Origin of the sequence: Brevundimonas sp. (genome assembly GCF_041648055.1) — a bacterium.
GTDB lineage: Bacteria > Pseudomonadota > Alphaproteobacteria > Caulobacterales > Caulobacteraceae > Brevundimonas.
Genome location: NZ_JBAZPS010000010.1, coordinates 1 through 50,612, shown reverse-complemented (window position 1 = coordinate 50,612; position 50,612 = coordinate 1). Strand labels below are relative to the sequence as shown.

Below are 50,612 nucleotides of genomic sequence, written 5' to 3'. Positions count from 1 at the left end.
CCCTGGCCTCGGGCCAGAGATGAGCGAACGGCGAGGCTGCGGGGTCTGGCCCCCGCCCCTCTCCTACGCCCGCCGCAGAGGCGTAGTGATAATACCGGTTCGACATCTCGAAATCCTCGATGATCGTCTCGCGCGGCACCCCGAGGATGGTCAGGACCAGGGCGGCCGCGATCCCGGTTCTGTCCTTGCCGGCGGTGCAGTGAAACACAACCGCCCCTCCGCCTGCTGCAGCGTCGCCCGCGGATCATCGGTCCGGCGTAGTCGCATGACGCCCGCCACTCCTGCTCCGACAACTACATCACCAGCGCCTTGATCCGCTCGGTATCGTGAGCGGGCGACATCGACGTCAACGATCCGGTGTGTCCTCCCGCGCACGGAGCTGCCAGAAGCGCCCAAGGCGGTAGAGGCAGCTCTCCCACAGGCTGAGTAACAGGATCCGGCCGGAGACTTCACCTGCCTGATGGCCGGTATCGCACGTGCCAGATCGGAATGCATGGCCGACCCATGCTGACGTCGGCGCCGAACTCTACCCACCAGCCCGACATCGACTTGCCGCTCGCCGCTGACCCCCGCTGCGGGAGCCGCAGTCAACAAATCCACGGGTCCGAAGGCCTGCAAGCCATCCAACTCGGTGCAGCGCTTTTCAACGAAATCCGCAGAAAGTGCCCCCCTACTGCCCCCATTAGCCAAAATCACTCCGAACACGGAGCAATCCGTCGCAATAATATCCGTATAACCGGCTGATTTTGCTAAAGTTCGGTGGTAGGCGGCGACGGGTTCGAACCGCCGACCCTCTCGGTGTAAACAACTGGCTTTGAGCCCGAAAGCTAGGCGTGGCGGGCTTTTGGGCCTTCCATGTTTCCGTTTTCGTTCCCGGTAATTTTGGCGGTTTCCGGAAAATAGCTGGGAAACTAAAGCGCCTCAGCGGCAGCTTCGACCGCGTCGTCATTCGCCGACGTCGGTGTTGGAGCTTTGTCGGATTTCCGACGCGTCACTGCCATCGGAAGGCTGATGCGCTGGTTCGGGTTCGCGCTCTGAACGATGGTGCGCTCGATGATCACCGAGGCGACGCCGATCCAACCGCATTCCAGGTTCTGGCACTGCAGGTGAGTCTCGCGATAAGTCGCGGAGATCCCCCGAGAGGATCTAGTCTTGGCGGCTTCGCCGCAATGAGGGCAAGGCACGCGGCCGCCGTAACGCTTCATTCCAAGCATTCGATAGATCCCGTCGCAGCCCCCACTCCTGCTATAACAGAAATGGTTCCAGCGCTGCTGTTAAAAAACTTCAGGTTATGCATTTTGTAACCGGACATCATGGCGTGGCTGGCGTGGCAGAGCCGCCCAGCTCCATCTGCAAGCTGGTTCGCAATCCGCCCGCTCCGTCGAGGCGGTGATTGGTCTCGACGATCAGCCATTCGGTGCCGTCGATCTGAGGTTTGAAACCTTGAACCGTGACCTTCCGCTCTGGAAAGAGAGCCGGATCCCCTGCGGCGAGATTGATCGAGAACTTCGCCACCTTGCGCTTCTGTTTGGATTGGTGGGTCTCGGCCGCCCGCCGAGCGGCGCGCTCGGATGCATAGGTCTTTCCAAGCTTCTTTGGGTTGTTCGAGGATCCAACCGTGATCTCGCGCCGGCGCGCGCTGCCCCGGTCATGCCAGGCGACGGTCACGCCGGAATAGTTCTCGCGCTCAGCCGATTCCCAGCGACAGCCGTCGCCGGCGCGCCGGGTGATGGTCACCGGAGGGATCGGTTGCCCTCCTGCGGTCTCCCCTGCCCCTACAGGGGCGAAGAGCAGCTTTTCGGCCTTCACTGTGGCCAGGGCATCGTATTCACGTCCCAAGCGCGCCAGCAGGGCGCTGTCGCTCTCCCGCCCCTGTGTCAGATGATTGACGACGATCGAGGCCATACTGGACGCCACAACCGGGGTCAGCGCGTTCCGGCCGGCGATCTCGCCCAGGACGGCGCCAAGGGTGGTGTCGGACCAGGTCTGAGAGCGGCGCGACCGGAAGGCTCGAGTCAGGTCGGCAGACTTGGCCCGGATGGTCAGAATGTCGGGCGTTCCACTCCAGCACCGCTCGTCGACCTTGAAGCTTCCCTTATCGACCAATTGCGGGGTCGCGCCTTCCCGGAGATCCAGCCACCCCAGCTTCAGGGTGATGAGCGCGCCTGCCGGCGGGATGGCAAGATTGAAGTCATGGTCCTTCAGCACCAGTTCCAGCTCGTCGGCGTCAGCGCCTCGCTTCTCGGTCAAGGTCAGGCTTTCGAGCCGAGGATTGACGGTCGCACTGATGCTCTGACCATCGACGACCAGGTCGTAGACCGCCTTGCGATGAACATATCGGGCGGCTGCGCCATCGGCCGTAGTCATGCTGCACCTGATGAGGCGACTGTTGCCGGTTCACCCTGGTCATCATCGACCCGCTTCAGGGTGATGACAAAGTCCACGGTGAGCGCTTGCCCGTCGACCAGGAAGTTGCGCTTCGTCTCATCCAGATCGGTGATAACGAAGGCGCCGTAGACGTAGCCCTCGCCATCGAGGAGCGGATAGGCCGCCCCGGCGTCCGCCATCAGGGCGATGTCGTCCAGGGCCTCCGCATGGCCGATCTGACCTGGCGCCAACAGCCCGCCCAGAGTGATGATGTCATCGCCCTGCCCTGCAAACTGGCTGACTGCGCGCGCGCCGACGCGATCGCCCGAGGGGTGACGCCAGTTGCGACGGCGCTGCAGCTGGTTGAACAGCGCCGTGTCTATGGAGAAGTCGAACATCCCGAGTGCAAGCAACATGGTCAGTCGCCCCACGAATCGGCGTCGGCCTCATAGCTCGCCGTATTGCCGCGCTGGAGGCTGATCATTCTGTCCGCGACCTTGTTGACCAGGTCCTCGGAGGTTTCGCCCGGGAGCTGGTGGATATGGATCTCGATCTTGGCGATGCTCATGCCGCCGCCCGCCGGCGGCGGCGGACGTCGCCCGAAGCCTGGTGGCGGCGCGAAGCTTGGAGGCGGAGCATCGTCGATGGTGATTGTCGGCTGGGCGGCGCCGTCGGCTGCGGCGCCGGTGGCGGCAAGCGCCCCGGCCGCTGCAACCGCTCCGGCCGCAGCACGCATGCGACTGACGACCTTTCCAGTCCCTCCGAGAATGCCGACGCCCATGCCGGCCATGACGTCCTGACCGATCGCCGCGAACACCCGCGACGGCGAGTGGGTGTCCAGGCGCGTGCGCGCACCCGTCTCGGCCCGTCCGGCGGCGTCGGCCGCCGCAGCCTGAACCTGAGCGCGCTGGCCTCGTATGCCCTGGGTGAACCCACGCATGGCGTCAGCGCCGGCGTTCATCAGCCGGCCGGGCAGTTCCTGAAGGAATGTCCACACGCCGGCGAACGCCGCCCTGAAATCATTGAGCGGTTGGAAGTTGGCGATGATGGACTTGATCGCGCCGATCCCGATCGAGACCGCCGTGCTGATCTGGTTCCAGACCCCGCCGACATAGCCGGTGATGCCGCCCCAATTCCGCATGATCAGGCCGAGCGGTGTGAAGTTCAGCAGGTAGAGCTTGATGTTATCGACGCCCAGCCCGACCGCCTGGAAGACCAGGCCCCAGAGCGCTCCCATAAAGTTGGAGATCGGTTGCCAGTTCCGGATGATGAACCCCAGCGGGGTGAAGTTCATGATGTATCCGGTGATCAGCCCGATCGCGGCCTGGACAGCGCCTGACACGCCGCTCCACAGTTTGGAGAGCCAAGGCCCGATCGTGCCCCAGTTCCGATAGATCAGGTATGCGCCGGCGGCGAGCGCGGCGACGGCCGCGACCACGAGCAGGACCGGCCACAGCAAGGCGTTGACCCCGACCGCCGCGCCGCCGGCCGCAGCGCCGGTGCCGGTGAGCCCGGCGATGACGGGGGCGAACAACAGTCCGGCTTGGGTGAACGTGAGCTGAAGCAGGGCGAACGGTCCCAGCACGGCCGCGACTGCGACGGCGAGCCCTCCGAATACGAGTAGCCCCGCCGAGATGACGGCGACGAGCGCCGCCACCACCTTGACGGCGTTCGGGTGGGCCTTGCTGAAATCGCGGACCTGACGGGCGGTCGAGCGAATGGCGGAAGACCCCGCCTTGATCACCGGCAGGAAGTTGGCGCCTATCTCGATAGCCAGGCCCTGCAGCGCGATCTTGCTCTGGCCAATCGCGGTCTTGGCGCCGCTCTGACGGTTTTCGAACTCCTTCTGCATCGAGCCGGCGTAGAGGCTCGAATCCGCAACCGCGTCCAGGTTCTCCTTCAGGACGCCCAGCTGGGTCAGCATAGGTGCGATGCCGGAAACCGATTCGGAGCCGAACAGTTGGGTCAGGATCGAGGCCTGCCGATCGGGCGACAGCTTCGAAATCCGCGTCATGACATCCATGATCGTGCCGCCGGCGTCGGCCTGCATCGCCTTGGAAACCGCAACCGCTTCCAGCCCGAGCTCCTTGTAGGCGACGCGCTGCGCCTTCGTGGCGGCCTCGCCCTTGGTCAAGGCCAGCATGGTGTTCTTGATACTGGTCGCCGCGATCTCTTCCTCAACCCCCATGCCCACGATGGTGGATCCCAGGGCCGCGATCTCTGCGGCAGCCAGGCCGGCGACCTCACCCAGGGGGCCGACGCGTGTCACGACGTCGGAAATCTTGAGCGCCGTGGCGTTGCCGTTGTCGCCCAGGTAGTTGATCTGGTCAGCTAGGGCGCGGACCGCAGGCTGGGTCATGGCGAAGGCGGTGCGCCAGGTCGCCATTTTCGACCCGGCGTCCTCGGCCGTGGTGTCGAAGGCGACGCCCATCTTGCCGGCGTCCTCGGCGAAACCCAGCAGCTCACGACGCGGGATCTTCGCCTGCCCGGCGGCGGCGATGATCGCCGCCATGCCTTCAGGAACCTGATTCAGGTTCTCGGCCAGTTCCAGGACATCGCGATTCATCTGCTGGAACTGCTGCGGCGTGTCGAAATCGACGACCTTCTTGACGTCCAGCATGGCGTCTTCGAAGTTCACTGCCTCCGTGCCGGACGCCACCAGAGGGGCGGCCGCCACGACTCCGGCGCCCACAGCGGACATGCCTGCGCCCTGCATCGAGCCGGCCAGCGCCTGGTTGCGATCATATCGATTGCGCGCCGTCTGAAGCCGGCGCTGACGCTCTCCGACCTCGGTCAAGCGACGCGCCTGGTCCCGAAGGGCGTCGTTCGCCTCGCGCGTCTGGCGGGTTAGCTTGGCTTCGGACCCGGCGAGGTTACGGGCGTCCAGGCCGGCGTCCTTCAGCTTGACCCGCATCTCCCCAAGGGTGCGGATCTGGGACTGTTCCTGGACCTGGAGCTCTCTGACCTTGGTTCGGGCGACTTCAAGCGCCCGCCCCATCTGCTTGGTCGGGTTTTCGGCGTCGCGATGCGCCTTTCCCAAGCGGGCGGCTTCGGTTCGCGCCGCTTCCATGGCGGTGCGCGTGGCCGCCAGCCGGGTCTCGGTCGCCCGATAGGACTGGACGTTTTTTGCGGCGCGCTGAAGCTCGACGATCCGATCGCGCGCGGCCTTGACGCCCTGGGCCGCCGTCGTGCTCTCGGACGAGATGCCCTTCAGGAACCCGACGGCATTGCCGCCGGCCCTGAAGAGCAGATCGAGCCGGAGCTTCTTGTCCATCGTAGGCTAGTCTTTCTTCGACGGAGCGTGGACGCGGTTCCACCAGGCAACAGCGCGCTCGCGCTCTTCGAACAGTTCATTGAGGGAAAGGCGGGAGAGCTCTTCGCGAGACCAGTGGAAGACGCCTGCGATGTCGCTGATCGCGTCTTCTATGCTTCCAGACCACCCGCGACCTTCTGCCGCTTCGTCAGCAAAAAACCGACGATCTCCCCCGCGATCTGGGCGGTGTCTTCGGGGGCCATGGTCAGAAACTCGGCCGTCGGAATGACGGGGTCGGAGATCCGGGGCACGACGATGGAGGCCGCGTTGATGTCCATCGTATAAAGGTCGTTGAACTTGGTGCCGCGCAGATGGCCGGTATCCGGCTTGCGCAGCTTGATTTCGAAGATGTCCTGCCCGCCCCGCTTGATGGGGTTGTCCAGGTCTACCCACGCGACACGGTTTCCGGCCGCGTCGAAGAGAGGGCGACCCTTCTCATCGACGAGCGGCTTGTCGGCTGTGGTGGTTTCGACGACGTCGTTCATGGTTCAGGCTCCCCGGAGCAGATGAGGCGGCAGCGACAGCATGCGCGCCATGAAGGGCTGGCGATCCTCGGCCGGCTGACGCGATGACGCGTCAGGTCGCCGGCGCTCGACGGCGGCCGGGATCAGGATTGGAGGTTGGACGCGCCGATCAGCCACGGTCAGCGCGTGATGGCGCGCAGCTGGGCCCAGCGATCGACGCCGTAGACCAGGAGCAGTTTGTTCAGGATGTCGATCTCGAACTCGACCTGCCCGTTGCGGACCTGTTTGTAATAGACGCAGTCCGTCTTGTAGCTGACGCCGTTCTTGGAGCCGATCTCCTGCTCGCCGGTGTCGATCTCGTTGGTGCGGCCGCTGACGGTGATCTGGACGTCGTCGTAGGTGGAGATGGCGTCGTTCTTATAGGCGCCGGCGAACCGCAACTGCTGACCGTCCAGGCGGGGGTCGCCGAAGCCCGCGTTCAGCTCGGGCACTTCGCCGCCGTAGTTGTGCATGAACTCGAGCGCGGCCATGCTGCCGGTCAGGATCTTGGCGGCCGCACCCATGCCCGCGCCGAGATATTCCTCGGTGTTCATGACCAGTTTGGGCAGGGTGATGGTGCGCGCCTGGCCAGCCAGGGAGCGCCCGCCGGCGAAGACGTTGAAGTCGTGAAGGTTACGCGGGAGGTTCATCGAACGGATTTCCTAGGCGGCGCGCGGCCGGTTGGTTTTTCGGGACGGGCGAACGCGTTCAGGCCACAGTGGCGAAGTCGGCGTAGAACTCGTCGGTGATTTCGCTGGTGACGCCGAGCTCCTCGAGCGGCGACGCGTCGGTGAAGCGGTAGCCGATCTTCAGCTTGCCGGCCCCGAGGCTCTCCGGCGTGTTACCCGGCGAGATGAAGGCGACGGCGCCCACCAGGCGGCCGGCCGAGACCTCGCGGCGGAACAGCTTGTTGATGTTCTCGACGATGTCGGTCGGGATCGAGCCGATGAGGGGCTGATCGATATAGGGGAACAGGCCCTCGACGATGGTGTCCCGCAGGACCTGGTTGGTTCGCACGGCGCTTTCGAACGCGTAGCGTTCATCGACGCTGCAGGTGCGATTGCCCCAGAAGCGGAAGCCGTCGCGCCAGATCAGGCCGGTGACGTCGGCGCCGTTGATCAGACCCATTTCGGTCTGGGCGCTTCCCAGATCCCATTCGCGCGGCTCGACGATCCCGACCACGCCGGGCAGGATCACGTTGGAAATCGTCTTGTGATAGCCGACCGTGCGGTCCAGTTGCGCGCGAAGGCCCACCGCGACCGCGGGCGCGAAGGTCTCCACGGTCAAGGCCGAGGCAGCGTCCGTGGCCTGGAAGGTTCGGTCGATCAGCATCAGCTCCCGCTGGGTGAAGCTGTCCCGATAGATCTTCACTTCGGCCGGCGTCTCGCCTTCTGCCGTTGCATAGGCGATGGCCGAAAGGCGCGCGGCGGCCGTCGCAAGCGCCGTGGCGACGACCTTGGTGTCCAGGCCCGGCGCCGCGATGATGCGCGGGCGCAGTTGGACCGACTGTTCGGCGATGCGGAGCTTGGCGATGCCGGCGACAACCTTCAGGTCGAGATCGGCGGCGATCTCGGCCGGCGTGTCGCCCTCGCCTTCTGCGACACGCACGATGACGCCGGCCGATGGCCCGAAGGCGCCGATCGCCTGCAGGGTCCGAGAGAGCGTCCCCGCGACGCCGGCGTCCGCGATCAGGGCCTCGGCGTCGACGACGGCGACAGGCGTCTCCAGCGGAAAGACGTCGGCGTCAGCGTCGGAGGCGGTGCAGACAACACCCCACACCGAGGTGGCGGCGACGGCGAGGAGGACGCTGCGCGCCGGAGCTTCTTGATGGGTGATGCCGTGAGGACGGGGCGTAAGAGCCATGGGCGGGCTTCCTTGAAAGGTCAGGCGGGACGAAGGGAGACGGAGAGCGTCGTCGGCGTTCGGCGCGGACGATCGGTGCGCAGGATGTCCAGGAGCAGCCTGGGCGAATGGGCAGCGTCGATCTGCAGCTGGACCCGGCGCAGTCGGACACGAGGTTCGTTGTTCAGCAGGGCCATCGCCGTGGCGGCGAAGATGCGGATCCGCGTTCTGGCGTTAAGCGGCTGGTCGATGAGATCGGGCAGTTCGGATCCGTAGCCGCGACGTCCGACGCGCAGGTTCAGCGGCGTCGTGAGGATGTCCCCGATCGACTGGATCAGGTGCTCGTCGCTGTTCGGATCCAAGCCTCGACCCGTTTGCCGGTTCAGGCCGGTCATGGACGCGGCTTTCCAGAAACGCCCTGCCCGGTGGCGACGCCGCCGTGGGGGTGATTCTTCAGGCTGATGTCACCCGCCTTGACGTCGCCCTCGGCGGTGATGGATCCAGTCGCCTTCAGGTCGCCCTGGATCTCTACGTCGCAGTTGAGGACCGCCCCGGACGGGGCCGTTATGACGGCGGATCCCGGTAGATCGAAATCGAGGCGGTGGCTTTCGGGGTCATATTTGATGATCGCGCCGTCCTTGAACTGGATGGCTACGGTCGCCCCCAGGAACAGGGGTGCGAAGATCGAGGACGGGAGGCCGCCCAGGATGACGGCTTGCTCCATGTCGCCTTCGCAGGCGAGCACCTGAACCTGTTCACCCACAGTCGGAGGCAGCCAGATCCGCGTGTCGCCGGCGGACATCATCCAGTCGATCGGCGGCGTGAGCTCATCACCGAAACGGACGACCGCCTTGCCGGCCGCCAGATCGACACTCTCGATCACGCCGACGCGCGCGAGATTGCCGATCGTCAGATCGGTTTCGGCGCTGGAAGTGGACGGGGCGCGGGTCATGCCGGCGGACGATGGCGCAGCGGCAAACTGCTTTCGCGGCGCGCCTGTTGTCAGACGCGCCCGCACAACAGCAGGGGGACTTAGGCTGCGGTCGCGAGAAGCTCCGGCGCCAGGACGGGCCATTCGATTTGGTCCGGGAAGCCCGCCTGGTCGGGCACGTCGCGCAGAAGCTGAATGTGCTGAAGCACGAGGATGAAATCCTCTGCGGTCAGTGTGGTGGTAACGCCCAGGGTGATTTCGTCACGGTGACGTTCGACCAACCAGCGAAGGCGATCGATCTCGCCGTCACGCCGACGGCGAGCCATCACCGCCAAGGTCTCGACCGGGGGCGCCGGCGCATCGACGGCGACGGGCACGCCGTCCGGCCCCGCCTGGATGACCTGGCCCCGGCCGGCAGCTTCCAGAAGGGCGGCGTGATCCTCGGCCGAGACCTCGGACACGTCGCCCGGCAGCGGCGCATCCCAGAAACCGTCATCATAGAAGGCGCCCGTCGAGGGGCTGAAAAGGAGGGTCATCGGGCTTTCTCGATCTGAAGGTCAGACATAGGGGTCGATCTCGCCGCCGCCGCCGCCGCCGCCGCCGCCGCCGCCGCCGCCTCCGCCCGAGGAGTAGGCAGGGTCCGGGTTGCCGCTGACGCGTCCCAAGGCGATCCACTCATAGCCGTCCAGATTGCCGGCCGAGCCGTTCGCACGATTGGCGAAGAAGACGATCCGGTCCTGGTACCGACCGACGACCTGCATGTAGTAATCGGAGTTGACGCTGCTTCCGGGGTTGCGCGGCGTCGCCAGGGCGACCAGGCACCCCCCGCCGAAGGCGACCGGCAGGACGGCGTGGGTCGAGCCCTCGGCGATGTTGGACGTCACGACGCCCCACTGGATCATCAGGCCGGTGCCGGGAATCATGGCGTAGCCGCTCGCGCCCAGGGACGCCGCAGCATCGGCCATGTGAAGGAAGGAGTGAGACACCAGGCCGTCGACGGTGGCGACGAACCGCGCGCCGTTCCAACCCATCACCATGGTGTGGGCGTTGCCGTCCGGGTTGACGATGGTGATCTTGGACCCAGGATCGAAGTTGGCGTCGCTCCAAAGCTTGGCCCAATAGGGCTGGTGATCGCGCGTGATCGCCATGCCGACCCACAGATCGGGCTTGGTGTTCGCCTCGGTCACCCGGCCGAAGAAGAGGCCGCCCCAACCGTTGCCGTTATCCCGGCGCCCGGCCTTCATGAAATAGCCCCACCCGCCCGGCGCGTAGGCGCTGTCTGGATGGATCATGGCCGACCAACCCGTCGCGACGTCGCCATAGTCTTGGAACGTATTCATCTTCACGACGGGGCCGCCGCCGGTACGTCCTAGGTTGGTCTGATAAATCGAGACCTTGTCGCTCGGGTCGAAGTTGGCCGTGGTCCACACCATGCCGCCGTTCAGGACAAGCGGCGCATTGGGCAGGACGTAGTTGACGCCGTCGTAGTGGAGGTAGTGAGACAGGTCGCCGAGATAGACCGCACCCGTTCCGTTGCCTCTGAAAGCCCGCACGTCTTGGAATGTGGCGCTCTCGCCGAGCGAAGCCTTGGTGGCGGGGTTGAAGTTTCCAGAGTGCCAGGTCGGATTCCCCCCGCTTGATACCGTCGCCGCGTTGAACGGCCGATTGGTTGCCAGCACCCCCTGCGTCAACAGCAAATAATCGTCACCATCGCCGAAGTAGATAACTCCAGTCTGACCGCCTCGGGTGGCGCGAACGTCGCCAAAAACGACATTGGCGAGCAGGCTTGCCTTCCCTGCCAATGCGGAAGCCAGGCCGGTGATCTTTTCCATCGCCAGGGCCGGAATGCGACCGACGTCGAACACGCCGCTAGTGGTGTCGGAGGCGTCGTGTTTGTGCCCCAGGGGGGACTTGCCCGCGAGCGCTTGAACCAAGCCATCGACGTCAGCCATGACATGGCCATGGATCAGCGCCGCCTTGTTCGCCAGCGCCGTGGCCAGGCCGGTGACTTTCTCCATCCCTAAAGCAGGGATCCGGCCGACATCGAACACGCCGGCGTTCGTGTCCGAGGCATCGTGCTTGTGGCCGACGGGCGACTTGCTGGCGAGCGCTTCAGGCAGACCGTCGATCGACGTCATCGCATGACGGTGCACTGCAGCAGCGAAGTTCGTCGCCCAGGACTGCAGCGTCTTCAGTAAGCCGAAGGGGGTGACCGCCGCATCGGCCCGATTGCCGGCGGCCGACTCTTCCCAGGTCGCCAGTTCGACAACACCCAACCGCTCCGTCGTCGCCGGCGGATTGATGAAGCCGGTCCCGCCGAACTGGATGACGGCGGTGTCCAGTGTTTTGAAGGTGATGTCTGCCGACAGCAGCACCATGGCGCCGGCGCTTTTCTCCACGACGACATCGGGCGAGCTGAAAACTGCGAACAGGACGCCGGTGGAGAGGTACAGGGCAAAGGCCCGCACCGAATAGACCTCGGGCGTTTCGTCATTGATGGTGACGTGAATCACGTCGTCCGCGACGACGTCGCCGCCGAATGTGGTGACCCGCTTGATCTCGCCCGGCAGGGTCGTCAGCCCCTTGAGCGAGCCGGCTGTGTGGGCGTTGGATATCCCGACGTGCGAGATCGTGATGGCCGACGTGCCCGTGTTCGGCCCGTTCGGCAGGGCGGCGCGGCCGGCGTCGGTAATGGTGATCTGTAGTCCGGCCATGTCAGGCGGCCTCCTCGAGCTGCAGGCGGCGGTAATGGGCAGGGCGTGCGCCGGCGACGACGCCAAGCGCGGCCTCGGCCTTCAGGCCTTGAGTGAAGGTGAAGTGAGAGCGGGCCGGCTTGGTGCGGGCGATCTCGTCGATCACCTCGTCCACGAACCTGGCGGTGGCGGGCTCGCCGTCTTCGCCGGTCAAGGACAGGACGACCTCGAACGTATGGGGCCGACCGGGCGGGTTCATCTGCCAGGGTTCGCGGATGGCGATCTGACCGCCAAAGGCTTTCACGACCTGGCGAACGGAGGCGGCGGTGCCCTTGATGCGCTGGATAGCGATGGCCTGGGCGACGACCGCCCGCTTGACGGGCTCGGACCAGCCGGAGTTCCAGCTGTCGATCGACAAGGCATAGGCCAGCCAAGGCAGCAGATGCACGGGGCAGCGCTCCGGGCTCCAGAGGTCGCGAAGAGGGACGGGCATGCCATCGAGGCGCGCCGTCACAGCCTCCAAAGCCCGTTCGACGGGAGTGGCGTTCGGGGGCAGCAGGCTACGGGCAGCCGAGCCGCTCATTCGCCCAGGCCCACGTGAATGACATCGATGTCGGTACAGCGCGCGGCCTGCAGACGGTTGCAAACGACGTTCGCCGCCGGCGAAGTCAGTTCGACGTCCTGGACGCCTTCGGCCGCCAGAGCGGCGATGATTGCGGACCGGGTGATGTCGCGACCCAGACGGAACGACCCGGCGAGGTAGGCGTCCAGACGTCCTCTCGCCTCGGCCATCACCACATCGGCGTCAGGGCCGGCAAAGGTCGTGATCCTTGCTGTCACTTCGAAGGTCAGGATCTGAGCCGGCCTGACCATGACATGGTCGGTCAGGGGACGGACGGTTTCAGCGCCAACGACCGCCTCGACCGCGTCCATCAGGGATGACGAGGGCGTGCCGTCCCCCAGCCGCGAGAGGACAGTGACGACGACGTCGCCGGGATCGGGGCTGGTGCAGCTGGCGTCCAGGACGTCGCCGGACGCGCCCAGGGCGTGCGAGATATAGGCGCCCTCGGGGCCTGCGACCGAATAGGCCTCGGGCGCCAGCAACGCCCGTCGCCGAAGCGCCTCGTCCGTTTCCATCACGGCCGGCGTCTGGGCGACAGGATCCGCCGGGGTGATCAGAAGACGCTCAACCCCGAGGAGGGCGACAAGGTTGTCCAAGTCCGCGCCGTAGGCTCCTGCGATGGTGACGGCCCGCGCCGCATCGTTGATCCGCTGGCGCAGGATCAGCTCCCGATACGCCATGACCTCGATCAGCTTCACCATCGGCTCGCTCTCGAGCTTCAGGACAGCCTCAAGGGCCTCGACCGCGTCGGGAGCGACGGCCGCCATGTACTGCAGAAAGATGGTCTTCGCCTCGGTGATCAGTTGTTCGAAACTGATCACCTCCACGACCGCCGGCATCGGCAGTTTGGAGAGGTCGACGGCGGTCGAGCCGCTGGCTTGGCCTGCGTAGGTGGACATGGCGATGGTTGTCGCCGTCCCTTGCCCAGGGGCGCGACGACGCCCTGTTGTCAGACGCGCCCGCACAACACGCCGCCCTGCCCGAAGACCCGCCCAGGCGCGAGGGATCGAGCAGCGGAGATCTGATGATGAAGAAGCCCGAAAGCCTGCTGGCCACCCTCGCGGACGCCCTGGACGCCCGACATCATGTGAAGGGCGATACAGCCCGGCTGCAGATGGTCTTGAGCAACGTCAGTCCCCAGACCGACGCGCGACCGGGATCCGGCTTCAGCCTCAGCTACACCGTCGAGATCAACATGCCGGATTTCAACGGCAATCCGATCGAGGTGATCGTTCCGATGCTGCGCTGGCTGGAGCGCTGGCAGCACGACCTAGTTGCGAACGGCGACAAGGCGGCGAAGGCCATCGACATGACCTGCGTCCGGCTGGACGCCGACCGTTACGATCTCCACGCCGCCGTCAATCTGACGGAGGACTTCCGCTATGTCGCCCGGCCGGATGGTTCAGGCCAGGACGTCGTTCCCGTCGATCCGCCTATGCCCATGGCCCTGGCGAGCGGGCCGCCGCTGCACGCCGTGTTCCTGGATGACGCGCTGATCGTGCATTGCGCCGCCCATCCAGACGAAGCTGTGACGCCCTGATCGGCCTGACCGATGGATGACCTCCACCACCTTCACCAGCTGGCCGAGCAGATGCTGGACAAGCTGCAGCCCGGCCAGCGCCGGCGGATGTTGTTTCGCATGGTCATGGAGATGCGGCGGGCGAACCAACGCCGCATGGCGCGCCAGGTCGCGCCGGACGGATCGGCCTGGGAAAAGCGGAAAGGCCGGCCGAAAGCCAAACCGGCGAGCCGACCTGCCCGATTCCTGTATCCTTCAGGCGGGTTCGGTGAGCCGCGCGTAGTGGACATGCGCAGCTGGATCGGACGCGGCGACTACCTGGTGGGCTTCGATAGGGAGGCCGGAGGCCTGCGCACATTTGAACGCGCCAAGATCGTCCGCTGGATCACGCCGATCGGCTCGGCCGGTTCGGACGGCGATCCCGCGCCGCGATCGAAGGCTCGGCCGGCGCAGATGTTCCGAGGCTTGAGGTCAGGCCGCCACCTTAAGGCCGGCGCCGACGCGGACGGCGGATGGATTGAGTTCACCCAGCGAGCCAGCCGCATCGCTCTGATCCACCACGACGGCCGCAGAGATCGCGTGGCGAAGGACGGCCCCGAAGTGGACTATGCCAAGCGCGAGTTGATCGGCTTCGGGAGCGACGACGAGGCGCGCCTGTTGAATATGTTCATCGACGAGGCGAGCGATGCCCTAGGCTGGGGACGCAGATCACCCTAGCATCGTCGTGATCAGAACTTCCGCTATCAACTCAGGAATCCATTTCTGCTTCCGCCCCCTCTCGGCCGTTCGGAACGGCTGCTTTGAGGCCAGATGGTCAATCCATAGTTCTTAGCCAGGCGTCCTCGTCGTCGTGTTCGCCCTGGTGGACATCGACAGCGAGCTGACGGGCGGCGTCGCAGGCGACGATGACGACGCCCCTAGCGTAGAAGGCCGCCTCGAGATCGGCCTGTGTCGGCAGATCGGGAAGACGCGGCAGGGCGCACGTCGCCTTAGCGGTCTCGGGCATCTCGCGGCGGGGCGGGGTCGGGAGGGCAGACGGCAGGACGCGCGTCGCACAGGCGCTCATACTCGCTGCGCAGACGAGCGCGGCGGTCAGGATCATGGTCTTGGTTCGCATCGGGTGCAGCCCTGGCTTGAGTGGTGAGATCGATGGCGATGGTTTCGGCGCGGCGCACCTGGTCGAGGGTGCGTTCGACCTTCGCGGTCGTGTCGCGGGCGCCTGCGGCCTCCTGGGTCCTGGCGCCGGCGTCGATCGTCGCCGTCGCCGCGCGGGTCTCGGCCGCGTCGGCCCGCCGCTGGACGGCGTTGAAGGGATCGAAGCGGAAGCCGACGCCGCCCAGGGCGACGACGACCAGCCAACCGAACGCGAGCAGCGCCAGGCCAGCCAGGGCCCAACCCCATGGCGAGGCGAAATTGAAGGTGCGGGTCAGGGTCTTCATCAGCGCTGGACCTTGCCCTGCGACCACCACAGATCGACGTTGAATGTGGGGCATTCCTTGACCCACTCGCCGGGCGTGATGACGCCGTCGCCGTTGCGATCGGGGGAAAGGTCGCGGTGGCCGCAGATCCGCGAGCCCGGGAACTTGCCTTGGAGCTTGGTCAGCAACTCTCGCAGCGAGGCGAACTGCGCAGGCGTGAAGTTGATCTCGGCCTTCAGGTCCGGCTTTACTCCGCCGACCATGCAAATCCCAAGGGAGCCATCGTTATGGCCGGTCACGTGTGCGCCCATGACGTTGTCGGCCCGGCCCTTCTCGACCGTGCCATCGCGGCGGATGACGTAGTGATACCCGATGTCACGCCAACCCTTGGCCTTGTGCATGGCGCGGATCTCAGCGGCTCCTATGTCTCTGTTCGCCGGCGTCGCAGAGCAATGGACGACAAGCAGCTTCGCGGGTTTCATGACGGGTCTCCAGGGGGGCGGGTGAACGGCAGTCGGCCGCGGATCTCGGCGAAGATCCGCGCCAGCTGGGGTGAGCTAGGCGCGAGGAGGTAGTAGGTGACGACCAGGGCGAGCAGTCCGAGTTGCCAGAGGGCGACCAGCTGAAGGTCGGCCGCCGGCATGCGCCAGATGGTCCACCCAAGCAGGCCGAGCTGGATGGCGGTGAACGACCAGGTGAAGATGCGGCGGAAAAGCCATTGGCCTTCCGGCAGTGGATCCTGCGGGTCCGGCGTCATTGCGCCCTCCCCCGCTCGAGCTCCTGACGGATCCACGACACGTCGGTCTGGATCTTGACCAGGTCTCCGCGACGAAGAGGTTCGGTCGTGGCATGCAGCTCGGTCGTGCGGGCCTCGACCTTGGCTCCCCAGATCACGAGTCCGACGAGCTGACCGGCGAGCGCTAGGCAAAAGCCAAGCGCCGCCCAGGACGGCAGAGTGATTGATGCGGACTGGATTGGCTGGGCGGTCATCGTCAGTTCCACAGATTGATCATCGGCGTCGTCGCCGGCGCGGTGGCGGACGTCGGGAAAACCACAGGCGTTCCACGCGGGAGGAAGGGACCGTGGTCGGCAAGGTTGGGGTTGGCGCGCAGGACCTGCTCGATGGCCGGCGCGCTGCGGCGCAGGTTGCGCCAGCAGATCGCATCGACGGTTTCACCTTCGAGCGCCGTGTCGATGAAGGGGCCGGCCATCAGATCGCCTCTGCGATGATGCGCGGCCGGCCGAGGAAGTCCCGAACGGCGTAGGAGACGTTACGCTGGTGGGCGTGGACGTCGGCGCGAAGGGTTTCAACCCGTTCGGCGCCAGCCCCGGAGACCTGCGGCCCGAGGGCGCGTTCGCCGACGTCGGCCGCGACAACAGAATAGACGGCTCGGAACCAGCGCAGCTCGTAGTCGGACTTGCCGTCTACCTTCATTCGCCCCGGAACATCCGCCAGTTTGGCGTGACCGGCGGCTTCCTGCTCGGCTCGCCAAGCAGCAAGTTCATGGGCGATGTCGAGCATGGCCTGGCGCACGGCGTCGCGCAGGCGCTCCGTTTCGCCGCTGGGGACACGCACGGCGTCACGCACGGCGAGCAGGTTCACAGATGGCCACCAGCCATCGCACTCGATATCGGCCGCCGCGGGGTAGGACGGCGCGACCTGGTCGTCGCTGCTGGGAGGGGGGAAAGAGATGTTCATTGCGCTAGAGCGGGTCGGTTCTGCTGTGCCGCCTGTGGCGACGACATCTCTTTCGTTCGGTCGCGCCGGCTACGGCGGTGGGGGGCTGGTCGGACACTGCAGACGGGCGAACCCGCTGTTGTCGGGCCAGCCCCGCCGCCGAGCGCCGGGGGGCGAGCTGGTTCAGCCGGCTCCTTCGGAGGCCGACGGGTTCGGTTCGGTGGCGGCCGCCTCGATGGCGGCGCCCAGGGCGGCGACGGCGTCGGCGGCATCGGGCTGCGCTCCGGATTCATCGTCAGGTTTGCCCAGCGCCTTCTTCAGCCTGGTGACGTCGCCCTTGACGCCGACGCGGGGGTCCAGCTTCATCGCGGCCAAGTAGCGGCGCAGGGTCGCTTCCTGGCGCTGGCGCATATCGTCTTCGTCTTCGAGGTCGGCGCCCGCCATGATGGCCTTGCCGATCGCCTTCTGAAGCTTGGCGGTCACCTCGTCGGGCATGTCTGCGTCGACGCTGTCGATCAGATCCTCCACCATCGGAAGGACGGCGTGCGGGAACGCCTCGGCTTCCTTGTCGCCCAGGTCGTAGGCGGCGATAGCAGCCTCAGCGATCTGCTCGACGATGAAGACGGCCGGGGTGCGCTTGACGTGCGCCGGCATCTCCAGGCCATAGCGGAGGACATGCTCGGCCATCGGCAGGGCCGCCATGTAGTCCCCGATGTCGATGGTCCACATCAGGATGGTGGTGAAGATGGCGTCCAGCGGCCCGCGCTCGCCCCGGCCACCGGCGAGGACGCCGTTGCACCAGTCCCGATAGTTCGGGACCAGCTGACGCTTCAGTTCGATCTTGCGGCTTTGGGCCTGAAGGCCCTTCAGCTTGCGCTTGTCGTCCTGGAGCATCAGCAGGGTTTTGGCGGCCTCGCTCTCGAGGTTCGGATCATTGGCGGCGCTGACGTCCATGTGGACGCCGGCGGCGGCCAGCACCCGTCCAGCCGATGAGGCGATCAGGAACGAGCGCCGCCGCGCAGCTGGCGAGAGGCGACCCGGCGCGGGAGCGGGCACGGACGGCGCCGGCCTGAACGCAGGCTTGAATTTTGCGGGCTTGGCCGTGGCCAAGGCAGCCTCAACCTCGGCCGCCTTCTCAGCGGCCTGTTGTTCAGCGGCCGCTACAGCTCGGGCCTTGGCGCGTTCGGCGGCGCTCATCGACGTTCTCCAGGAGGTGGGTTGAGGGGTGGGACGGCGATTACTCGCCGTCCTCCGCGCCAACCTCGATGTTCTCGATAAGCAGGGCGAAGTCGTAGTTTTCGACGACGTAGGCCTCGTTGACCGACTCATAGGTCTCGACGCGGTTGCGCTTGGCGTTGTCCACGATCGTCTTGCGACGCGTGCCCTCCTGTTCGTAGATCGACAGGTTATCCAGGCGCGTGACCAGGATGGTGCCCGCCGGGAAGAACGGCACCTTGACCGCCTGCAGGCCGCCCAGTTGCTTCTTGGACAGGAGGATGTCGGCGGCGACCTTCTCGGTCGGCTTGTCTTCCCCATCGACCATGGGGAAATACTTCTCGTGCAGCAGGCCGCTGCCGACGATCGCCACCAGCTCGGTGTCGCCCTGGACCCATTCGGGCAGGAACTTCGCCACGGCGTCGTAGACCAGGGCGTCGAGGTTGCGATAGTCGCCGCCGGTCGGCGCCACGATGATCTTGTCGGGGGTGGCGCCCTCAGCGAAGACGTGCGTCGGGCGGTTGACGCGAATCTGCTGGAGCCAACCGATGTTGACGTCCTGAAGCAGGGGATTGGCCACGCGATCGGTCTGGACGGCGGCGATGATGCCGTTCCAGCCGATCATGATGCGGTCCCGAGCCTGCTGCTGCAGGGTCTGGTTGCGCATGCGGAGCTGGAAATCCTTGAACTTCGCCCAGAGATCCAGCTTGGCGTAGCCGACGTGGGTGTCGAAGTTGGTCTGCTTGCACTCGAACCGGTCGGCATCGAGCGTGGTCGGATCACGGGTTTCGCGATCGCGGGCGTTGGTGTCGGTGCGGCCAGCCAGAGTGCCGGCGACGCCCAGGCCGAGCTTTTCGCCAGACTGTTCGTCGACAGGGACTACATTGATCAGGCCCAAGAAGGCGGAGCTCTCGGCCTGCTTGTCGATCAGGATCTGTTGGACCGACGGGTCCACAGCGAACTGCTTCTCGCCGAGGACGGTGCTTTCAGCGACGCCGTTCAGATCGGCCTGGCGGCTAAGCCAGGTGGTGTAAAGGAGGCGGGTTTTCGTCTTCATCGGGTTCAGGTTCCGTGACGGGCGTCGGGAGGGGATCGGTGGCGCGAGAGGGGCGGATCAGCAGTCGGTCAGCTCTTGACCCTCGCCGCCGCCGGTGGCGGCCGGGCGCTGGCGATAGTTGCGGTCGGGCGTTTGCTCGACGTCGCGCTTGATGGCGGCGTGCTCGCTCTCGATCTTGGCAAAGCGGGCGTTGATCTCGCCGCTCTGCGTCGCCAAGGCCTGGGTGAACGACTGGCCGAGTTCCTTGAGGCCTGAGGACATGGCGGTAGCGAGCGCGGTCAGGTCACCGCCCGGGTTGGCGGGATCGGCGGCGGGCGGCGCCTTGGGCTCGGCGCCCTTCATCGCGGAAGTGAACTTGGCGACGATCCTGTCGATCACCGAGTCGGCGCTTTCGACCTGGGCGCCTTCCTCGGCGAACTCGATCGTGGTGGCGAAGGCGGCCGAGAACAGGCAGGTCTCGTGCTTCTTGCGGCTGTCCAGGTCGGCCTTGCGGATCTTGGCGAAGGCGTCGTCGGTGCGGGCGGAGAACTGCAGAGCCTCGGTGCCCAGCGACGCCGGGCTGTCGGTGGCGGCCAGTCCCATCAGATAGGCCTTGCCGGTCCCCGAGAAGTTGGGCTCGACCTCGATCGAGGTGAACTTCTTTTGATCGGCAGCGAGATAGCCCTGCAAGGTCTCGTTGCCCTGGATCTGGGCATAGAGCGCAACCCGCTTCTCGGTCTTGCCGCCGAGCTCGATCTCGTCTTCCTGGACACGCAGGGCGATGACATCACCCAGCGCCGGGAAAGGACCGGCGGCCGAGGCGTTGCGGAAATGCTCGACGTTGACGCGGGCGGTGTAGGTGGCCGGGTTGTAGTTGGCGGCCATGTCGCGCAGCCATTGCGGCTCGATGGTCCGGCCATCGGAGGCGGTCAGGCCGGCGACGGCGATGCGGGTGAACTTGGTCGTCAGCTTCTTGGACATCGGGCCTCGGGCGATCTGCAGAGCGGCCGGGCGACCCGGCGAATGAGGCTGCAGATCACCGCCTGATCGCCTTCCGTCTCAAGGCAGGCCTGTTGTGCGGGCGCGTCTGACAACACGCGGCCGTCAGACGGCGGCGGGCGCGCCGTTAGCGTCCGCCGCGATGAGGACCAGGTCGAAAAAGACGGAGACGCCCAGCGGGGGCAGCGACGACCTGGGCGCGTTGCTGGCCGCCATGGGTGGTTTCGCCTTCCCGGTCGCGGCCATGCTCGACGAGCGGCGGGCCGCGAAGTTCCTCTACTGGTCGATGTGGCGGCCGACCGACATCGCCGGCCTGCTGAAGGTGCCCGAGAACACCGTCGCCAGCTGGAAAAGCCGCGACAAGTGGGACGAGGCCGGGCCGATCGAGCGGATGGCCGGGGTCACCGAGGCGCGATACGTCGCCCTAACGATGAAGGCCACCAAGACGGGCGCGGATCTCAAGGAGATCGACGCCCTGCTCCGCGCGGCCGAGCGCTTGGCCCGCCTTCGCCGCTACATGGACGGCGGGAACGAAGGCGACATCAACCCGAAGGTCGCCAACCGAAACGCTGGGCCGAAGAAGAAGCCCGAGCGCAACCGCATCACGCCCGACCAGGTCGAAATCCTGAAGGCGACGATGCTGAAGCGGATGTTCGGCTACCAACGCACCTGGTGGTCGAAGTCGGACCTGCGCTCGCGCATGATCCTGAAGAGCCGCCAGATCGGCGCGACCTACTATTTCGCGCTTGAGGCCCTGATCAAGGCGCTGGAGACCGGGCACAACCAGATCTTCCTATCGGCTTCCAAAAATCAGGCGCACGTCTTCAAGGGCTATATCCGCGCCTTCGTCATGGAGGTGATCGGCGTCGAGCTGAGCGGCGACCCGATCATCATTGATCGGGGTCACGACGACGACGGCGTCCTGCTCGAGCAGCCGCAGCTGATCTTCCTGGGCACCAATGCCCGGACGGCGCAGGGCTATCACGGCGATTTCTACTTCGACGAATTCTTCTGGGTGTTCGGTTTCGAGACCCTGAAGAAGGTCGCCAGCGGCATGGCGATGCAGAAGAAGTATCGCAAGACCTACTTCAGCACGCCCAGCTCCGTCACCCACGAGGCCTACGCTTTCTGGACGGGCCTGGAGTGGAACCGCAAACGCGCCAAGGACAGGCGGCGCGACTTCGACGTCAGTTGGAACGCCACCAAGGACGGGCAGATGGGCGCCGACCGGATCTGGCGCCACACCGTCACGATCGAGGACGCCGAGGCCCAGGGCTGCGACCTGTTCGACATCGAGGATCTGCGCGACGAGTATTCGGGGCCGGAGTTCGACAATCTGCTGATGTGCGGGTTTGTCGATGACACCCTGAGCGTCTTCCCGATGACGTCGCTGTCGCCGTGCATGGTCGACGGCGAGGACGCCTGGGCCGACGTCGACATGGCCCGCATCTTCCTGGGCGCGGGTCGACCCTACGCCGGCGAAGTCTGGCTGTCCTACGATCCCAACGGCAACGGCGAGAACGCGGACGCCGCCGGCCTGGTCATCGTGGCCCCGCCCCAGACGCCGCGGGGCAAGTTCCGCGTCCTTGAGCGGCAGCAGTTCAAGGGCTCGGACTTCACAGAGCAGGCCGAAGTCATCCGCGCCTATACCAAGCGCTACCGCGTGACCAAGATCGACATCGATGGGACCGGCATCGGCGGCGCCGTGGCGCAGCTGGTGCGCGCCTTCTTCCCGCAGATGACCGAGCACCGATATGACCCGATCCTGAAGACCCAGATGGTCTACAAGGCGCTGGACGTCATCGGGAAGCACCGCCTCGAATATCACGTCGATTTCCGAGACCTGACTGGCGCCCTGCTATCGATCCGCCGGACCCTGACCGCTAGCGGGCGCCACGTCACCTATGAGGCCAGCCGCACCAAGGACAGCGGCCACGCCGACCTGGCCTGGGCGCTGTTCCAGGCCCTGTTCAACGAACCGCTCGCCGCCGGCATCGGCGGGGCGACCCGATCCAGTGTGGAGATTTCAGAATGACAACGGCCCTGCCCTCGCGCGGCCGCGCCCTGGCGCGCGCTCGCACCGCCGCCGGCTTCAGCCGGGCCATCGAGGGCGAAGTCCAGCCGGCGGCGACGTCGGCCGCGCCCATGGCGTTCAGCCTGGGCGATCCGGAGCCGGTGTTGAACCGCCGCGAGTTCATGGACCACCTGGAATGCTGGCCCGTCCAGGGCGTCGGCGGCCGATACTACGCGCCGCCCGTGTCGCGCGATCTGCTGAGCAAGACCGCCAACGTCACCTCGCACCACTCCAGCGCCTTCCGCGTGAAGGTCAATCAGCTGTTGCGGGACTTCATCCCCTCCCCCGTCCTGGACCTGCAGACGTTCGAGGGCCTGGTGCTGGATCACCTGGTGTTCGGCGATTACTTCGTGGAACGTGTGAACAATCTCGCCGGTCGGCCGATGAAGCTGAAGCGGAGCCTGGCACGATACACCCGCGCCGGCGTCGATCCTGGTCAGTTCGTCTTCCTGTCCGGTTTCATGAAGGAGCATTGGTTCGACCGCGACGCCGTGTTCCATGGGATGCAGCCCTGGCTGGACCAGGAAATCTACGGCATGCCCGAATACCTGGGCGGCCTGCAGTCCGCGTTCCTGAACGAGGGCGCGACGCTGTTCCGCCGACGCTATTTCCTGAACGGCGCGCACGCCGGCTTCGTGATGTATGTCGGCAAGGGCGGCCTGGCTGAAGACGACGCCGACAAGATCCGCTCGGCCATCCGCGACACCAAGGGCGTCGGCAACTTCAAGAGCCTGTTCCTTCACCTTCCGCAGGGCGAGAAGGATTCGGTGCAGATCCTGCACCCCGGCGAGGCGGCGGCAAAGGACGAGTTCGTCGGCATCAAGAACATCACCCGCGACGACGTCCTGGCGGCGCACCGCGTGCCGCCCCAGCTGCTGGGCATCATCCCGCAGACCGCCGGCGGGTTCGGCGACGTCGAGAAAGCCGAATGGGTATTCTATCTGACCGAGATCATCCCGCTGCAGCACCGCTTCCGGGCGATCAACGACTGGCTGGGCGCTGAGGTGGTTCGGTTCCGGGAGCGCACGCCCAAGACCTAGGGCTGTTGTCGGATGCACCCGCACAACAGGGCCGACTAGCCTGCGGGGAACGCATTTCCGATCAGGGCCATGCCCTCGTCTTTGGAGGCGGGGGCCGGGTGTTTGCCGCACCCGAGCCGCCGAGAACTAGCTCAGCACGTCGGGGGGTGCACGCCCCCTTCGCCCCGCCACCGGCCTGACCGGCAGGGGCTCGCTTGGGTTGAGTCTCATATGACTGCAAAGGTTTTTTCCGTCTCGCGCGAGGCGGTTCGCTGCGCCAGCTGTTCGGCGCTGCTGTTCAAATCCGAACCCGGCGCCCTCGCCGGCGTCGTCGAAATCAAGTGCCGGCGCTGCTCGGCCTTGAACGTCTTGAGGCCCTCGAGCCCTAACCCGATCGCCACCAGAGCGGCCGAAGAACGGAACGAGCACCATGGCTCGAGATTCCGGGGGTCTGCATGACCCCCATGGGACAGGGCTGACGCCCGTCGATCCCGCAAAGCCTGTCGCCCCCTACATCGGCGGCAAGCGCAACCTGGCGCGTCGCCTCACCGCCCAGATCGAGGCGACGCCGCACACCCTCTACATCGAGCCCTTCGTGGGCATGGGCGGCGTCTTCTTCCGCCGGCGCCTTCGCCCGCGATGCGAGATCATCAACGACCTGTCTGGCGACGTCGCCAACCTGTTTCGGTGCATGCGCTCGCATCCGGGCGCCCTGGTCGAGCTGGTCAGCCTGCAGCTGCAGGCCCGCGCCGACTTCGACCGGCATATGCGCGAGGATTCAACGACCTTGACGGACCTTCAGCGCGCCGCGCGGTTCGTCTATCTTCAGCGCACGGCCTTCGGCGGCAAGGTCAGCGGCCGAAGCTTCGGCGTCCGGACCGACGGGCCGAGCCGATTCCGAGCCAGCGAGGTCGGCGCGGATCTGATCGCCGCGGCCCGGCGCCTCGAAGGCGTCACCATCGAGCAGCTGCCCTGGGCCGACTGCATCGCGCGATACGACCGCGCCGGCGCGCTGTTCTACATCGATCCGCCCTATTTCGGCTGCGAGACCGACTACGGCGCCGACCTGTTCGGCCGGGGTGAGTTCGCCGCCATGGCCGAGCAGCTGGGCCGTCTGAAGGGCCGGTTCATCCTGTCGCTGAACGACCGGCCGGAAGTGCGCGAGATCTTCGCCGCCTTCGACATCGAGGCGGTCGACACCCACTACGGCCTCGCCGGCGGCGGCGCCCGCCCCGCGCGCGAGGTCATCATCACCGGCGGCGGCTGACGTCGCCGGCGACGCCCTCCCCGGCAGACCTGGTCGGGGAGGCGCGCTTTCACCTTTCGAGGCCCCGAGCCCCCACCCGATCGCCAAGGAGCGGCCGAACAAGGGAACGGGCTTTGTGGCTCTTCACACCAAACAACAACCCCTCGCAGATCTGCGGGGACTTTCTCTCTGCGCCGGCTACGGCGGTCTCGACCTCGGGCTCCATATCGCCGAGCCCGGCTATCGCACTGTGGGTTACGTCGAGCGGGAAGCCCACGCTGCGGCCTCTCTCGTGGCCCGGATGGAAGACCAGGCCCTGGCTCCGGCGCCTATCTGGGACGATCTGCGATCCTTCGACGGCCGACCGTGGCGCGGCCGCGTTCATCTCGTCTCTGCCGGTTATCCCTGCCAGCCCTTCAGCCAGGCCGGCCGACGCCGCGGTGAACACGATCCGCGCCACCTGTGGCCCGAGGTCGAGCGGATCGTGCGCGAGGTCGGCCCCCGCTGGGTCTTCCTCGAAAACGTCGAAGGCCATCTGTCCCTGGGATGTCGGGAGGTCATCGGAGACCTTCAGCGCCTGGGTTACGGCGTCAAGGCGGGCCTGTTCACGGCGGCTGAAGCGGGCGCGCCTCACATACGGAAGCGGCTGTTCATTCTGGCCGACGCCCACGGCGCAGGATGCGGGCTACTTCCCGGACTTCGTCCTGGACGAGACCAAGGCGGCGTTCACGGGGCCATTCGATGCGAAGGCGGGCAGCGCGGGGCAGTTCAGCCTGGCGAACGCCGCGCGGATCTGGACGACGATCTTCAATCTGTTGCGGGGGCTGGATGCCGTTCCGGCGAAGCCCTGCCGCCGCTCTTCGCGCCACGTCCGGGTGAGTTTCAAACATGGGACCGGCTCCTACGTGACCGGCCTGATCTCGAACCCGCCCTTCTACGAGATGGTGATGGGATGGCCGATCGGCTGGACCGCGCCCGAGGAGCGGGTAACGGGGTTTGCAGCCTGGCTGCAGCGATCGCGTGGCGCACTCTCCGAGGCGCTGGCTGAACAGGACACCTGATAAGGTGTCTGGGCAACGGCGGCCGGCTGTCAACCGGCCGCCGATTTGTAAACCGCCCCGCCGTTTGTAAACCGAGCCGATCCACAAAAAGGGAACATTCCGCGAACATTTTTCCTTTTCCTCGCATCACCGGCCGCGTAAGGCGCCCCCAGGGTCGGTTGGCGATCGAGAGCGAACCGTAGGCATGGCGACGAGGATCGGGGTTTCAGTCAGGCTGGGCGAAGGGCAGCCCCTGCCCTTCATGGGGGCCAGCCTATGCGCCGGCTTCCCGTCGCCGGCTGACGACTATCTGGAGGAGGCGCTGGATCCGGCCCAGCTGATCGTGACCAACCCGACCGCCACCTTCGTCTGGCGCATTACCGGCCGCAGCATGATCGGCCGGGGCATCAACGACGGCGACTATGTCGTGGTGGATCGATCCCTGGCGCCGCGCGCGGACGACGCCGTGGTCGCCGTCATCGATGGCCAGCCCAGCGCGAAGCGCGTCATCCGACTGAGAGGCGGCCGGCTGGCGCTGGACTTCGACAACCCGGCCATGTCGCCGCTTGTCCTGGACGAGGCGTCGGAGGCGATGATCTGGGGCGTCATCACCTGGTCGCTGACGCCGCACCGGCCGGCGCCGCGATGACGGCACGGATCTTCGCCCTGTCGGACGGGAACAGCTTCTATTGCTCCTGCGAGCGGGTGTTCGATCCCGCGCTCGAGGGGCGGCCGGTCATCGTGTTGTCGAATAACGACGGGTGCGCCATCGCCCGGACGCCAGAGGCCAAGGCCCTGGGGATCCAGATGGGCGACCCGTGGTTCAAGATCCGCGACCAGGCGACGGCCGCCGGCGTCGTGGCGCGGTCATCCAACTACGTCCTGTATGGCGACATGAGCCGGCGGGTGAACGACGTCTATCGGCGCTATGCGCGGGACGTCGAGATTTACTCGATCGACGAGAGCTTCCTGGACTTCACCAGCGACGCGGACGCGGCCGATCGGGCGCGGGAGATGCGGGCGACGGTCCGGCGCTGGACCGGAATTCCGACCTGTGTGGGGTTGGGCCCTACGCGAACGCTGGCCAAGGTGGCGAACCACCTGGCCAAGAAGCGGCCCGAACTCGACGGCGTCTGCGACCTGACCGACCCGGCGCGGCGGGACACCCTGCTGCCGAGCGTTGAGGTGGCGGACGTGTGGGGCGTGGGCCGGGCGTCGGCCGCCAAGCTGAGGGCCGTCGGCGTGACGACGGCGGCGGATCTGCGGGCCATGGATCCGCGCGCGGCCCGCGCCCTGCTGACCGTGACGGGCGAGCGGTTGGTGCTCGAGCTCGCCGGCGTCCTTTGCGCGGATCTGGAGCTGACGCCGCCGGTGCGGAAGGGCATCGCGGTGACACGCATGTTCGGGCGGCCGATCACCGACCTGGACGAGATGCTGGAGGCCGTGGCCAGCTATGTCGCCCGCGCCGGCGAGAAGCTGCGCCAGCATGGGCTCGCCTCGGCCGACATGACGATCTTCTTCCACACCGCCGCTCACGCGGCCGGCCCGCCTCGATCTGTCAGCGGGCGCGCCGCGCTGTGGTCGCCTAGCTGCGACACCACCACGATGATTGCGGCGGGGACGGCCGTCGTGCGTCGGCTGTGGGCGCCGGGCTTCAGATACGCCAAGGCTGGCGTCATGCTCGATGACTTGGTGCGGCCGGGCGCGACGACGGGTGATCTGCTCGCCGCGGCGGATCCGCGCCGTGACCAGCTGATGGCCGCACTTGACCAGGTCAACCGCCGGCATGGGCGCGGCGCCCTAGTGCCGGCGCGGGCCGGGCTGGCCAAGCGCTGGGCGACCAAGGCCGACATGCGAAGCCCGGCCTACACGACCAGGCTTTCGGAGACCCCGATCGCGCGGGCCTGAAGGCCCTCGCGCGCCCGCGAGGCCCCAAGGGCCGCCGACGCCCGCCGATCCCCCCAGGCCCGCGCTTTTCCCCCCGCCTCGCCTGGCCGCTTTATGGGTCGCAATTATTGCACTTCACCAGTCCCGCCGGATCCTTGTCCGCCTGGGCTGGATTAGGCGCTCGCTGGGGGGCTCCGGTCTTGCAGTTTCTTGCGGCCTCGCCGTGTTTTCGGGCGCACACGTCCAACTGCCGATGAACAGCCGCTGATACCCTGCCAGCGTCATCGGCAAGTCCCGCGCGATCCTCGTGATCTCGTCATACTCGTCGAACCAGATCTTCGGCGGCTCACTCATTCGCGGTCCTCCAGCGCCTGCAGGGCCTGTTCGAACAGCACGTTCATGCTGACGCCGGCGGCGTCCGCCATATCGGCGAAGCGGGCCCTGTTCTCCGGCGTAACCTTTAGGTTCAGCTGGGCGGTGCGGCCGGTGCGGTGGCGGCGCTGGGTGTCGCCGGGGGCGAGCGTCGGCGCGGGGTCAGCGTAACCGCCCTCCACCGCGACGCGGCGAGCGACGACCGGATCCGGTCGCCGGATGGGCGCGGGCTGGAAGTCGCCGGCGTCGACGTCGTCGGCCGGGCCGGGATCCGCACCGAATGTCTTACGTCGTTCGTTCACGCTCTTGTCCCTTCAGCACCTGGAGGACCTCGGCCGCGAACGCGCGAGCGTTTGCGACGGCCTTCTCTGGACTGGATACCTGACGGCTATCCAGAAGCTCAAGTGTCCCGCCGAAAGAGAACATCGCGCGGAAGGCCTCGCGGTCAACCAGCTGGGTTTCGAAACAGGCCACCCCAGCTTCGGCCAACTCCGCCTTCAGGTGCTTCAGCGTCCGGGTCTGTATCGCGGTGCTGGTCTTGGTGAAAAGGATCCGCGTCGCGATCTTGCGGCGCGAAGATCGCTCCTGGTTGGCGACCTGGCGGATAGCGCGTTGCGCCTGGTCGGCGTCGAGCTGTGACGCCTGCAGCGGGATAACGACCAGGTCGGCGGCGCTGATCGCATGAGACGAGATCACGTTCGCCGTACCCTCGGGATCGATCAGGACGAACGGCACCCGGCGCGCGGCGTCGTCCAGGCGGTCCCAGAAGTTCTCCTCGGTAATGTCGCTGATGACCTCGATATTTTCGGGGAAGCCGGGCTGCTCCGACCAGGTCACGATCGGGTGGTTCTTGTCGGCATCGATGATGGCGACGCGGGCCGTCTTGGCCAACTGCGTCGCCAGCACCGCGAGCGAGGTCGTCTTTCCGGCGCCGCCCTTCGGCGACGACATAGTGATAACGGGCAAGGGGCTTACTCCTAGCTAGTAGATAGCTGGCGGCTATCGGATAGCCACTAGCTACTGGATAGCTGATCGCTAGTCGATAGCTGATTGGTAGTTTTTCGCGGACATTTTTGTCCGCGCGCCTTGACTGCGGACAAAAAAGTCCGCATAAAGACACCCATGAACCGCGACACCTTCCTTCGTGACCTCCGAGCCTACTGCAAGAAAGCAGGGCTTCCTTACCGTTTCGACGCGGCGCACGGCAAAGGCGGCCACGGCCGGGTCTACGTCGGAGACGCCTTCACCACGGTCAAGCACGGCGAGATCAGCAACGTCGTCAAACAGGGGCTGCTCAAACAGCTCGGACTTCCAAAGGACGCCTTCTGAAGGCGTCCACACCCAACGCAGCGGCCGCGCCAACGGCCCCATCCTCAAGAGAGATCGAGACCATGACCGCTTTCACCTATCCCGCCCGGATCGTAGAGGAAGCACCCGGCGAGTTCCTCGTCACCTTCCGCGATATCCCCGAGGCCATCACCGGCGGCGCGACGTTCGAGGAATCGTATCAGCTGGCGGCCGACGCCCTGGACGTCGCCGTCGAGGGCTTGCTGCTCGACACCCGTGACGTGCCCTCGCCCAGCCCGGCCGAGGATGGCGAAGTCCTGGTCCCGCTTTCACCTGCCGTCGCCGCGCGACTGTTGCTGGTCATGGCAATGGACCGCCAGCATGTGTCCGGCCGCGCCTTGGCGGAACGCCTGGGCAAGGATGAGAAGAACGTCCGCCGGATCCTGCAGGGCAAGGCCACGATCGACGCGGCGCTCGAGGCTCTGCGCGCGCTGGGGATCAGGCCCGCCCTTTCGATTGATGGCGACCGCGCAGCCGCCTGATCAGATCAGGCGGCCGGCTCAGATTCCTTCTGGTCAAACTCCGGCAGGGAGACGCCGGCGGCCTCGGCGGCGGCGGCGAATTTGGCCAGGCAGTGCAGGTTGGACAGCTGGCCGCGCTCAAGTTCGGCCTTTGCATCGGCGAAGGCAGAAGGCCGTGTATCGCCATTCACGACCAGGCCGAGCTTCTTCATAGCGTCAGCCTTGATGAAAGCGGTCGTCGCACAGGCATCGCGCGCTTCAATGATCGCCCGCCTGACATCACCCTTCGCGGACTTCGGCGGCTCAATGTCGCTCATCAGCATCATCGCCTGGTTGCAGTCCTCCTCGGCCCGTTGGACCGCCGGGTAGGCCGCATAGACGTCGCCGGTGCCGACGATCTCACCAGCGCGGCGCAGGGGCGTGTCGCACCTGGACATCACGACCTTGGCCGCGCCCCATACGGCGTTGAATTCGACCTGGGTCACGCCCTGCGGCGGAGCCTCCTTCGGCGCTGTCTTTTCGGCCAGCGCGGCGGCCGCCCCCCCGCGCGCGCCGTTCTCCTTCTCCGCTCGCTCGATGCCGGTGTTGAGCCCGCCTGGTTGGCTCGCGGCGCCAAGCAAAGCGCCGCAGAAGAAGGCGAAGACGGATCCACCGACGACAGCCGCCGCGTAACGCCGGCGGCGGATCCGCAGCAGACCCAACGGCTTCACCAGGTTGATCAAGCCGAACAGTCCAGCGCCGATCGACGCCAAAATGATGATAATCGCGACAGCTTCCATTCCATCCCCCACAGGTTGCGCCCTCTTCGCACAACTCTCAGCGTTCGGGCAATCCGGCGCCTGCCGCGTGCCCCGAAATTCGAAACCCCTCCGTCCTCGCCTAGCCCACATACGAGCGAGCAGACGCTGTCGGCGGCCGGTTGGCACGCGACAGCGTGGGTCAATGAGGCCGAGCACTGCTCGGCCCCCTGTTGTGAGGGGGAGAAAATCCGCCGTTGGCGGTCGTTGTGGTCCTGGGAAATGTTGTCGCGCGTCCTAGCGCGACGCCTTTCATCCCTAGATCATGTGGTCGAGCGACTAGCTCGACGCCTTCTTATTCTTGAATCGTCCGGATGGTCGGGTCTGGTGGGATTCGCGTTCTTTCCCCGCTAACTCCTCCGTTTCCGGCGACCTCCTGATCGACAACGTCTGAAAGACCGCTCAGAGCGCGCTCCAGGGCCCTTCGGTCGTCTCGCTGTCGCTTCTCCACCAGATCGCTCCGACGCCGCGCAGCGGGCAGCATTTGGCCCTTCTCGGCCTCGGTGACGTGGCGGGGGTTCGGTTCGAGACCGAGTTTCTTCCGGACCGCTTTGACCAGCTCGGCCGCCTTCGCCGGCAGCGCCGACCAATAGCGGTTCGACGTTTGGTGCAGCTGGGGTCCGCGCTGGCCATCGTTGCCGGTTTCGACGCAGCGCCGTTCCCAGAACAGGAAGCCGTGCTCGTTCAGCTGGTCCTTCCAGGCATGGACGACTTTCTCGGGGACGTTCTCCTGTTCGGCCAGCCAGGCGACCGATGGATCGACCAGGCCGAACCGGCTCTCGAGGCGGAGAAGGCGCTCATAGAACTCGACGGCGCCGGCGCTGATCGTTCCGGCCGCGCCGAAACGCTGGCCAGGTTTCCGGAGTTTCTTGCGGTAGGCCTTCAGGGCGAACAAGCGCAGCCACTGCTCCTTCTTCGAGAGCTTGCTGTATTTCTCCTTGCGGCCGTGTTCGACCGTGCGGCTGTTGCGCCGCGTGGGGTTAAAGGTGCGGCGGCCTTCCGGCTCAGGCCGTCGACGCCGGTGGCTGTGGTCGATCGGGACGGCCGTCATGTCGGCTCGCCTTCGACCAGGGGCTCGGCGTCCAGGGACGACCGCATGGAACGCGCCGCGTCCTCGAGCTTCTGAAGGCCGGCGGCCAGTTCGCGCTTCTCGATCTCGCTGAGATCGCCGTCCGCAAGGGCGTCCTTGGCCGCCTCCCACAGGCGGAAGGCCGAGATATGAACTCGGTCGGCCGAGGCGCCCACGCAGGCGAGTGCGTCGGCCCGGCTTGACTCCTTCGCCATCTCGAAAAGGAAGCCGGAGTAGACCGGATTCCCGCACTTCTTTTCCAGCGCCTCGATCACGTCGGCCGGCATGAAGGCCGGCTTCTCATAGTCGCGGTACGCATAGAGGGCGGATCGTTCGACCCGCGTTATCGGCTTGCAGCATGCATCAACGCCGCCACAGGCGTCGATAAGCAGGCGCGCCAGCAGGGTGTGCTGTCGTGCGTTCATGGTGGATTCGGTCCTTGCGAATCCGCCTGACGGCCGGTCCTTTCGGGGCGCAGACATGCGTTCGCCGAAGCGCTTCCCGCCCGGCGTTAGACATGAGCAATCCCGATGACCGTCCGTATGGCGGCCATGGTTGGCTGTGATGGGGGCAAGCCGTCCGCACGCGCCGCCTCTGGCGATCACGATCAGCGCTGCAGAAATCCGCCCCCGGCGGGTTCACAGGGCTGTCCGGCATGGCCGTCAGGCGGGCGAAGCGGGTGCTTTGCCGATGTGGGTCTGGCGCTGATCACGCTGGGGGGCCGGGCGTCGTTCTCGGTCCAGGCACAGCCTCGCCAGGAGCTGGTGACGGAGGGCGGTGAGACGCGCGCAGCGGCGGCGGCCGAGCAGCCGCGAACGGCCGCGCAGGCACGTCTCGTTAACCTTCGGGACGAATCGGGAACTGTCGTGAATCAGACCGGCGCCGTGGTGCGAAAAGATCTCGCGGCGGCTCAGCACTGTGTCCCTGCGTTGGCGGGGGACGCGGTACTGGACGAGGGTGTCCCGTCGCCGAAAGGCGCAATGGCTGTTCCGACTTCAGCGACGGGACGCTCGATCACGGAGAGAGGCGGCTCACGCGTCGAGATCTTGGAAAGGAGGTCCCCGTCATCGCTCCGGAGGGGGGCCGCTGGCATGGCGGTTGCGATGACGGGGCTCTCGCCAGCGCCGGTCAGGCTGACGGTGGCGAGGGGGTGCTCGATGCAGAAATCGGTCGAGCCGAGATCCACGCCGAGGAAGACGAACTTGGGCGGGGCCGCAGCGATCTCATCCAGGATCTGGATGGTCTCGAGCGGCGTGAGCGCAAGGCCCAAGAGGGCGACGGGCGACACGAACGGCTTGATGCATAGGCCGGCGCCCGCGCATTCGGGCCAGGCGCAGTCGTCGCAAAAATCCCCTCCCCTGATCTCCATCCTAGGACGTCCGAGACCTGTCGCCTTCGGCGAGCCATTCGGCGATCTGCCTAGGGTCGCGGTCCTGCTGTTCTGCGATCTGACCGTGGGTCCAGCCCTGGGCGTGGAGGCGAATCGCCTGCCGGCGATCAACCTCGGTGATCCAGCGCGTGAGGGACGGGCCGACCAGGGCGCCCAGGCCGAATGCGGCGAACAGCGCGATGGCGGCGAAGGCGGGCTCCAGCGGCGTCATGCGGAGATTCCGCCATCGGCAGGAGCGGGCCGGACCACACGGACATCATGCAGATCTGGGCGAAGGTCCGCGACGCGCACCGCGCCAGTGGTCAGCCGATCAATGGCGATCGCCAGCTCTGCCGAGACCCGTTCACGCTTAGTCTCGAGACGTGAGACATGCGCCTTCGACCTCAAACCGAGTCGGTCAGCGAGGACGCTTTGCGTCCAACCCTTTGATTTTCGCCACGATGGTAAGTCCATAAGGGCGGAAGTTTGGTTTTTCTCAACTGCGAGTCAAGCGGAATTGTTGAGATGATCACAAACGACCGCCGTCACCGAACAGGCCAGACTCGTTTGGTGGAGAAGAACTGGTTCCTTCAGCAGTGGCTCGACCACTTCGACAAGCGGCAGGCGTCGCTGGTAAATGAGCTCGGCTGGGACAAATCTCGAGCCAACTTCGTCTATCACGGGAAGCAGCCCTACCGACGCGACCTGGTCAATGAGATCGCCGCTTGGCTTCAGATCGAGCCTTACGAACTCCTCATGGACCCCCAAGAGGCCATCGCCATTAGATACCTGCGTGCCGCAGCGCGATCCATCTCGGAAGGGTCGCCCCTTCCCGCCTCCACGGATCCCGCGCCCAAGTCTGGACGCACGCCTAACGCCCGCCGCGCGAAGCCATCGGTCAAAGCCGCCTAACCTTTCGCCAGTGCTACCGTAGCGCAGCAACCTCACACTGAATGAGCGCATCCGCAGAGCCGTGACTCAGCGCTCCGTGGCAGCGCGTCAGTTGCCTCGAATTGATGCTGGATACGCGACCTGACTATCTGGGTTGGTTTTTCCAAACTTTGTAGTTGACTCATAATGTTTGGATTTGCCAAACTCCCCTCACGATTGAGGGAGAGAGCCGTTGGCCGCAACCACAAGCATGAAGTTCGTCGCCATCGCCAAACGCGCGGCGAGGGACGACGTCGAACAGGCACGACAGGCCCTGCTCCGGCTCCGCCACGAGTGGATGTCGCTTAGCCAGACCCTGGACGGGCAGACCTACGCACTCCTGAGCGACCTGGACGCCCTCGAGCGCAGCATCGACACAATCGCCCAGGGCGATCAGTGATGACCGCGACGCCCTTCCTGATCCGCCGTTACTGCAGCTGTGACCTGGAGCGGATCTGCCGCTGCAGTCTGCCCCGCACGCTGAGCGGCTGGACCGTCGGCAAACTAAGCCAGTTGAAGCTGGCCATGCGGGAACATGGATCCTTGTCCACCGCGGCGGCCGAAGTGGGCGAAACGCTTCACCGCGCCAACGTCGCCCTGGACACCATGCTGGGCAAGACGCCCACCCAGGCGCTGGCCGCCCTTGAAGCCAAGGCGTCCCGCGAGAAGTACCAGGCAGAACAGGAGGCCACGGTGCGGGCGCTGTCGTCTCCGGCAGTGCTGGACGCGGTGAAGTTGTTGAGGGCGGCCTCGTGAGGCGCTCGACCAACACGGCATTCAGCCTGACCCGCGCCCAGGTGCTGGCGACGCTGACATCCCATGTGCGCCTGATGCGAGAGACGAAGACCGGCGACGCGCTCGCTGACCTGCTGAACCTTGCCTATCCCGATAATCCGCCATTCCCTGATCTCGGGTTCGGTGACGATCTGACCACCATCCGCTCGAACGTCGAATCGATCCTGGACGGCTGGACCCGCGTCGGCAGGCTCAATGTGGAAGGCGCGACGCCCTATCGCGAAGCGGGCTTGGCGCTGGCTTTCGTCCTCGGCCGAGCCGAGGAAGCGGCTCAGGCGATGCCGTCGTGAGCGCCAGCATCAGCAAGGGCAGATTCCCGCTGCCGAGCGCCGAGGATATGGAGCGCTGCGGTCGCGGTGCCTACACCCCGCCCACAACCTTCAACACGCTTCTGACGCCCGAGCATCGCGAATTCATCCTGTCAGGATGGGGCGGCCAGGGCTTCGGCGTCCCGGTCGAAGAAGAACGCGCTATCGCACAGGCGGTAGGTGCGCTGCCGGCGGTGTGGCCGTGAGTGGCCCGGCGCCTATCGACTGCCCGCGCTGCGGATCCAAGTCGCTGAACCCAATCACGCTCGTTTGCAGCTGCTCGGCTGAGTTCAACCCGCAGGGTTACGTCTACTGGCGGTCCCTGCCCTCCCACCTTGCTCTGAGGACCATTCGCTCATGAAAGCTAGAGACCTGATTTCGGGGCTGGAAGCGCTGTGTGCGCCGGAGGCGGAGGTCTATTTCGTCCTGGGCGACTCTGAAGTGTTCCAAGTCAACGGCGGCCTCCTCGATGTGGAAGACCACACCGGGCGGGAAGGTGTCTTGCTATCGGGCAAGACCCTCGCTGCAGACGGTGGCTTTTGATGGCCTTTGATCAGTCCACCGACGCCGCGTTTGACGCCTCGGCCGACGTCCTGACAGCCACCGCCCAGGGCCGCCTGCGCACCATCATCGAGCGCCTTGAGCGCCTCGAAGAGGACAAGCAGGCCGTCATGGCCGACATGAAGGAGGTCTTCGCCGAGGCCAAGGGCGAGGGCTACGACGTCAAGATCCTGCGCAAGGTCATCCGGATCCGGAAGCAGGACAAGGCCAAGCGACAGGAAGAGGACGCGATCCTCGATCTCTACCTCTCCGCCCTGGGAGAGGTCTGATGCACTTCGTCGATCTCGATACCAGCCGTCGTGTCCAGGACGCGGCCCTGCTTTTGCTGGACGCCTGCCGCGAGGCCGCGAAGAAGTCGCCTGCTTACAAGCCCAGCAAGAACAACATCGACGACGTCGTCAGCATCGCCGTGCAGTCGCTGTTGATGTCCGACCATTGGAACGGTGGAGAAGACCGCAAAGCCAACATCGACAGTGAAGAGGCCGTGCTGCGCATCAAAGGGATGTCAGATGGCCTCGGCATGTCGATCGGAAGTCTTCCGACCCTCGCATGTCTCACAACTCTGGCTGTGGCGCTTCCCTCCGTGAAGCGCACCGCTATCGAACGCGCCGTGCTGCGAGGCCGCGAGACGGACTTAACGCGGGGTGGCAAATGAGAACGCCTGATCGCTTCCCGCTGGCTTGGCCAGCGCACCGCCCCAGGACGCCGGCAACCCAGCGCCGGCAGGGACAGTTCAAGAAATCCGGCAAGCTTCTGTCACCGGCCGAGGCCATGGTGCGCGTCGAGAACGAGCTCGAGCGCATAGGCGGCTGGCAGCCTGTGCTGTCCTCAAACCTCGAGCTGCGACTGGACGGACGTCCGCGTGCCGATCGGGCCGCTCCGGCCGACCCGGGCGTCTGCCTCTATTTCACGCTGAAGAACCAGCCGTTCGCCCTAGCCTGCGACACCTACACAGAGGCCGCGCAGAACATCGGCGCCCTGGCGGCGCACCTGGAGTCCACGCCGGCGATCACTCGCTACGGCGTCGCCAGCGCGGCCGAGACGCTTCAGGCCTTCAGCGCCCTGCCCCCGCCATCGAGCGGCGTCCGGAGCTGGCGAGACGTGCTGGGCTTCGACCCGCTGTTCCCTGGCGAACTTTCGGCGGCCGAGGCCAAGGCGACGATCACCGTCCGCCACAAGACCCGCCTGCAGGCGGCCCATCCCGACAAGGGCGGGTCGGACGCCGCCGCCGCCGAACTCAACGCCGCCAAGGATGCGGCCTTTGCGGAGCTAGACGCGCAGTGACCCACCACAACATCGTTCGCAGCGAGGCCGGCCGGCCGCTCGCGCACGTAGAGATCCGCACGGGCAGCGGTCGCCGGCGCCGCGCTCCCATCAGCTTGGTCATCAAGGCGCACATGGCTGTCGCCGGCGTCGGCGTCGTGGCCGGCCTGGCCGACATCGCCCTCGGACAGCCGCTGTGCCTCGTCCTGGTCGGGGCCGCTTTCCTGGTCTGGTGCTTCTGGCCGAGCCGCTGATGCGCCGCCGTCCTGTCCTGCTGACCTTCGTTCTCGCCTACTGCGCCGCGATCGTCGTGGCGCTCATCCTTCAACTCCAGAGGTAGACCATGTCCGACTCACACGACCCCTTCGACGTCGCGCTCGGTGCGCGGATCCGCAAGCGCCGCGAGGCGATGAGGATCACCCAGGCCCAGCTGGCGACCGCCGCCCAGGTGACGTTCCAGCAGATTCAGAAGTACGAGCGCGGCGTGAACCGCGTCAGCGCAGCACGGCTCGCGCAGATCGCAGCCTTCCTGCAAGCGCACCCGGCCGACTTCTACGGCCAGGCCGACCAGGCGGCGGACGCCGGCGACCCGCTGAACCAGCTCCGCCGCACCCATGACGGCCTGGAGCTGGCCGACAGCTTCGTCAGGATGTCCGAGGATCACCGCCGGTCGCTGATCAATATCGTTCGCGCCATGGCCGGCCCGTCGGCCGGCGACCTGGCCCGGATGGCGGCCGCCTGATGCGCGCGCCGGCCGACGTCCGGATCTGCCGCGCCTGCGGGTGCTGGGAGCTCCATGCCTGCGAAAGCGGTTGCGCCTGGTTGTCGGCCGACCGCTGCAGCGCCTGCCCCGATGCGGCGCTCAGGCTTCCCATCCGCGCGGCGCATCTGGAATGCGCCACGATGGAGCTGCGCTCCGTCATCACCGACGACAACGGGGAGGACCGGCTGCACGTCGCCGTCGAGTTCCCTTCCGTCGTCCTGGTCACACGGCACGACAAGGACGGGCGCTATGTCGGGCCGCGTCTGTTCGTCGGCGATGAAGAGATGCTGACCGGCTTCGCCTATGCCCAGGCGGCCGAGCTGCTGAACGAACGGAGGCTGGCCGCCTGATGTTCGACCCGATTCCTGGCCACCATCCACGCCTGATCATCTGGGCGACCTGGTTCCGCCGCGCCGGCTATCGGCCGCGCGACATCGCCGTCCTGTTCAACACCGACCTGGGCACGCTGATCGAAGCGGGGATTGAACCCTGATGTCGCGCCCCCGCATCGACTTTGTGTGGCTGAAGACGCAGCACCTGGTCAAAGGGCTTCGCGTTGTGACCAATGAGACGCCGGCCGGCCAACTCACCATCGATGATGACCCTGCCGCTTTCGTCAGCGAGCTGATCCGCCTGGCGGAGATCGGCCAGAAGCTGGAGATCGCGACAGGTGAGCGCGTGAAACGGCTCGACTCATGAGCCGCTCGACCTCGACATCGAGCACCGTCATGGCCGGATGCTTCGTCTGCAAAGGCTCCGACGCCATCTGGACCGGCAAGAACGCCATGGCCGTCGCTGCACGCCACCACGACGCCACCGGCCACCAGACCTGGGCCGATCAGAACCTGAGCATCCGATACGGTCTCGAGACGACCAGCCACCCCGATCTGTTCGAAGAGGCCGCACCATGCGCCTAGATCTCGCCCAGCTTTCACAGCGCCTGGTGCACGTCGTCGTCGGCGGCAAGTCTCTGCGAGACCGGCGCGCGGCTGACCGCCGTCGAGCGCTCTACCACAATGCCTTCGGCCTCCGTGCCGACGCCGCCTGTCTGCTGGACCAATTAGCACAGGCGAACGGTAGGCTGGTCCATCTCCAAGACGCCGCCCGAACTATCGGCCGTCGCGGTCAGGTCATCGACATGCGACCGAGGCCGCCCGAGATTTGCATGATCGAGATCCGCGAACGTCTCGGGGCCGACGCGATCGAGACGGTGCGCGCGGTGAGCTGGCGCCTCACGCCGCTCGGCCGACTGCGGACCATGCGCGCGCGAGGAACCATTTTCACGACGGAGAAGATCGGGGGAAACGGATGACTGCGCGTCGCCGCGACCGCTCTATTGATCGACCGCTCCCCTCGGATTGGGCGGATGATGATCCCATGACCCTCCCCGAAATCGTGGCGGTGTTTTCCAGCCTCTATCCCTGCACGGTGTCCACCCTGCGCCTCGAGATCGGACGTGAGCGCTTGACGGCCTCCTATGTCGGCGGCGCCTATTACGTCACCCCAGCGAATCTCAAGGCTCTTTTTGCATGCCCCGTCCCTCGAAAGGCCCGCGCCTCTATCTTCGAAAAGGTAGGCGGCGGCCCGACGGCGTCACCATCCCCGATGTCTACTGCATCCGAGACGGAACGGTCGAAATCGGCACAGGCTGCGGCCCTGATCGCCGTGAGGGCCCTGGCGGGGCGGACGAGCAGCTCGCCCTCTACATCCTCCAAAAGAACGCCAGCGCCGTCGAGCAACCCACAGATCGGGAGGTCGAACGACGCCGCAAGAGTGATCCAGATCAGGTCTACGTAGCGGAGGTCCTGGCCGAATACGCGGCCGGTCCCGCCACACGCCTATCCAATCCGGCCAAGGAGGCGAGCTTCATCGCCACCCTGCTCCCCAGGTGGGAGGGCAAGGTGTTGTCCGATGTTCGGCGCTCGAGCACCGAGGCGTATGTTGCGACGCGGATCCTGGACCCGATCAAATCCTACACCAAGGATCCCGCCAACGCCCCTCGCGTCAGCGACCAGACCGCCAGGCGCGAGCTGGAATGCCTATCGACGGCGATCGGGAAGTGGCACGAGGAGCATCACCTCCGCGTCGTCCCCAAGGTCGTCTTGCCTTCGAAATCCGAATCGCCCCGCGACGCCTTGAGCCGACGCGAGGCCGCCCGGCTGCTCTGGGCTTCGATGGGCTGGCGCTGGGACGAAACGGCGACAAACCCCAGGACCGGTGCGCCTGGCCGCTGGGTGCGGCCGTCGACCAATGCGCGGACCAATCGGATGCACCTGCGCCGGTTCATCCTGATCTCTCTCTACACCGGCTCGCGCTCAGGCGTGACGGCGGCGGCGCTCTGGGAAGAGAGCCCGGCGCATCCCTGGGCGAACGTCGACGCCGGCGTCATGTACCGTCGCGCTCGAGGGCAGCGCGATAAGCGAACCAAGCGCCGCCCGGTCGTGAAGTTTCCGAAGCGCCTGCAGGCCCATATGGAGAGGTGGCGTCGCCTCGATGAGAAGGCCGGAGTCACGGCCGTGATCCACTTCGGCGGCGAGCCGGTGTTGCGGGTCAAAAAGAGCTTCGCCAGCTGCGTCAGCGACGCCGGGCTCGATAAGGGCGTGTCACCGCACTATCTGCGCCACACCTGCGCGACCTGGTTGATGGAGCGCAACGTCGATACTTGGGATGCCGCCGGCTTCCTCGGCATGTCGCCCACGACCCTGCTGAAGCACTACGGCCACCATCGGCCGGACTATCAGAACGACGTCGCCGACAAGTTCGGGTAACGGTTTCTGGGAACATTTCTGGGAAAATGCCCTGCGGCATTCCCCAGAAACCCCTGAAAGGTTGGTAGGCGGCGACGGGTTCGAACCGCCGACCCTCTCGGTGTAAACGAGATGCTCTGACCAGCTGAGCTAGCCGCCCAAGAAACCGAAGTGGAAACCGGAGCCGGGCTTATGCCCGTTGGGCTTCAACCGTTCAAGGCGCTTTTCAAGCCTTCGCCGGGGCGAAAGCGCGCGGTGCGGGAGGCGGGCCGGGCCACGGCCTGACCTGTCTGAGGGTTGCGGGCGACGCCGGCCTTGCGATCGACGGGGGTGAAACTGCCGAAGCCGATCAGCTTGACGTCCCGACCCTGGGTCAGGGCTTCCACCACGCCGTCGGTGAAGGCTTCGAGCGCCGTCTTGGCCTGATCGCGGCTGATGTTCGCGGCCGTCGCCATACGGCCGATAAGTTCGGCTTTCGTCATGTCATCCTCCCAAGCGAACCAGTAAAGGGCGGATCGGCGGTTGCGTCAAAAGCGAAAACGCCGCCGACAGAGGTGTCGGCGGCGTTTCGTCTGCGACCTAGGTCGCGGCTCAGTGGCTGACGGTCGCCGCAGCGCCGTCAAGCGGAGGCACGGGCGCGGGCAGAGGATCCGTCGCCTCATCCCATTCGACCGGCGTCAGGGGACCGGTCAGGGCCCAGTGCAGGGCCTCGTCCGCCGTGGAGATCGGCACGATTTCGAGCGCCGATTTGACGTTGTCCGGCACGTCCGCCAGGTCCTTCTCGTTCTCCTGCGGGATCAGCACCGTCTTGACGCCGGACCGCAGGGCCGCGAGCAGCTTCTCCTTCAGACCGCCGATGGCGGTGACCCGGCCGCGCAGGGTGATCTCGCCGGTCATGGCGATGTCCTTGCGGATCGGGATGCCGGTCAGGACCGAGACCATGGCCACGGTCATGGCGGCGCCGGCGGACGGGCCGTCCTTGGGCGTGGCGCCGTCCGGCACGTGGACGTGGATGTCGGTCTTCTCGAACACCGGCGGCTTGACGCCGAAGGCCAGGGCCCGCGACCGCACATAGGAGGCCGCCGCCGAAATCGACTCCTTCATCACGTCCTTCAGGTTGCCGGTCACGGTCATGCGGCCGCGGCCCGGCATCTTGATGGCCTCGATGGTCAGGATGTCGCCGCCGAACTCGGTCCAGGCCAGACCGGTGACGATGCCGACCTGATCCTCCTCGTCCGTCTCACCATAGCGGAACTTCCGGACGCCAGCGTATTCGGCCAGCTTCTCGGCGTCCACCGTGATCGACGTGACCTTGGTCTTGGCCATCTCGCGCACGGCCTTGCGAGCCAGGCCGCCCAGGGCGCGTTCCAGCGACCGCACCCCGGCCTCGCGGGTGTAGTAACGGATCAGGTCGCGGATCGTGTCTTCCGGCACGATCAGTTCGTCGGCCTTCAGCCCATGGTCCGTCAGCTGCTTGGGCAGGACGTGACGCTTGGCGATCTCGACCTTTTCGTCCTCGGTGTAGCCCGACACCCGGATGATCTCCATCCGGTCCATCAGCGGCTGCGGCATGTTCAGGCTGTTCGCGGTCGTCACGAACATGACCTGGGACAGGTCGTAGTCCACCTCCAGATAGTGGTCGCCGAAGGTCGAGTTCTGGGCCGGGTCCAGCACCTCGAGCAGGGCCGACGACGGGTCGCCGCGCCAGTCGGACCCCAGCTTGTCGATCTCGTCCAGCAGGACGAAGGCGTTGGTGGTCTTGGCCTTCTTCATCGACTGGATGATCTTGCCGGGCATGGAGCCGATATAGGTCCGGCGGTGGCCGCGGATCTCGCTCTCGTCGCGCACGCCGCCCAGCGACATGCGGACATATTCACGCCCGGTCGCCTTGGCGATGGACTTGGCCAGCGAGGTCTTGCCGACGCCGGGAGGGCCGACGAGGCACAGGATCGGCCCCTTCAGGCTGCCGGTGCGGGCCTGGACCGCCAAATATTCGATGATCCGTTCCTTGACCTTCTCCAGGCCGAAGTGGTCCTCCTCAAGGATCTCCTCCGCCTTGACCAGATCGATCGGCTTCTGCTTGGCCTTGCCCCACGGCACGGACAGCAGCCAGTCGAGATAGTTCCGGACCACGGTCGACTCGGCGGACATCGGCGACATGTTGCGCAGCTTCTTGACCTCGGCCTCGGCCTTGGTGCGAGCTTCCTTGGACAGGCGCGTCTTACGGATGCGCTTCTCCAGGTCCATGATCTCGTCGCGCGCATCGTCGGTCTCGCCCAACTCGCGCTGGATCGCCTTCATCTGCTCGTTCAGATAATATTCGCGCTGGGTCTTCTCCATCTGGCGCTTCACGCGCGAGCGGATCTTCTTCTCGACCTGCAGGACCGAGATTTCGCCCTCCATCAGGCCATAGACCTTCTCCAGCCGCTTGGGCACGTCGAAGGTTTCCAGCAGGCCCTGTTTGTCGATGATCTTGACCGACAGGTGGGCGGCCACCGAGTCCGCCAGCTTGGAGGCGTCGGTGATCTGGGGGATGGAGCTGAGGGCCTCGGGCGGGACCTTCTTGTTCAGTTTCACATAGTTTTCGAACTGCTCGACCACGGCGCGCAGCATGGCCTCGGTCTGGGAGGCGTCGCCCGGCTCGTCCTCGATCTCGACGGCCTCGGCCTCGAAATAGTCCTCGCGGTCGGTGAAGCGGGTCAGGCGCGCCCGGCCCTTGCCCTCGACCAGAACCTTGACGGTGCCGTCGGGCAGTTTCAGCAGCTGCAGCACGCTGGCCAGCACGCCGATCGGATAGATGGCGTCGGGCGACGGATCGTCGTCGACGCTGTTCTTCTGGGTCGCCAGAAGGATCTGCTTTTCGCCCTTCATGATCTCGTCGAGGGCCTTCACCGATTTCTCGCGGCCGACGAAGAGCGGCACGACCATATGCGGGAAGACGACGATGTCTCTCAGCGGCAGGACGGGCAGGATCTTTGTTTCAGTCATGATGCGTACTCCTGGGCCATTGATGATCTCCGGCCCGCCGCCACGGTCGCCCGGACAAGAGGTCCGACCAGCGCATGACAGCCCGTCGATTCCGACGGCGTTCGGATGAGTATGTGGTTTGAAAGAGCCGTGGTTCAAGCGTGGCTGGCGAACGGCCCACACCTGCGTGGTTTGGACGCCGCACGCACATGCGGAATTGGCCTTGTCCTCGCCGTTCTCACGGCGAAGTTCGGGGAGGGCGTGGGACGCCGGGTCTGCACCCGGTGTTTTGGATTTTAAGTACCGTTTCGGCGCAGTCGTCGTCCCACGCGGTCGTTTTCCACACGCGCTCCGGCTGGCGGCCCTATTCTTCGAGCCTTGCCGGATCGGCGGGCCGCCTTGCGACGGCTTCGCCGGGGCGGACATGCCGACAAGGATCGACAGCGGCCCGCTTTCCTAGGCGTGCGGCGAGCAGGAGGCGGCATCCATCGCCGCCCCTAAGGACCCCGGCGGTCTCCTCCCCACCGGCTTCATCGCTCGACCACAGCCCCGCCGCCGTCAGGGCGCTGGATCCGACGCCCTCCCCATCGGCGGGGATGAGAGGATGATACGGGCGCCGGCGGGTATGGCGGGGAAGTTGGGGTGAAAATCTTTTAGGGCGTTGAAATCGTTCGATTCAGACCAGCGTCATTGTGACAGTTGGCCTAGGTTGTCGATCATCACTTTCGTCATTCCGGGCGGAGGGCCGCTTGGCCCGCAGACCCGGAACCCAGCGGCGCGCGAGAGCGCGAACCTGTCGCGGATTAGGTCGTCCGGCATTGTGCGGCGGATGGATTTCGCCTTTGGCGCCGCTGGGTTCCGGGTCTCCGCTGCGCTTCGCCCGGAATGACGAAAGAGGGAGGGCGGCGAGGTGAATGTAGCGCTTTACGTCCGCATTACGCCGGCCCGCGCTTTCGACATGGCGGCTTTACGGGGTTTGGGCGTCTTCTGGTCGGCGAAGGAGAGACCATGAGCCGTTCACATCTACTGGTGGAGTCGCTGAAACGATCCGCCGACAAACCGTCCACACTGAAGATGGCCTGGACCGTCATCGGCGCTCTGTTCGGTGCGCCGATTCACCGGGGGCCGTCGCGATGATGCAGGGCCATCTGGAAGGCGGGGCCGCCGAGCCGGTCCCGCCGCGACGATACAGGGTCGTGGCACGCGCGGCCGGATGGGCCGTCGCGGTCAACGGCGTGGCGACCCGTCCCCTGCCTGATCGGGCCGCAGCCGAACGGCTTGCGGCGCGGCTGCAGGCCGAGGCCGATCGGTTGAACCGCGACCAGCACAGGCGGGCGCAATGATCGCCGCCCTCCCCCTTCGCCGCCCGCTGTCGAAACCTTGACGATCCAGCCCGCGAACGGCCGCTGGCTTGTCACCTCGAGCGACGGTTTGTTCGAGGGCGTCTTCACCGACGCCAAGAGCGCCGTTCAGTGCGCCCGGGCCGAGGCGGAAGCCCATCCCGGTCATATGCTGGTGCTGGGCGGCTGATCAGATCTTCCCCCGCTTGCGGGGGAAGTGTCGCGTCGTGGCGCGAAGCGACACGCGTGACGATGGGGGAAGTCTTCTTCCAGCAAGCCAGCCTCCCCTCTCCGACCCTGGTCCGCTGCGCGGACGCCGGGCCGCCTCTCCCGCAAGCGGGAGAGGGTCTGAGCGGAGACAGAAAAAGGGCCGGAGCGTTGTCGCTCCGGCCCTTCATTTCAGTGCGAAGGCGATGCCCGATCAGGCGGCGCCGTCGGCCTTCTTCTTGGAGGCTTCGGAATAGATCAGCAGGGGCTGGGCCTTGCCGTCGATGACCTCGGCGTTGACCACCACTTCCTCGACGCCTTCGAAGGTCGGCAGTTCGAACATGGTTTCCAGCAGGATGCCTTCCAGGATCGAACGCAGGCCCCGCGCGCCGGTCTTGCGGGTGATGGCCTTCTTGGCGACGGCGATCAGGGCGTCGTCGGTGAAGGTCAGTTCGACATTCTCCATCTCGAACAGGCGCTTGTACTGTTTGACAAGGGCGTTCTTGGGCTCGGTCAGGATGGTGACCAGGGCCGTTTCGTCCAGGTCTTCCAGGGTCGCCAGCACGGGCAGACGGCCGATGAACTCGGGGATCAGACCGAAACGCATCAGGTCGTCGGGCTCGACGCCCTTGAGGATGTCGCCGGTGCGACGCTCGTCGATTTCCTTGACCTGGGCGCCGAAGCCGATCGAGGCCCCTGCCCCGCGCGCCGAGATCACCTTCTCCAGCCCGGCGAAGGCGCCGCCGACGATGAAGAGGATGTTGGCGGTGTCGACCTGCAGGAACTCCTGCTGCGGATGCTTGCGGCCGCCTTGCGGAGGCACGGAGGCGACGGTGCCTTCCATGATCTTCAGCAGGGCCTGCTGCACGCCCTCCCCCGAGACGTCGCGGGTGATCGAGGGATTGTCCGACTTGCGGCTGATCTTGTCGATTTCATCGATATAGACGATGCCGCGCTGGGCCCGTTCGACATTGTAGTCGGAGGCCTGGAGCAGCTTCAGGATGATGTTCTCGACGTCTTCGCCCACATAACCGGCTTCGGTCAGGGTGGTGGCGTCGGCCATGGTGAAGGGCACGTCGATGATGCGCGCCAGGGTCTGGGCCAGCAGCGTCTTGCCCGACCCGGTCGGGCCGATCAGCATGATGTTCGACTTGGCCAGCTCGACGTCGTTGTTCTTCGTCGCGTGGTTCAGACGCTTGTAGTGATTGTGAACGGCGACCGAGAGGACCTTCTTGGCGTGCGACTGGCCGATGACGTAGTCATCCAGGACGTCGCGGATCTCCTTCGGCGTGGGGACGCCGTCGGTGGTCTTCTTGAACCCGATCTTGTGCTCTTCACGGATGATGTCCATGCACAGTTCGACGCATTCATCGCAGATGAACACGGTCGGGCCCGCAATCAGTTTGCGGACCTCGTGCTGGCTCTTTCCGCAGAACGAGCAGTACAGGGTGCTTTTGGCGTCAGAGCCGGCTGCTTTGGTCATAGACCCTTATCTCACTCCCGCGGAGCGGACCGAAATGGCCCGAAACGCGCTTCCTCCACGTTGATTCCAGCACTCTGGACGCAAAGGTCTTCAAAAAATGACAATCACCCATCCCACGTTCAACGACAACCCCGAAGGCGGCAGGGGAATGTTGCAAGGCGGGGATGGATCAGTGTCGGTGGGGATCAAGGCGAATGTCTGACATGGGGAGCTTGCAGGATTTGCGCCAGTCCCGGACGAAGTCGGGAGACGCGCCGGACCGGGGCGCGGCGCCCATCGTGGCCTTTGATTTCGACGGCACCCTGACTATTCGCGACAGTTTCACCGAATTCCTGCGCTGGCGGGCCGGTCCGGGCGGCTGGGCCCTGGGCCTGGTCAAGCTGGCGCCCGCCCTGGCCGTCTATGCGCGGGACCGGGATCGGGGTCGGATCAAGGCCGCCTCGGTGAAGGAATTCCTGGCCGGCGAGACGAAGACGGCCCTGGAGGCCGAGGCGACGCAATTCGCAGACACCGTCTGGGATCGCTTCATACGGCCCGACGCGCTGAAGGTCTGGAACGATTGGGGCGAACGCGGCGCCCATCGCGTGATTGTGACCGCCTCGCCCGAGACCACGGTGGCGCCCTTTGCACACAGACTGGGCGCCGAGGCCTTGCTGGGCACCCCGCTGGTGTTCGATTCGGAACAGAGGGTGACGGGCGCATTCGCTGGGCCGAATTGTCGCGGGCTGGAAAAGGTGCGGCGTCTGAAGGCCGCCTATGGCGAGGACATGGTGCTGACCGCCGCCTATGGCGACACCTCGGGCGACCGCGAGATGCTGGCCATGGCGCAGCAGCCCGGATTCAGGGTGTTCCGCCAGAAGCCGTGACGGTCAGGCGCCGTCCGCATCCACATCAAACACGACCGCCTTGCCGCGCGAGGTCGGGTCCCATCCCGCCTCCATGGCCGAGGCGACGGCGTTGCGGACCGCATCGACATTGACGCGCTGCTTCTCGACGTCGGGCCGGCCGTTGGGGCGCAAGGGCGGCGGAAACTGCACGATGGCTTCGCGCTTGAAATCGACGTGGCGCAAAGACACGGCCATGCCCTCCCAGACGTTGCCGCCCTTGGGTTGAGGCTGGCGACGGATTTCCCAAACATAGGTCTCGCCGTCGACCTCGACCGTGCCGCTGGGATCTCGTGTGAACTGCATGACGGTTCCGATAGCACAAAATGAAAAGGGCGCGCCGCGACGGCGCGCCCTTTCGCCATATCATCCGGCGGTTTAGTGGCCGGGCGTCTTGACGCCGTCGGCGTCGGCCTGTTCGCGCTTGTCGTAGACGTGGTCGACGATGCCCCAGGCCTTGGCCTCTTCGGCCGACATGAAGTGGTCGCGGTCCAGGGTCTTTTCGACTTCTTCGTAGGTCCGGCCGGTGTGGTGGACGTAGATCTCGTTCAGACGCTTCTTGGTGTAGCGGATGTCGGCGGCATGCAGCTCAATGTCCGAGGCCTGGCCGCGGAAGCCGCCCGAAGGCTGGTGCACCATGATGCGGGCGTTCGGCAGGGCGATGCGCTGGCCCGCGGCGCCGGCCGTCAGGATCAGCGAACCGGCCGAGGCGGCCATGCCCATGACCACGGTCGAGACCGGGCTCTTGATGTATTGCATGGTGTCGTAGATCGCCAGCGCCGAGGACACCTGTCCGCCGGGGCTGTTGATGTACATGGAGATCTCCTTCTTGGGGTTCTCCGATTCCAGGAACAGCAGCTGGGCGCAGATCAGCGAGGCCATCGTGTCCTCGAAGGGCCCCGTCAGGAAGATGATCCGCTCGCGCAGCAGGCGCGAGAAGATGTCGAAGGAGCGCTCGCCCCGGCTGGACTGCTCCACCACCATGGGGACGAGGTTCATGTTCATCAGTTCGATCGGATCGCGCATTCAAGCCTTCTCGGGATGCCGTGGGCGCGATTCAGGCCGCGCCCTTCGTACCTAGCATATCGCGTCCCCGGGGGGGTGGCGCAAGGCGGCGCGTTCACTGCCTCATTGCGGGGCGTCGCCAGGCGGCGTATCGCCGGCCGCCGCATCCTCGAGACCGGCGCGCTCGCGCCTTTGCTGGATCAGGGAATGAGCCACGGCGGCTTCCTGTCGATCGCCATTCACGCGATCCGAGGGCGCGGCGTACAGGGCGGCGAGGTAGTCCTTGTCCCACTGGCTCAAACCGTCGACTTCGACGGGATTACGGAAGAGATTCATCACGGTCGACTGGCCGCTGAGGTCGGCGTCCGGGTCGATCTGGGCCAGGGAGACCATGGAGACATAATCGGCCAGCGTGCCAAACGGCGCGCCGCCGGTCTTGGTCATGTCAATGATGACGATGGTCCAGGCCATGTCGTAGCGGATGTTGGAACGGAGACGCGAACCGTCGCGAACCGTGACCTGGCGGGGGTCTTCCCCGCGCAAGGTGATCGCGACGTCTCCCGTGTCGGTCGTCACGGGCATGACAACATTCCACCAGCGGACCGCCGCGTCGGAGTTCTGAAAGTCGGACAGGGCGTCGCGGTCTAGGTTGGTGTGGTTGATGGCGGGCCGGAAGCCGAGCCCAACCTCCTTGACCAGCTTCTTGGCCAGGGCCGGGCCGTCGGTAGTGGCCAGGATGATGACGTTGGGCTTGCAGCCCGGTTCGCCGACGTCGGCCCCCGCGTCGAGGGCGTTGGCGGCGATGCGGTCGATGACGAACTGGGCGAAGCGCGGCTGCATATTGCTCATGCTGATGCAGACGGGGCGGTTCCAACGCGCAAGACGGGTTCCGCGCGGCGGCTCGCCCACCTCTTCGATATAGGCGCGAGCCGCTTCCTCGATTCGGCGGCCTTCGACAATGATGGCCTCGAGCTCTGCCGTTGAGGGCTGAGGAGGCTGGGGCGCGGCCTGGGGCGCAGACGTAAGGAGAAGGGCCGCGGCTAGGGCTGCAGACAGGCTCATCAGATTAGGTCTCCGGGCAACCGACAGATGCAAAAAGGGCCCGCGCTGCGAGCCCTTTCGCATACCATTTCTGACGAGAATGGGAAGTTACACGTACGTAAGATACGTGAGGCCGATCAGCCCTCTTCGTCTTCCTTCAGCAGCTCTTCCTTGGTGATCGGCCTGTCGGTCACTTCGGCCAGGCCGACGATCAGGTCGACGACCTTTTCCTCGTAGATCGGGGCGCGCATCTGGGCGGCGGCGTTGGGGTTCTGGCGGTAGAAGTTCAGGACGGCCTGTTCCTGGCCCGGATAGTTGCGCGCTTCCTGCAGCAGGGCGGCGTTCAGCTCCTGGTCGGTGACCTGGACGTTGTTGGCGCGGCCGATCTCGGCCAGGACCAGACCCAGGCGCACGCGGCGCTCGGCGATCTTGCGGTATTCGGCCTTCAGGTCCTCGTCGGACTTGGCGGCGTCCTCTTCCGGCAGGCGGCCGGCGGCCTTGTCGGCCTCGACCTGTTGCCAGATGCCGTCGAACTCGGCCTCGACCATCTTCGGCGGCAGCGGGAAGTCATGGGCCGTGTCCAGCTGGTCCAGCAGGGCGCGCTTCAGCTTGAAGCGGGCGGCGCCGGCGTATTGCTGGTTCAGGTTCTGGCTAAGCAGTTCCTTCAGCTTGTCCAGCGACTCCAGACCGATGCGCTTGGCGAAGTCCTCGTCGACCTTGGCTTCGACCTCGGCCTTGATGGCCTTCACCTTGATGTCGAAGGTGGCCAGTTTGCCGGCCAGATGGGCGGCCTGATAATTCTCAGGGAAGGTGACCTCGATGGTCTTTTCCTCACCGACCTTGGCGCCGGTCAGTTGTTCTTCGAAGCCGGGGATGAAACGGCCCGACCCGATCACCAGGTCCGCGTCCTCGGCGGCGCCGCCGTCGAAGGGCTCGCCGTCCAGCTTGCCCAGGAAGTCGATGGTCAGTTGGTCGCCCTCGGCGGCCTTGACGGTCTTGCCCTTCTTGTCCTCGTAGGACTTGGCCTGGCCGGCCAGTTCGGTCAGGGCCTCGTCCAGATCGGCGTCCGAGGCTTCGTAGGTCGGGCGTTCCAGCTTCAGGGTCTTGGGATCGACCGGGGTGAAGTCCGGCATGATTTCCAGGGCCATTTCATAGGCCAAGTCTTCCTGACCGGCCATGACCTTGTCCATGTCGGAGGTCAGCTTCATCTCGGCCGGGGCGGCCGGACGGATCTTGGCCTCGTCTAGGGCCTTCTGGCTGGTCTCGTTCAGTTCGGCGTTGATGATCTCGCCCATGAACTCGCGGCCGAAGGTCTTCTTGACGTGGGCGACCGGCACCTTGCCCGGACGGAAGCCCTTCAGCTTCACCTGGGGCGCGACTTCCTTGACGCGGGCTTCGAGCTTCTCGTTCAGCTCCGCGACGGGAATGGTGACCGCGAACACGCGGCTGAGGCCTTCGTTCGACTTTTCGACGACTTGCATGGTCGGGATTTCTGACGCTC

The 50,612-nt window shown here is 65.9% G+C and carries 73 protein-coding genes, 1 tRNA gene and 1 pseudogene (1 of these 75 running past the window's edge); 33 read left to right on the top strand and 42 right to left on the bottom strand.

Features of this window, described 5'->3' with window-relative positions; genetic code table 11:
• The 15 genes from WC585_RS14830 to WC585_RS14760 all read right to left on the bottom strand — a co-directional run.
• Positions 1–208 carry the 5' portion of a tyrosine-protein phosphatase gene (locus tag WC585_RS14830; RefSeq protein ID WP_154725338.1) on the bottom strand. It extends 149 nt beyond the left edge of the window, so only the first 208 of its 357 coding nucleotides appear in the window; its start codon is at positions 206–208; its stop codon lies off the left edge, out of view.
• Between the two features lie 703 nt (positions 209–911).
• Complete coding sequence (locus WC585_RS14825; protein ID WP_373258704.1) at positions 912–1,205, bottom strand: ogr/Delta-like zinc finger family protein; 294 nt, start codon at positions 1,203–1,205, stop codon at positions 912–914.
• Between the two features lie 106 nt (positions 1,206–1,311).
• On the bottom strand, positions 1,312–2,367 hold the full coding sequence (locus WC585_RS14820; protein WP_373258703.1) for a contractile injection system protein, VgrG/Pvc8 family: 1,056 nt from the start codon (positions 2,365–2,367) through the stop codon (positions 1,312–1,314).
• A complete protein-coding gene (locus tag WC585_RS14815; RefSeq protein ID WP_373258702.1) occupies positions 2,364–2,783 on the bottom strand; it encodes a phage tail protein in 420 nt (139 codons plus the stop codon). Before WC585_RS14815 ends, WC585_RS14820 begins: the two co-directional genes overlap by 4 nt.
• A gap of 2 nt (positions 2,784–2,785) precedes the next feature.
• The gene (locus WC585_RS14810) at positions 2,786–5,641 is read right to left on the bottom strand and encodes a phage tail tape measure protein (protein ID WP_373258701.1); all 2,856 of its coding nucleotides are present in this window, start codon (positions 5,639–5,641) and stop codon (positions 2,786–2,788) included.
• Between the two features lie 6 nt (positions 5,642–5,647).
• Complete coding sequence (locus tag WC585_RS14805) at positions 5,648–5,773, bottom strand: GpE family phage tail protein (protein ID WP_373258739.1); 126 nt, start codon at positions 5,771–5,773, stop codon at positions 5,648–5,650.
• Between the two features lie 17 nt (positions 5,774–5,790).
• Complete coding sequence (locus WC585_RS14800; RefSeq protein WP_373258700.1) at positions 5,791–6,165, bottom strand: phage tail assembly protein; 375 nt, start codon at positions 6,163–6,165, stop codon at positions 5,791–5,793.
• A 158-nt stretch (positions 6,166–6,323) separates the two neighbouring features.
• Positions 6,324–6,833 carry a phage major tail tube protein gene (locus tag WC585_RS14795; RefSeq protein WP_373258698.1) on the bottom strand — a complete coding sequence of 170 codons (510 nt, stop codon included), beginning with the start codon at positions 6,831–6,833 and terminating at the stop codon, positions 6,324–6,326.
• 58 nt (positions 6,834–6,891) lie between these two features.
• Positions 6,892–8,046 (bottom strand): phage tail protein, encoded by a 1,155-nt coding sequence (locus tag WC585_RS14790; RefSeq protein WP_373258697.1) that lies wholly within the window; start codon positions 8,044–8,046, stop codon positions 6,892–6,894.
• 20 nt (positions 8,047–8,066) lie between these two features.
• Positions 8,067–8,420 (bottom strand): GPW/gp25 family protein, encoded by a 354-nt coding sequence (locus WC585_RS14785; RefSeq protein ID WP_373258696.1) that lies wholly within the window; start codon positions 8,418–8,420, stop codon positions 8,067–8,069.
• Positions 8,417–8,977, bottom strand: coding sequence for a phage baseplate assembly protein V (locus WC585_RS14780; protein WP_373258695.1), 561 nt, complete (start codon positions 8,975–8,977; stop codon positions 8,417–8,419). Before WC585_RS14780 ends, WC585_RS14785 begins: the two co-directional genes overlap by 4 nt.
• Before the next feature lie 80 nt (positions 8,978–9,057).
• Positions 9,058–9,492, bottom strand: a complete 435-nt coding sequence (locus WC585_RS14775; RefSeq protein WP_373258694.1) for a phage tail assembly chaperone — start codon at positions 9,490–9,492, stop codon at positions 9,058–9,060.
• A 21-nt stretch (positions 9,493–9,513) separates the two neighbouring features.
• Positions 9,514–11,670: a hypothetical protein gene (locus WC585_RS14770; protein ID WP_373258692.1), complete on the bottom strand. Its 2,157-nt coding sequence runs from the start codon at positions 11,668–11,670 to the stop codon at positions 9,514–9,516.
• Position 11,671: 1 nt separating this feature from the next.
• Entirely contained in the window at positions 11,672–12,232 is a 561-nt protein-coding gene (locus WC585_RS14765; RefSeq protein WP_373258691.1) for a phage tail protein I, read from the bottom strand.
• A complete protein-coding gene (locus WC585_RS14760) occupies positions 12,229–13,170 on the bottom strand; it encodes a baseplate J/gp47 family protein (protein ID WP_373258689.1) in 942 nt (313 codons plus the stop codon). Before WC585_RS14760 ends, WC585_RS14765 begins: the two co-directional genes overlap by 4 nt.
• An 8-nt stretch (positions 13,171–13,178) precedes the next feature.
• Between WC585_RS14760 and WC585_RS14755 the strand changes: the two genes are divergently transcribed.
• Positions 13,179–13,811: a phage tail protein gene (locus tag WC585_RS14755; protein WP_373258687.1), complete on the top strand. Its 633-nt coding sequence runs from the start codon at positions 13,179–13,181 to the stop codon at positions 13,809–13,811.
• A gap of 12 nt (positions 13,812–13,823) precedes the next feature.
• Positions 13,824–14,507 (top strand): phage virion morphogenesis protein, encoded by a 684-nt coding sequence (locus tag WC585_RS14750; protein ID WP_373258686.1) that lies wholly within the window; start codon positions 13,824–13,826, stop codon positions 14,505–14,507.
• A gap of 97 nt (positions 14,508–14,604) precedes the next feature.
• Here WC585_RS14750 and WC585_RS14745 read toward each other — a convergent pair whose 3' ends face one another.
• From WC585_RS14745 to WC585_RS14700, 10 genes are all read right to left on the bottom strand, one after another.
• Positions 14,605–14,796 carry a hypothetical protein gene (locus WC585_RS14745; protein WP_373258685.1) on the bottom strand — a complete coding sequence of 64 codons (192 nt, stop codon included), beginning with the start codon at positions 14,794–14,796 and terminating at the stop codon, positions 14,605–14,607.
• Positions 14,780–15,229: a hypothetical protein gene (locus tag WC585_RS14740; RefSeq protein WP_373258684.1), complete on the bottom strand. Its 450-nt coding sequence runs from the start codon at positions 15,227–15,229 to the stop codon at positions 14,780–14,782. The genes WC585_RS14745 and WC585_RS14740 overlap by 17 nt, the downstream gene beginning before the upstream one ends.
• Entirely contained in the window at positions 15,229–15,690 is a 462-nt protein-coding gene (locus WC585_RS14735; protein WP_373258682.1) for an N-acetylmuramoyl-L-alanine amidase, read from the bottom strand. The genes WC585_RS14740 and WC585_RS14735 overlap by 1 nt, the downstream gene beginning before the upstream one ends.
• Positions 15,687–15,965 (bottom strand): hypothetical protein, encoded by a 279-nt coding sequence (locus WC585_RS14730; RefSeq protein WP_373258681.1) that lies wholly within the window; start codon positions 15,963–15,965, stop codon positions 15,687–15,689. Before WC585_RS14730 ends, WC585_RS14735 begins: the two co-directional genes overlap by 4 nt.
• A complete protein-coding gene (locus WC585_RS14725) occupies positions 15,962–16,198 on the bottom strand; it encodes a hypothetical protein (protein WP_373258679.1) in 237 nt (78 codons plus the stop codon). Before WC585_RS14725 ends, WC585_RS14730 begins: the two co-directional genes overlap by 4 nt.
• 2 nt (positions 16,199–16,200) lie before the next feature.
• Positions 16,201–16,419: a tail protein X gene (locus tag WC585_RS14720; protein WP_373258677.1), complete on the bottom strand. Its 219-nt coding sequence runs from the start codon at positions 16,417–16,419 to the stop codon at positions 16,201–16,203.
• On the bottom strand, positions 16,419–16,907 hold the full coding sequence (locus WC585_RS14715) for a head completion/stabilization protein (protein ID WP_373258675.1): 489 nt from the start codon (positions 16,905–16,907) through the stop codon (positions 16,419–16,421). The genes WC585_RS14720 and WC585_RS14715 overlap by 1 nt, the downstream gene beginning before the upstream one ends.
• Positions 16,908–17,069: 162 nt before the next feature.
• Positions 17,070–18,083 (bottom strand): phage terminase small subunit, encoded by a 1,014-nt coding sequence (gpM, locus tag WC585_RS14710; protein WP_373258673.1) that lies wholly within the window; start codon positions 18,081–18,083, stop codon positions 17,070–17,072.
• Positions 18,084–18,123: 40 nt separating this feature from the next.
• A complete protein-coding gene (locus WC585_RS14705) occupies positions 18,124–19,158 on the bottom strand; it encodes a phage major capsid protein, P2 family (protein ID WP_373258671.1) in 1,035 nt (344 codons plus the stop codon).
• Positions 19,159–19,215: 57 nt separating this feature from the next.
• Positions 19,216–20,118: a GPO family capsid scaffolding protein gene (locus tag WC585_RS14700; protein ID WP_373258669.1), complete on the bottom strand. Its 903-nt coding sequence runs from the start codon at positions 20,116–20,118 to the stop codon at positions 19,216–19,218.
• Positions 20,119–20,278: 160 nt separating this feature from the next.
• Between WC585_RS14700 and WC585_RS14695 the strand changes: the two genes are divergently transcribed.
• From WC585_RS14695 to WC585_RS14675, 5 genes and pseudogenes are all read left to right on the top strand, one after another.
• Entirely contained in the window at positions 20,279–22,171 is a 1,893-nt protein-coding gene (locus tag WC585_RS14695; protein ID WP_373258668.1) for a terminase large subunit domain-containing protein, read from the top strand.
• Positions 22,168–23,250 carry a phage portal protein gene (locus WC585_RS14690; RefSeq protein ID WP_373258666.1) on the top strand — a complete coding sequence of 361 codons (1,083 nt, stop codon included), beginning with the start codon at positions 22,168–22,170 and terminating at the stop codon, positions 23,248–23,250. The genes WC585_RS14695 and WC585_RS14690 overlap by 4 nt, the downstream gene beginning before the upstream one ends.
• A 69-nt stretch (positions 23,251–23,319) precedes the next feature.
• Positions 23,320–23,688: a Com family DNA-binding transcriptional regulator gene (locus WC585_RS14685; RefSeq protein WP_373258665.1), complete on the top strand. Its 369-nt coding sequence runs from the start codon at positions 23,320–23,322 to the stop codon at positions 23,686–23,688.
• Positions 23,660–24,496 carry a DNA adenine methylase gene (locus WC585_RS14680; RefSeq protein WP_373258664.1) on the top strand — a complete coding sequence of 279 codons (837 nt, stop codon included), beginning with the start codon at positions 23,660–23,662 and terminating at the stop codon, positions 24,494–24,496. Before WC585_RS14685 ends, WC585_RS14680 begins: the two co-directional genes overlap by 29 nt.
• Before the next feature lie 115 nt (positions 24,497–24,611).
• A pseudogene (locus WC585_RS14675) lies at positions 24,612–25,076 on the top strand (DNA cytosine methyltransferase); the annotation flags it as partial.
• Positions 25,077–25,125: 49 nt separating this feature from the next.
• Here the strand turns inward: WC585_RS14675 and WC585_RS14670 are convergent.
• Positions 25,126–25,365 carry a hypothetical protein gene (locus tag WC585_RS14670; protein WP_373258742.1) on the bottom strand — a complete coding sequence of 80 codons (240 nt, stop codon included), beginning with the start codon at positions 25,363–25,365 and terminating at the stop codon, positions 25,126–25,128.
• Between the two features lie 15 nt (positions 25,366–25,380).
• On the opposite strand from WC585_RS14670, the gene WC585_RS14665 reads away from it, so the two are divergent.
• The 3 genes from WC585_RS14665 to WC585_RS14655 all read left to right on the top strand — a co-directional run bounded on the left by WC585_RS14665 (position 25,381) and on the right by WC585_RS14655 (position 27,423).
• Entirely contained in the window at positions 25,381–25,536 is a 156-nt protein-coding gene (locus tag WC585_RS14665; RefSeq protein WP_373258741.1) for a hypothetical protein, read from the top strand.
• Positions 25,537–25,720: 184 nt separating this feature from the next.
• Entirely contained in the window at positions 25,721–26,164 is a 444-nt protein-coding gene (locus WC585_RS14660; protein WP_373258662.1) for a LexA family protein, read from the top strand.
• A complete protein-coding gene (locus tag WC585_RS14655) occupies positions 26,161–27,423 on the top strand; it encodes a Y-family DNA polymerase (RefSeq protein WP_373258660.1) in 1,263 nt (420 codons plus the stop codon). The genes WC585_RS14660 and WC585_RS14655 overlap by 4 nt, the downstream gene beginning before the upstream one ends.
• A 329-nt stretch (positions 27,424–27,752) precedes the next feature.
• Here the strand turns inward: WC585_RS14655 and WC585_RS14650 are convergent, their stop codons facing one another.
• Together WC585_RS14650 and WC585_RS14645 are read right to left on the bottom strand one after the other, a co-directional pair.
• On the bottom strand, positions 27,753–28,076 hold the full coding sequence (locus WC585_RS14650; protein WP_373258658.1) for a stability/partitioning determinant: 324 nt from the start codon (positions 28,074–28,076) through the stop codon (positions 27,753–27,755).
• A complete protein-coding gene (locus WC585_RS14645) occupies positions 28,060–28,740 on the bottom strand; it encodes a ParA family protein (protein ID WP_373258656.1) in 681 nt (226 codons plus the stop codon). The genes WC585_RS14650 and WC585_RS14645 overlap by 17 nt, the downstream gene beginning before the upstream one ends.
• A gap of 156 nt (positions 28,741–28,896) precedes the next feature.
• Here WC585_RS14645 and WC585_RS14640 point away from each other — a divergent pair, with 156 nt between their 5' ends.
• Together WC585_RS14640 and WC585_RS14635 are read left to right on the top strand one after the other, a co-directional pair.
• Complete coding sequence (locus WC585_RS14640; RefSeq protein ID WP_373258654.1) at positions 28,897–29,103, top strand: hypothetical protein; 207 nt, start codon at positions 28,897–28,899, stop codon at positions 29,101–29,103.
• Between the two features lie 62 nt (positions 29,104–29,165).
• A complete protein-coding gene (locus tag WC585_RS14635) occupies positions 29,166–29,603 on the top strand; it encodes a hypothetical protein (RefSeq protein WP_373258653.1) in 438 nt (145 codons plus the stop codon).
• Between the two features lie 5 nt (positions 29,604–29,608).
• Here the strand turns inward: WC585_RS14635 and WC585_RS14630 are convergent, their stop codons facing one another.
• From WC585_RS14630 to WC585_RS14605, 6 genes are all read right to left on the bottom strand, one after another.
• Complete coding sequence (locus WC585_RS14630; protein ID WP_373258651.1) at positions 29,609–30,361, bottom strand: hypothetical protein; 753 nt, start codon at positions 30,359–30,361, stop codon at positions 29,609–29,611.
• A 313-nt stretch (positions 30,362–30,674) separates the two neighbouring features.
• Positions 30,675–31,430, bottom strand: a complete 756-nt coding sequence (locus WC585_RS14625; RefSeq protein ID WP_373258650.1) for a hypothetical protein — start codon at positions 31,428–31,430, stop codon at positions 30,675–30,677.
• Complete coding sequence (locus tag WC585_RS14620) at positions 31,427–31,873, bottom strand: hypothetical protein (protein WP_304934818.1); 447 nt, start codon at positions 31,871–31,873, stop codon at positions 31,427–31,429. The genes WC585_RS14625 and WC585_RS14620 overlap by 4 nt, the downstream gene beginning before the upstream one ends.
• Positions 31,874–32,358: 485 nt before the next feature.
• The gene (locus WC585_RS14615) at positions 32,359–32,817 is read right to left on the bottom strand and encodes a hypothetical protein (RefSeq protein ID WP_373258649.1); all 459 of its coding nucleotides are present in this window, start codon (positions 32,815–32,817) and stop codon (positions 32,359–32,361) included.
• A 1-nt stretch (position 32,818) separates the two neighbouring features.
• Positions 32,819–33,049, bottom strand: a complete 231-nt coding sequence (locus tag WC585_RS14610; RefSeq protein WP_373258648.1) for a helix-turn-helix domain-containing protein — start codon at positions 33,047–33,049, stop codon at positions 32,819–32,821.
• Positions 33,046–33,291, bottom strand: coding sequence for a YdaS family helix-turn-helix protein (locus WC585_RS14605; protein ID WP_373258646.1), 246 nt, complete (start codon positions 33,289–33,291; stop codon positions 33,046–33,048). The genes WC585_RS14610 and WC585_RS14605 overlap by 4 nt, the downstream gene beginning before the upstream one ends.
• A gap of 12 nt (positions 33,292–33,303) precedes the next feature.
• Here WC585_RS14605 and WC585_RS14600 point away from each other — a divergent pair, with 12 nt between their 5' ends.
• The 17 genes from WC585_RS14600 to WC585_RS14520 all read left to right on the top strand — a co-directional run bounded on the left by WC585_RS14600 (position 33,304) and on the right by WC585_RS14520 (position 40,205).
• Complete coding sequence (locus WC585_RS14600; RefSeq protein ID WP_373258645.1) at positions 33,304–33,729, top strand: hypothetical protein; 426 nt, start codon at positions 33,304–33,306, stop codon at positions 33,727–33,729.
• 211 nt (positions 33,730–33,940) lie between these two features.
• Positions 33,941–34,147 (top strand): hypothetical protein, encoded by a 207-nt coding sequence (locus tag WC585_RS14595; protein WP_373258644.1) that lies wholly within the window; start codon positions 33,941–33,943, stop codon positions 34,145–34,147.
• Positions 34,147–34,503, top strand: coding sequence for a hypothetical protein (locus WC585_RS14590; protein ID WP_373258643.1), 357 nt, complete (start codon positions 34,147–34,149; stop codon positions 34,501–34,503). The genes WC585_RS14595 and WC585_RS14590 overlap by 1 nt, the downstream gene beginning before the upstream one ends.
• The gene (locus tag WC585_RS14585; RefSeq protein ID WP_373258641.1) at positions 34,500–34,832 is read left to right on the top strand and encodes a hypothetical protein; all 333 of its coding nucleotides are present in this window, start codon (positions 34,500–34,502) and stop codon (positions 34,830–34,832) included. The genes WC585_RS14590 and WC585_RS14585 overlap by 4 nt, the downstream gene beginning before the upstream one ends.
• On the top strand, positions 34,829–35,056 hold the full coding sequence (locus tag WC585_RS14580; protein WP_373258640.1) for a hypothetical protein: 228 nt from the start codon (positions 34,829–34,831) through the stop codon (positions 35,054–35,056). Before WC585_RS14585 ends, WC585_RS14580 begins: the two co-directional genes overlap by 4 nt.
• 151 nt (positions 35,057–35,207) lie before the next feature.
• A complete protein-coding gene (locus tag WC585_RS14575; RefSeq protein WP_373258639.1) occupies positions 35,208–35,393 on the top strand; it encodes a hypothetical protein in 186 nt (61 codons plus the stop codon).
• Positions 35,393–35,680, top strand: coding sequence for a DUF2312 domain-containing protein (locus tag WC585_RS14570; protein ID WP_373258637.1), 288 nt, complete (start codon positions 35,393–35,395; stop codon positions 35,678–35,680). Before WC585_RS14575 ends, WC585_RS14570 begins: the two co-directional genes overlap by 1 nt.
• On the top strand, positions 35,680–36,066 hold the full coding sequence (locus WC585_RS14565; RefSeq protein WP_304934829.1) for a hypothetical protein: 387 nt from the start codon (positions 35,680–35,682) through the stop codon (positions 36,064–36,066). The genes WC585_RS14570 and WC585_RS14565 overlap by 1 nt, the downstream gene beginning before the upstream one ends.
• A complete protein-coding gene (locus WC585_RS14560) occupies positions 36,063–36,695 on the top strand; it encodes a hypothetical protein (protein ID WP_373258635.1) in 633 nt (210 codons plus the stop codon). The genes WC585_RS14565 and WC585_RS14560 overlap by 4 nt, the downstream gene beginning before the upstream one ends.
• Positions 36,692–36,928: a hypothetical protein gene (locus WC585_RS14555; protein ID WP_373258634.1), complete on the top strand. Its 237-nt coding sequence runs from the start codon at positions 36,692–36,694 to the stop codon at positions 36,926–36,928. The genes WC585_RS14560 and WC585_RS14555 overlap by 4 nt, the downstream gene beginning before the upstream one ends.
• Positions 36,929–37,017: 89 nt before the next feature.
• On the top strand, positions 37,018–37,416 hold the full coding sequence (locus WC585_RS14550; RefSeq protein WP_373258633.1) for a helix-turn-helix domain-containing protein: 399 nt from the start codon (positions 37,018–37,020) through the stop codon (positions 37,414–37,416).
• Positions 37,416–37,787: a hypothetical protein gene (locus WC585_RS14545; RefSeq protein ID WP_373258632.1), complete on the top strand. Its 372-nt coding sequence runs from the start codon at positions 37,416–37,418 to the stop codon at positions 37,785–37,787. The genes WC585_RS14550 and WC585_RS14545 overlap by 1 nt, the downstream gene beginning before the upstream one ends.
• On the top strand, positions 37,787–37,930 hold the full coding sequence (locus WC585_RS14540; protein WP_373258631.1) for a hypothetical protein: 144 nt from the start codon (positions 37,787–37,789) through the stop codon (positions 37,928–37,930). The genes WC585_RS14545 and WC585_RS14540 overlap by 1 nt, the downstream gene beginning before the upstream one ends.
• Complete coding sequence (locus WC585_RS14535; RefSeq protein ID WP_373258630.1) at positions 37,930–38,136, top strand: hypothetical protein; 207 nt, start codon at positions 37,930–37,932, stop codon at positions 38,134–38,136. Before WC585_RS14540 ends, WC585_RS14535 begins: the two co-directional genes overlap by 1 nt.
• Positions 38,133–38,354 carry a hypothetical protein gene (locus WC585_RS14530; protein ID WP_373258628.1) on the top strand — a complete coding sequence of 74 codons (222 nt, stop codon included), beginning with the start codon at positions 38,133–38,135 and terminating at the stop codon, positions 38,352–38,354. Before WC585_RS14535 ends, WC585_RS14530 begins: the two co-directional genes overlap by 4 nt.
• The gene (locus WC585_RS14525) at positions 38,345–38,749 is read left to right on the top strand and encodes a hypothetical protein (RefSeq protein ID WP_373258626.1); all 405 of its coding nucleotides are present in this window, start codon (positions 38,345–38,347) and stop codon (positions 38,747–38,749) included. Before WC585_RS14530 ends, WC585_RS14525 begins: the two co-directional genes overlap by 10 nt.
• Positions 38,750–38,966: 217 nt before the next feature.
• Positions 38,967–40,205 (top strand): tyrosine-type recombinase/integrase, encoded by a 1,239-nt coding sequence (locus tag WC585_RS14520; RefSeq protein WP_373258624.1) that lies wholly within the window; start codon positions 38,967–38,969, stop codon positions 40,203–40,205.
• A gap of 62 nt (positions 40,206–40,267) precedes the next feature.
• Here WC585_RS14520 and WC585_RS14515 read toward each other — a convergent pair.
• The 3 genes from WC585_RS14515 to lon all read right to left on the bottom strand — a co-directional run bounded on the left by WC585_RS14515 (position 40,268) and on the right by lon (position 43,172).
• A tRNA-Val gene (locus WC585_RS14515) sits at positions 40,268–40,344 on the bottom strand.
• Positions 40,345–40,390: 46 nt separating this feature from the next.
• Positions 40,391–40,666 (bottom strand): HU family DNA-binding protein, encoded by a 276-nt coding sequence (locus tag WC585_RS14510; protein WP_008260193.1) that lies wholly within the window; start codon positions 40,664–40,666, stop codon positions 40,391–40,393.
• A 109-nt stretch (positions 40,667–40,775) separates the two neighbouring features.
• Positions 40,776–43,172, bottom strand: coding sequence for an endopeptidase La (gene lon / locus WC585_RS14505; RefSeq protein WP_035306232.1), 2,397 nt, complete (start codon positions 43,170–43,172; stop codon positions 40,776–40,778).
• A gap of 987 nt (positions 43,173–44,159) precedes the next feature.
• Here lon and WC585_RS14500 point away from each other — a divergent pair.
• From WC585_RS14500 to WC585_RS14490, 3 genes are read left to right on the top strand one after another with little or no spacing between them, the layout of a single operon-like run.
• The gene (locus WC585_RS14500) at positions 44,160–44,288 is read left to right on the top strand and encodes a hypothetical protein (protein WP_255347080.1); all 129 of its coding nucleotides are present in this window, start codon (positions 44,160–44,162) and stop codon (positions 44,286–44,288) included.
• On the top strand, positions 44,285–44,494 hold the full coding sequence (locus WC585_RS14495) for a hypothetical protein (protein ID WP_154725339.1): 210 nt from the start codon (positions 44,285–44,287) through the stop codon (positions 44,492–44,494). The genes WC585_RS14500 and WC585_RS14495 overlap by 4 nt, the downstream gene beginning before the upstream one ends.
• Before the next feature lie 37 nt (positions 44,495–44,531).
• Positions 44,532–44,681, top strand: coding sequence for a hypothetical protein (locus tag WC585_RS14490; protein ID WP_373258621.1), 150 nt, complete (start codon positions 44,532–44,534; stop codon positions 44,679–44,681).
• Between the two features lie 231 nt (positions 44,682–44,912).
• Here the strand turns inward: WC585_RS14490 and clpX are convergent, their stop codons facing one another.
• The gene (gene clpX, locus WC585_RS14485) at positions 44,913–46,181 is read right to left on the bottom strand and encodes an ATP-dependent Clp protease ATP-binding subunit ClpX (RefSeq protein ID WP_008260240.1); all 1,269 of its coding nucleotides are present in this window, start codon (positions 46,179–46,181) and stop codon (positions 44,913–44,915) included.
• Between the two features lie 194 nt (positions 46,182–46,375).
• Between clpX and WC585_RS14480 the strand changes: the two genes are divergently transcribed.
• Positions 46,376–47,047: an HAD-IB family hydrolase gene (locus WC585_RS14480; RefSeq protein ID WP_373258619.1), complete on the top strand. Its 672-nt coding sequence runs from the start codon at positions 46,376–46,378 to the stop codon at positions 47,045–47,047.
• Positions 47,048–47,050: 3 nt separating this feature from the next.
• Here WC585_RS14480 and WC585_RS14475 read toward each other — a convergent pair whose 3' ends face one another.
• From WC585_RS14475 to tig, 4 genes are all read right to left on the bottom strand, one after another.
• Positions 47,051–47,371 carry a hypothetical protein gene (locus tag WC585_RS14475; RefSeq protein WP_183195148.1) on the bottom strand — a complete coding sequence of 107 codons (321 nt, stop codon included), beginning with the start codon at positions 47,369–47,371 and terminating at the stop codon, positions 47,051–47,053.
• 72 nt (positions 47,372–47,443) lie between these two features.
• Positions 47,444–48,091: an ATP-dependent Clp protease proteolytic subunit gene (locus WC585_RS14470; protein WP_008264353.1), complete on the bottom strand. Its 648-nt coding sequence runs from the start codon at positions 48,089–48,091 to the stop codon at positions 47,444–47,446.
• A gap of 102 nt (positions 48,092–48,193) precedes the next feature.
• The gene (locus WC585_RS14465) at positions 48,194–49,132 is read right to left on the bottom strand and encodes a hypothetical protein (protein ID WP_373258617.1); all 939 of its coding nucleotides are present in this window, start codon (positions 49,130–49,132) and stop codon (positions 48,194–48,196) included.
• Between the two features lie 116 nt (positions 49,133–49,248).
• A complete protein-coding gene (tig, locus tag WC585_RS14460; protein WP_373258738.1) occupies positions 49,249–50,592 on the bottom strand; it encodes a trigger factor in 1,344 nt (447 codons plus the stop codon).
• Positions 50,593–50,612: the final 20 nt, after the last annotated feature.

What these genes read in the sequence shown, in the direction of transcription:
- WC585_RS14825 (WP_373258704.1), bottom strand. Translation starts at nt 1,205, where the DNA reads ATGAAGCGTTACGGCGGCCGCGTGCCTTGCCCTCATTGCGGCGAAGCC.
- WC585_RS14820 (WP_373258703.1), bottom strand. Translation starts at nt 2,367, where the DNA reads ATGACTACGGCCGATGGCGCAGCCGCCCGATATGTTCATCGCAAGGCG.
- WC585_RS14815 (WP_373258702.1), bottom strand. Translation starts at nt 2,783, where the DNA reads ATGTTGCTTGCACTCGGGATGTTCGACTTCTCCATAGACACGGCGCTG.
- WC585_RS14810 (WP_373258701.1), bottom strand. Translation starts at nt 5,641, where the DNA reads ATGGACAAGAAGCTCCGGCTCGATCTGCTCTTCAGGGCCGGCGGCAAT.
- WC585_RS14800 (WP_373258700.1), bottom strand. Translation starts at nt 6,165, where the DNA reads ATGAACGACGTCGTCGAAACCACCACAGCCGACAAGCCGCTCGTCGAT.
- WC585_RS14795 (WP_373258698.1), bottom strand. Translation starts at nt 6,833, where the DNA reads ATGAACCTCCCGCGTAACCTTCACGACTTCAACGTCTTCGCCGGCGGG.
- WC585_RS14790 (WP_373258697.1), bottom strand. Translation starts at nt 8,046, where the DNA reads ATGGCTCTTACGCCCCGTCCTCACGGCATCACCCATCAAGAAGCTCCG.
- WC585_RS14785 (WP_373258696.1), bottom strand. Translation starts at nt 8,420, where the DNA reads ATGACCGGCCTGAACCGGCAAACGGGTCGAGGCTTGGATCCGAACAGC.
- WC585_RS14780 (WP_373258695.1), bottom strand. Translation starts at nt 8,977, where the DNA reads ATGACCCGCGCCCCGTCCACTTCCAGCGCCGAAACCGATCTGACGATC.
- WC585_RS14775 (WP_373258694.1), bottom strand. Translation starts at nt 9,492, where the DNA reads ATGACCCTCCTTTTCAGCCCCTCGACGGGCGCCTTCTATGATGACGGT.
- WC585_RS14770 (WP_373258692.1), bottom strand. Translation starts at nt 11,670, where the DNA reads ATGGCCGGACTACAGATCACCATTACCGACGCCGGCCGCGCCGCCCTG.
- WC585_RS14765 (WP_373258691.1), bottom strand. Translation starts at nt 12,232, where the DNA reads ATGAGCGGCTCGGCTGCCCGTAGCCTGCTGCCCCCGAACGCCACTCCC.
- WC585_RS14760 (WP_373258689.1), bottom strand. Translation starts at nt 13,170, where the DNA reads ATGTCCACCTACGCAGGCCAAGCCAGCGGCTCGACCGCCGTCGACCTC.
- WC585_RS14750 (WP_373258686.1), top strand. Translation starts at nt 13,824, where the DNA reads ATGGATGACCTCCACCACCTTCACCAGCTGGCCGAGCAGATGCTGGAC.
- WC585_RS14745 (WP_373258685.1), bottom strand. Translation starts at nt 14,796, where the DNA reads ATGCCCGAGACCGCTAAGGCGACGTGCGCCCTGCCGCGTCTTCCCGAT.
- WC585_RS14740 (WP_373258684.1), bottom strand. Translation starts at nt 15,229, where the DNA reads ATGAAGACCCTGACCCGCACCTTCAATTTCGCCTCGCCATGGGGTTGG.
- WC585_RS14735 (WP_373258682.1), bottom strand. Translation starts at nt 15,690, where the DNA reads ATGAAACCCGCGAAGCTGCTTGTCGTCCATTGCTCTGCGACGCCGGCG.
- WC585_RS14730 (WP_373258681.1), bottom strand. Translation starts at nt 15,965, where the DNA reads ATGACGCCGGACCCGCAGGATCCACTGCCGGAAGGCCAATGGCTTTTC.
- WC585_RS14725 (WP_373258679.1), bottom strand. Translation starts at nt 16,198, where the DNA reads ATGACCGCCCAGCCAATCCAGTCCGCATCAATCACTCTGCCGTCCTGG.
- WC585_RS14720 (WP_373258677.1), bottom strand. Translation starts at nt 16,419, where the DNA reads ATGGCCGGCCCCTTCATCGACACGGCGCTCGAAGGTGAAACCGTCGAT.
- WC585_RS14715 (WP_373258675.1), bottom strand. Translation starts at nt 16,907, where the DNA reads ATGAACATCTCTTTCCCCCCTCCCAGCAGCGACGACCAGGTCGCGCCG.
- gpM (WP_373258673.1), bottom strand. Translation starts at nt 18,083, where the DNA reads ATGAGCGCCGCCGAACGCGCCAAGGCCCGAGCTGTAGCGGCCGCTGAA.
- WC585_RS14705 (WP_373258671.1), bottom strand. Translation starts at nt 19,158, where the DNA reads ATGAAGACGAAAACCCGCCTCCTTTACACCACCTGGCTTAGCCGCCAG.
- WC585_RS14700 (WP_373258669.1), bottom strand. Translation starts at nt 20,118, where the DNA reads ATGTCCAAGAAGCTGACGACCAAGTTCACCCGCATCGCCGTCGCCGGC.
- WC585_RS14695 (WP_373258668.1), top strand. Translation starts at nt 20,279, where the DNA reads ATGAGGACCAGGTCGAAAAAGACGGAGACGCCCAGCGGGGGCAGCGAC.
- WC585_RS14690 (WP_373258666.1), top strand. Translation starts at nt 22,168, where the DNA reads ATGACAACGGCCCTGCCCTCGCGCGGCCGCGCCCTGGCGCGCGCTCGC.
- WC585_RS14685 (WP_373258665.1), top strand. Translation starts at nt 23,320, where the DNA reads ATGCCCTCGTCTTTGGAGGCGGGGGCCGGGTGTTTGCCGCACCCGAGC.
- WC585_RS14680 (WP_373258664.1), top strand. Translation starts at nt 23,660, where the DNA reads ATGGCTCGAGATTCCGGGGGTCTGCATGACCCCCATGGGACAGGGCTG.
- WC585_RS14670 (WP_373258742.1), bottom strand. Translation starts at nt 25,365, where the DNA reads ATGTTTGAAACTCACCCGGACGTGGCGCGAAGAGCGGCGGCAGGGCTT.
- WC585_RS14660 (WP_373258662.1), top strand. Translation starts at nt 25,721, where the DNA reads ATGGCGACGAGGATCGGGGTTTCAGTCAGGCTGGGCGAAGGGCAGCCC.
- WC585_RS14655 (WP_373258660.1), top strand. Translation starts at nt 26,161, where the DNA reads ATGACGGCACGGATCTTCGCCCTGTCGGACGGGAACAGCTTCTATTGC.
- WC585_RS14640 (WP_373258654.1), top strand. Translation starts at nt 28,897, where the DNA reads ATGAACCGCGACACCTTCCTTCGTGACCTCCGAGCCTACTGCAAGAAA.
- WC585_RS14635 (WP_373258653.1), top strand. Translation starts at nt 29,166, where the DNA reads ATGACCGCTTTCACCTATCCCGCCCGGATCGTAGAGGAAGCACCCGGC.
- WC585_RS14630 (WP_373258651.1), bottom strand. Translation starts at nt 30,361, where the DNA reads ATGGAAGCTGTCGCGATTATCATCATTTTGGCGTCGATCGGCGCTGGA.
- WC585_RS14625 (WP_373258650.1), bottom strand. Translation starts at nt 31,430, where the DNA reads ATGACGGCCGTCCCGATCGACCACAGCCACCGGCGTCGACGGCCTGAG.
- WC585_RS14620 (WP_304934818.1), bottom strand. Translation starts at nt 31,873, where the DNA reads ATGAACGCACGACAGCACACCCTGCTGGCGCGCCTGCTTATCGACGCC.
- WC585_RS14615 (WP_373258649.1), bottom strand. Translation starts at nt 32,817, where the DNA reads ATGGAGATCAGGGGAGGGGATTTTTGCGACGACTGCGCCTGGCCCGAA.
- WC585_RS14610 (WP_373258648.1), bottom strand. Translation starts at nt 33,049, where the DNA reads ATGACGCCGCTGGAGCCCGCCTTCGCCGCCATCGCGCTGTTCGCCGCA.
- WC585_RS14605 (WP_373258646.1), bottom strand. Translation starts at nt 33,291, where the DNA reads ATGGACTTACCATCGTGGCGAAAATCAAAGGGTTGGACGCAAAGCGTC.
- WC585_RS14590 (WP_373258643.1), top strand. Translation starts at nt 34,147, where the DNA reads ATGACCGCGACGCCCTTCCTGATCCGCCGTTACTGCAGCTGTGACCTG.
- WC585_RS14575 (WP_373258639.1), top strand. Translation starts at nt 35,208, where the DNA reads ATGAAAGCTAGAGACCTGATTTCGGGGCTGGAAGCGCTGTGTGCGCCG.
- WC585_RS14570 (WP_373258637.1), top strand. Translation starts at nt 35,393, where the DNA reads ATGGCCTTTGATCAGTCCACCGACGCCGCGTTTGACGCCTCGGCCGAC.
- WC585_RS14565 (WP_304934829.1), top strand. Translation starts at nt 35,680, where the DNA reads ATGCACTTCGTCGATCTCGATACCAGCCGTCGTGTCCAGGACGCGGCC.
- WC585_RS14560 (WP_373258635.1), top strand. Translation starts at nt 36,063, where the DNA reads ATGAGAACGCCTGATCGCTTCCCGCTGGCTTGGCCAGCGCACCGCCCC.
- WC585_RS14550 (WP_373258633.1), top strand. Translation starts at nt 37,018, where the DNA reads ATGTCCGACTCACACGACCCCTTCGACGTCGCGCTCGGTGCGCGGATC.
- WC585_RS14545 (WP_373258632.1), top strand. Translation starts at nt 37,416, where the DNA reads ATGCGCGCGCCGGCCGACGTCCGGATCTGCCGCGCCTGCGGGTGCTGG.
- WC585_RS14540 (WP_373258631.1), top strand. Translation starts at nt 37,787, where the DNA reads ATGTTCGACCCGATTCCTGGCCACCATCCACGCCTGATCATCTGGGCG.
- WC585_RS14535 (WP_373258630.1), top strand. Translation starts at nt 37,930, where the DNA reads ATGTCGCGCCCCCGCATCGACTTTGTGTGGCTGAAGACGCAGCACCTG.
- WC585_RS14530 (WP_373258628.1), top strand. Translation starts at nt 38,133, where the DNA reads ATGAGCCGCTCGACCTCGACATCGAGCACCGTCATGGCCGGATGCTTC.
- WC585_RS14525 (WP_373258626.1), top strand. Translation starts at nt 38,345, where the DNA reads ATGCGCCTAGATCTCGCCCAGCTTTCACAGCGCCTGGTGCACGTCGTC.
- WC585_RS14520 (WP_373258624.1), top strand. Translation starts at nt 38,967, where the DNA reads ATGCCCCGTCCCTCGAAAGGCCCGCGCCTCTATCTTCGAAAAGGTAGG.
- WC585_RS14510 (WP_008260193.1), bottom strand. Translation starts at nt 40,666, where the DNA reads ATGACGAAAGCCGAACTTATCGGCCGTATGGCGACGGCCGCGAACATC.
- lon (WP_035306232.1), bottom strand. Translation starts at nt 43,172, where the DNA reads ATGACTGAAACAAAGATCCTGCCCGTCCTGCCGCTGAGAGACATCGTC.
- WC585_RS14500 (WP_255347080.1), top strand. Translation starts at nt 44,160, where the DNA reads ATGAGCCGTTCACATCTACTGGTGGAGTCGCTGAAACGATCCGCCGAC.
- WC585_RS14495 (WP_154725339.1), top strand. Translation starts at nt 44,285, where the DNA reads ATGATGCAGGGCCATCTGGAAGGCGGGGCCGCCGAGCCGGTCCCGCCG.
- clpX (WP_008260240.1), bottom strand. Translation starts at nt 46,181, where the DNA reads ATGACCAAAGCAGCCGGCTCTGACGCCAAAAGCACCCTGTACTGCTCG.
- WC585_RS14480 (WP_373258619.1), top strand. Translation starts at nt 46,376, where the DNA reads ATGTCTGACATGGGGAGCTTGCAGGATTTGCGCCAGTCCCGGACGAAG.
- WC585_RS14475 (WP_183195148.1), bottom strand. Translation starts at nt 47,371, where the DNA reads ATGCAGTTCACACGAGATCCCAGCGGCACGGTCGAGGTCGACGGCGAG.
- WC585_RS14470 (WP_008264353.1), bottom strand. Translation starts at nt 48,091, where the DNA reads ATGCGCGATCCGATCGAACTGATGAACATGAACCTCGTCCCCATGGTG.
- WC585_RS14465 (WP_373258617.1), bottom strand. Translation starts at nt 49,132, where the DNA reads ATGAGCCTGTCTGCAGCCCTAGCCGCGGCCCTTCTCCTTACGTCTGCG.
- tig (WP_373258738.1), bottom strand. Translation starts at nt 50,592, where the DNA reads ATGCAAGTCGTCGAAAAGTCGAACGAAGGCCTCAGCCGCGTGTTCGCG.